Raw genomic sequence first — 43714 nt, forward strand, 5'->3', positions numbered from 1 at the left:
GTTGGGTGGGTGATTGAGTAAACTTGGTTAAGTACTTCAATCGTAGCATAGTCATGGGACATTTTTGTGTCCAAAATTATTATTTCATACACCAGAAATTATCATTAAACATAGGTAGGAAGTTCTGCTAGAGATTTTCATAAAACTCCTTATATTATACTACATCCAATTTCAGTTAATTAAATCCTCGATGGAAGCAAGAGAACCGTCCCCCCGCTTCCCCGGAACCTCCCGCTTCCCTCCAACATCCCGTAGTCATATCCTCACTGGAAGCAAAAGAACCGTCCCCCTGCTTCCAAAATGGGTAAATCGGTTGATTGAGGTTACATAATATTGGAAGTAACATTTACCTATATGTTTATTTTTGTAGTGAACCTGAAAAGGGAGTGTTTGATAGATGGTAAATAAGTTTACGCAACAGTTGAAGGAGTTAGTTTTAGAGAAGGTTAATCAAATTATTCAGACGTTAGATACTGATAAACAGTTGGGATTTGGACTAATAATGAAGGAATTTTGTGAGCATTTTGCCTTAGATGAGATGATTTTTCAACATTTATATGATGCTTATAAGCAGCAGATACCGGAGCTTGAATTGTATAGTCGGGATACAGATATTTATTACCGACGTGAAGAAACACTCCATACGATAACATTCCTAGAGAAATCTTTTTCATTAGAAGAGGCTACATATCATGGATTCCTAACAAGCTGCCTCGAGCTGTCACGTGAGGTTTTACCGTTAGGTACAGTTGTTGAGCTTGATGAAGCTTATTTCAAGCCGAGTCAAGAACATGGTATTCCCGCAAAGGTTGTAATAACAGGAAGGTTTATTGCACCGCAGGGCTACAATACATACTTCCCTTATTGTGGTGTCCTCTACCCATTCGGAGAAATGAAAAAGGATGCACAAATACACTTTACAACACCGCTTATTAAAAATGTTCTACACAAAGGCTATAAGGACCAGGCAGAGGAAGCGTTAGAAATCATCATGAAACAAGAGCTAATCATTGATAAAAACTTACAATCTATTGAATTTTCAACACAGGACATGCATAAGCTCCAAAAGGAAATTGAACTTAAACAACGTGCAGGTGAACAATAATGGCATTATATACGTATGATTTCTGTCATAAGCTTGTCTACGGCAGCTGGGATAGTGGCATTATTAACAATCTCGAGGACGCCAAAAGAGAAATTAAACAAAACTTCGAGCAGATGGACTTTGAAAACGCCTCTGCAAAAGAGGAAATGCAACAAATCGTAGACGACATGATTTCAGAACTTAATCAACTCATCTCAACCATTCAAGCCGTACATTTTAGATGAAATATTCAGCCCATCCATATAGAAAGGACGTGGAACTATTTGGCGAAAGCAGAAATTAAACTAGATATAAATGAATTAAAGGCTGCATTAGACTCACTGCAACAAGGTATTGACGACTTTACAAGCTACACGACATCATTCCGCAACGGCACAAGAGACCAGTTAAAAAGCTTTAACTCAGACTTCATCGATAAACTAGATGCCCTCCTAGACAACATGAACGATGACATCAATACAAGTCTATTAGAAAATTTAAACTCCATAAAGAAAGTCGGCGAACAAATTATTGAACAAATGCAAAGTACCGATGAACAAATAGGTCAGAAGATAAAGAGTGGTACCTCATCATGAAACAGGACCTTAAAATAAACTACGGAATATTGGACGGGATTATCGAACAGCTCCGCACATATAAAAATGCCCTAGATACAATGGACTCATCACTCGAAACATTAGTGGGCTTCATCAACAACAACTACGCCGATAGCATCGACGCCTGGGATGAACTTGTCAAAGATTCAAAGAAACATATAAAAGAATACCGTGAACAAATCGGTGACCTACTCTCCCTATTTGAAGGATATGTAGACGACACCACCGCACATATATCACCAATCGCCAGGAATGCGATGATGCGAGTCGACCGCAGGGACATCTGGGCGAACTTATGCCAGTTAGAATCGGGAATTAACAACAACGTCCCAAAGGCTATCCGAATAACAAAAAATGAACCTTTTTCGCTCGCTTTCTGGGACGACCCAACCGATGAGGAAAAAGAAAAAAGTCGCTCAAACAAAGCAAAGCTCGACTACATTCGCGGTGAGATCTCCTCAACCCAAACAATACTAGACCGAAAAATGGACGCGTTATGGAACATTTTTGATAATAAAATCGTCCCATATGAAAACACCGACGATGCTTACAATAACAAAGCTGCAGCCGTCAAATCCAAATACACAAACTTCTTTGAAGGAATCATTGACCAATTTGAGCAGGATATAAAAGTAGCAACAAGCTTTATTAAAGGTCTAGTCGAAGGCCTAGTCGATATTCTCGTCGGAATCGTCACAATCGTCGTAGACGCCAGCATCGTCGCAGTTTCCAACCAAATCCCAGACGCAATCGAGCCCGATTTCATCAAAAACCCAGCCAATGAAGTCAAAGCCAAGTACGGAAAAATGATTAGCGACGCCATCGAAGACCCATTCGGCATTTTTGAATCAATCGGCCAAGGCATCTCAGATACCGTTGAAGAAGAAGGAATCGCCTACATCGCCGGAAACGCAGCACCTTCCCTAATCCCATATGTCGGAGTAGTCGGTAAGGCAAAATGGCTAAAAGCAGTTGATAACGGCGATGCACCAAAGACAAATTCCGTAACCGAAGCTCTTAAACCAAAAGTAAATGACCTCGTACGAGACAACAAAGCGTTTGAAGGAATCAAGCAGCGTGGTGTAGAAGTAGTAACGAGGACAGCGAACGGTGCGCTTCATGTGGTCAAACAGTTGGATAAAGGGATTAACAGTGTTAGAAATGGATTAGTATATGTTGCTGAAAATGTGGTTGGCGGTGCGAATATATTCTTTAGGACACTAATAGATCCTGATGGTGTTGAGGATAGATTAGCTTATGCAAATGCATCTAATAAATCTAATGTGCCGTGGAATGTTTTGGATAATAAGGTTATTCAGGAGAATATAGTTGATCCTTTGAAAGTGATGTTTAGTAAGTTGAGTGGTGGGGGGAAAGGTGATAGGAATGATAATAAGGATGATATTGACGAGGTAGCAATTGACTCTGTGAAAATAGAACAAACTATCGAGGCAGCGAGGGCACAACAACTAAAAGTTATCGAGTCAGTAGAAAGTGGAGAAGTAGTTTTAAAAACAACTAAGCATAAAGGGAATTATGGTGAGATGAAAATGGATGACTTCTTTGAAAGTCAAACCTATACTAGAATTAGTGATGATCGTGTCTTAACATTAGACCAAAAAATTGTCAGGGGAATCGATGGGGTATATGAAAATTCATCTCCACCGCCTAAGTATGTGATAGCGGAGGCGAAATATAATACTTCACAACTTTCAAATACTAAAGATGGATATCAAATGAGTGAAGATTGGATTTTAGGTAGTAATAGACTAGATGAAGCTGTGGGACCAGAATTAGCCGAAAAAATAAGAGATGAAATGATCCTGAATCCAAAAAATGTAGTGGGACTATTAGTAAGAATTAATATAAATGGAAATGTTGTTGAATCGCTTTTAGATTCCTCCGGGAAAGTATTGAAGTAGAGGAGAATGTAGATAATGAGAGATACACTTAGAAGTACATCCTATTTTAATAAGTATTTAGACGATGAAAATCGTAAGTTAGTTAAATATAAATTGATGGCAGAAAAAGTTTTGGAAGAACGTGGTGAAGAAGACCAGGGATTAAAAAGAGCGTATTTAATTATTCAAAATAGCTATTTCAATAAATTGAATAGTTTGTACTCTATGGGAGCTCCTATTGAAGAAATTAAACTACTATATCCTGAAATCATTGATATATTGAAAAAATCCTGGAATAAAGAAAGTGGATATGTGAGAATTTTATGGATGATATCAATTGGGATAATGCTAGATGTATCACAAAAATATATAAACCAGTTAAAAAATCTTGTAACTAGATTTGAATTACAAGATTACCTGCTTGATTTTTTATTAAATAAAGAAAATAGTAATAGGAATGATTCAAACAAAGGGTTTACGTTTTCTGAACCATATAGCCTACTTTACGATGTCATTAATGCTAAAAGTAAAAATGAAGCTGTCGAGAAGCTAAAGTATTATTTAGAGGAAGCATGGTACAATGGCCATGGAGATACTGGTTGGTATGAATCTCATAAAAGCAAACATGATACCTATAATGGGTATTGGAGTTATGAAAGTGGTGCAATTGCAAGAATATTAGATTTGGATGACCAAATATTAAGAGATGTTCCTTATTATCCGTATGATTTGGTTCATTACAAAGATAATAAAAATTAATTGCCTTTTATAGAAATTATCAAGGTCTTTATTGTTGTTGCAGAATCAACATGATAAGAGTTCGCTTGAATCCTTATTCTCACTAGAGTGGACCGACCCCTGTATGGAAAAAAGGGGAATCGAAACAGATAACTGCACCAAGAATTAATCAACGAAGTCAAAGTGTAGTATGGAAAAGTTTGTTGGATACCTGAAGGTTTTTGTGTCTGTCATTTCTCAAATTTTGTTGAGAAGTGACAGGCCTATTTTTATTTTTGAACAATTCCATCAAGGCAATAAGGGCTTCATTAGATACATTAGAATTGTTAAAAATGCCTCTACAGAAAACACCGACGCCTAGAATGAACTTGTCAAAGATTCAAAGAAACATATAAAAGAATACCGTGAACAAATCGGCGACCTACTTTCCCTATTTGAAGGATATGTAGACGACACCACCGCACATATATCACCAATCGCCAGGAATGCGATGATGCGAGTCGATCGCAGGGATATATGGATGAACCTGTGCCAGTTAGAATCGGGAATTAACAACAACGTCCCAAAGGCTATCCGAATAACAAGAAATGAACCTTTTTCACTCGCCTTCTGGGACGACCCAACCGATGAGGAAAAAGAAAAAAGCCGCTCAAACAAAGCAAAGCTCGACTACATTCGCGGTGAAATCTCCTCAACCCAAACAATACTAGACCGAAAAATGGACGCGTTATGGAACATTTTTGATAATAAAATCGTCCCATTTGAAAACACCGATGATGCTTACAATAATAAAGCAGCAGCTGTCAAATCCAAATACACAAACTTCTTTGAAGGAATCATCGACCAATTTGAACAAGATATAAAAGTAGCAACAAGCTTTATTAAAGGCCTAGTCGAAGGCCTAGTCGATATCCTCGTCGGCATCGTCACAATCGTCGTAGACGCCAGCATCGTCGCAGTTTCCAACCACATCCCAGACGCAATCGAGCCTGACTTCATCAAAAACCCAGCCAATGAAGTCAAAGCCAAGTACGGAAAAATGATCAGCGACGCCATCGAAGACCCATTCGGCATTTTTGAATCAATCGGGCAAGGCATCTCAGATACTGTCGAAGAAGAAGGAATCGCCTACATCGCCGGAAACGCAGCACCATCGCTAATCCCATATGTCGGAGTAGTCGGCAAAGCAAAATGGCTAAAGGCAGTCGATAACGGCAATGGCTCAAAGACAAACTCCGTAACCGAAGCTCTAAAACCAAAAGTAAATGACCTCGTACGAAACAACAAAGCATTTGAAGGGATTAAGCAGCGTGGTGTAGAAGTAGTAACGAGGACAGCAAACGGTGCGCTTCATGTGGTCAAACAGTTGGATAAAGGGATTAACAGTGTAAGAAATGGATTGGTATATGTTGCTGAAAATGTGGTTGGTGGTGCGAATATTTTCATTAGGACGCTAATAAATCCTAATGGTGTTGAGGATCGATTAGCTTATGCAAATGCATCTAATAAATCTAATGTGCCGTGGAATGTTTTGGATAATAAGGTTATTCAGGAGAATATAGTTGATCCTTTGAAAGTGATGTTTAGTAAGTTGAGTGGTGGGGGGAAAGGTGATAAGGTTGATGATAAGGGTACGGTTAATGTTACTAGAGCACAACAAAGAAACCTTGAAACTTTAGACAATATAGTAAATAAACATTTAACAGACAAAGACTTTTCAGGGACCTTAAGAGATTTACAAGGTAATCCTGTTCCTAAACCTGGTGGGGGATATTGGAACCATCTTCAAGAAATGCAGGATTCATATAAAGGATTGGTTAAGATAAGAAAAGGGTTAGAAGGTTCGCTAAATAACCCGAACTTAGACGCTACAACAAGAAAAGTATTACAAGATGGTTTGGATAAGACTAATAAAAATATAAAAAAAATAGAAGACTTATTTGAACCTTTTGGAGGGATATAAAAATGAAGATAAGGGATATTTATCAATTGCCACAGGGAGAGGCCCGAGAAGATTATGCATTGGATGAATGGTATAATACCTTAATAGATAAAGATATTACAGAATTAGATATTATTGATTTATGTAGAATGATTAAACAGAATATTTTTATTGAAATAGCAATTGATAAAGCAATAGGGTTTCTTAAACTTAACCCTCTAGAAGGTGATGTTTATGATGGTCAGCTATTAGAGGTACTATTTTCTGTTGATATGGAAAAAATCACAGAACAAAAGGAACCACTAAAAGAAGTACTTATGGACGTAAAAGAAAATGTAGAAATGGATAACTTTATGAGTGATGAGGACTATAATGAATATAAAGACTTAGTAGAGAAATTTTTAACTAAAATAAACTCATACTAACTTAAACTATTAACTTGATTGGCTAAATGCCTTTCAAGGTTTTTTTACTTTAAATCGGATGTTGATTCGCAAATTAGGGAAATTGCGAAGAATATGTCACCTGAGCAGCTAAAGAATACTTATTTAAATGTAAAATTAACTCAATAATTCAAAGGAGGTATATTAATTGGATACTATATTTAGCGATTTTATAAAACATGAAACAGTTGGTGAAGATGTTATTTTAAAATATAAGGATAAACTTCCTGAAGAATTAATAGAGACATGGAAAAATATGGTTTTGGTACTTTAGTAAATGGCTATTTAAAAGTTATAAATCCAGACGATTATTTAGATGTTTTAGAGAGAAGTTATCTAAGGTATGAACAGGCGATTCCTATTTTAACAACCGCAATGGGTGATATTATAGTATGGGAAAAAGACAAGTATGTAAATTTATTAAACTTTAGAAAAGGATATGTTAATGTTGTTTCATCCGGATTTGAATTTTTCTTTGATGATTTAAAAGATAATGACTTTATGAACGATGAATTAATGTGGCAGCCTTATCCTGATGCGATTAGTAAATACAGTGCCCCAAACTACGAAGAGTGTTTTGGATACACCCCACTATTAGGTTTAGGTGGAGCAGAAAAAGTAGAAAATCTAAAAAAAGTGAAACTGAAGGAACATATTCATATTATTACTGAATTTATGGGACCAGTTCAGTAATATTCGATAGTACGTTAAAGAATTAACCATGTGCACTTGATTGCCTTATTAGGTATCAGGTGTTTTTGTTTTTTAGAAATCAAAACTTTGGACGATACAACGGCTTGAAATAGCGCGGAAGCTAACAAAAGGAAGAAATAAAAACCAAAAGAAGGTGGATATGCAGGAGGAAGGGTAACATTTGGCTAAATGAAACAACTCAAGGGAAATCATTTACGAAAGTACAAGTGAAACGTATTTTAGACCGATAGAATTCTGGATAATAAGGTTATTCAGGAGAATATAGTTGATCCTTTGAAAGTGATGTTTAGTAAGTTGAGTGGCGGGGGGAAAGGTGATAGGGTTGATGATAAGGGTACGGGAAAAGTATATCCAACGAGACAAATAGATTCAGTAACAGAAGCACATATAATTGATAGAGTGAAAGAACTAAGAGGGAATTTAACAAGTAGGTATAAGAAATCTGGTAATTTTGCTGTTGCAGAAGTGGATGTCAGTGGGCTAAGTAAATCTGAATTTTATGCTCAAAGCAGCATAAATGAACTCAAAGGAAATCTTGAGCATAAGGTGCCTGATATTTCTTTACAACCTGAAAATCCAATGTTTAAAGCTACAGAAGCAGTTGGTAAAGAGGGAGAGAGTTATTTAAGGAATACAGATACGGAGTATAAAATACTAAATGATATTGCTTCTAGGCTTGGAGAGAATACACAAGCTACTGGTAAAATCAAGTTATTTACAGAATTAGATACTTGCGACAGTTGCAGTAAAGTCATAGCAGAGTTTGCTACTAAATATAAAAATATTGAATTAGAAGTCATAAACAACAATGGTAATAGAATTATTCCTTAAACTTAATTTCTTTGGAGGGGAAGACTGATGAAAGACTGGGAGTATAATGAATTATTTGGTGCGATTCAGGAGACATATGAAGAGTTGTTAGATGAAGACAGGGGATATAGGTATGCTATAGCAAAACTAGCGGATGAATTTGATAACTTAGGTAAGATAGAAGATGTTATTGTTGATACTGCTATTGGAGAAATTGCAATCGGCCATGAGAAAGTTTTTATTGGGCGCATTGAAGGTATAATAAAGAGATTAAGCATGTTTAATCCACAAGAAGCAGGAGATGAATTAACATTAGAAGAAATAAAAGACTTATCGAGAAGAATAAATAAAGTAATAGAAGGACTAAAAAATGTAGAGGTGGATTATAATCCTTCAGCAGAATAAAGGTTAGTGTTTTAGAAAAAGAAATAAGTGTTTGAAAGTAAGTACTTCATGATGGTTGTACCATCATAGAGTATTATGTGCAATGATAGAATAGGAAATGAAGTACGAGCTTAGGCGAGATGACATTTTACTGGGCGATGAATATAAACACATGGAATGTATATTAAACTAACGAACTCGTACAAACTTGTAAGTTTTAATGTAGTATTTGTTATGAAATATAAAAAGTGTCATATTGTTACTACAAAACTTACAAATTTATGCTACTTAAAAATAGATGAACTTAAAGCGCTTGATTGTCAATTAAAGACAACAAGTGCTTTTTTGCGTTTTAGCGTAGAAATTTAAAAAATCACTATAATTTTATAAGTGCATTAAGTGTTAAATTTTTATTGTTGTTTTATAGACTGTAGTGGCTGTGAACAGTGTACGACGATAGTAGAGGAAAAAATAAAGGGTTGTATTATTTTTTGAAGTCATCGTAAAGTACGTTTTAACGGATGGACGTTATGCACACGTTATCCTCAAAAAACGGGTAAACGTTACAGGGACTTTAATTGCTGTAACGGGAGGGAGCATTATGAAAGAGAAAGTAGTTGGTTATGTACGTGTTTCAACAGAAGGGCAAGTACGTGAAGGGTATAGTTTAGCGTATCAAGTAGAAGAAATTGAAAGGTATTGTGACGAAAATAAACTCCAACTGCTTCACATATATGAAGATAGAGGAATCAGTGGAGCGACAGTTGATGAAGATGGATTAACTATTGAGCGAGAAGGCTTGCAAGAGCTATTGGCAGATATAGAATATCATCAAGTAAGCCAGGTAATTGTACTGAATACGTCTCGTTTGTGGCGCTCTAATATGGCAAAAGTATTGATACAACGAGAGTTAAAAAAATACGACGCAGATGTTAAAGCGATTGAGCAGCCAAATTACAGCATATACACACATGAACCAAATGATTTTTTAGTGAATGGCATGTTAGAGCTGTTAGATCAATATCAAAGGCTCGAAATTGCATTAAAGTTGAGTAGAGGCAGAAAGAAAAAAGCAGAACAAGGTGGCTATACAGGTGGGGGAGTCATGTTTGGCTATACAGTACAGAAAGGGCAAAAAGTATTAGAAGTAGATACCGAGAAAGCGATAGTTGTACGGAGACTTTTTGAATTAAGACATTTTTTAAAACATTGGTCACTGTCTCAATTGGCAGAACAGCTTAACATGGAAGGTTATCGAACAGAGAAAGGGAAACGATTTACAAAAGTACAAGTGAAGCGCATTTTAGACCGTGAAAGCTTTTATCGGGGAATTTATACATATGGGCAAATTCAAGCAAATGGGCAACACCCTGCAATAATTTGTAGGGTTACTTAAAAAAGGTGCTCATTTTCTTATAAGTTAGTATGTAACGGTGAAAATGGATAGGCTTTCGTACCAATGCGCACCGGAAGGTGAACGCTCGAACTAAGGTTGCCGGCATTTTCATTCCATTGAATAGGAGGATGAGTTAATGCACAAACGACAGAAACATTTTTATGTGGGAGTAGACTTACATAAGCAACACCATGTGGCGGTTATTATTAATTGTTGGCAGGAGAAGTTAGCTGAATTAACAGTTGTAAATAAACCATCTGCTTTCTCCACGTTTTTACTAGATATTGATAAACTGATGGAAGAAGGATTGACGCCTGTATTTGGCTTAGAAGATGGGAGGCTATGGACGATCGTTAGCGCAGTTTTTAACCGACCATGGACAAGTTGTAAAAGAAGTAAATCCAGCTCTTTCATACGCTGAACGAAAAAGCCATATGACCACACAAAAGAGTGATAGCTGGGATGCAGAATGTGTGGCACGCATATTGGTAAATAAACTAGACCAGTTACCAGACGCTAACCACATGATTTATTTTGGTCGATACAACAACTGGTTAATAGAAGAAATGCATTAGTAAAGGCACAAGGGGCTTTAAAGAACCAACTGCATATTCAATTAAGTCACCATTATTCAAGCTATAAAAAGTTTTTTTCAGAAGTAGATGGAAAAACAGCATTGGCATTTTGGGAACGATACCCATCTCCACCGAGTTTAGAAGGGGTAAGTGTTAAGCAATTGACCATATTTTTATTAGAAGCTAGTAGCAATACATGTTCGGTGAAAAAAGCGAGTGAAATTTTAAAGTTGGTGAAAGAGGATGGAAACACAGTAAGAGAACACCAAGAAACACGAGACTTTCTAGTAAAGAGCATCGTCCGAGACATTTCATTTAAGAAGCAGGAAATGCGCTATGTGGAACGAGAATTAAAAGGGTTAATGAGTTTACTAGACGTTCAATTAGACACGATGCCAGGCATAGATCTCGTGACAGCTTCAGCTTTAATTGCAGAAATAGGCGATGTACGCCGTTTTCCGAATGCCAACAAATTAGCACGATTTGCGGGTATTGCGCCTGTTTACTTTGGCTCTGGTGGGAAAGGAAGGGAACAAAAAAGCAAGCAGGGAAATCGGGCGCTACACACTTTATTTTACAACTTAGCGGTACAGCAAGTACAGGTGGCAAAAGGAAGTAAGCTACCAAGGAACCCAGTATTCCATGCATACTACCAAAGGAAACTAAAAGAAGGCAAAACAAAGGGACAAGCATTGGTTTGCATTATGAGAAGGCTTGTGAACATTATATACGGTATGATGAAGCACAAAACAACCTATGAATTGCCGATAATAAAAGAGGAAGAAGTATTTAATAAGGTTTAAGAGCGATTGTTTTTTTATTAGCGGATTTTAACATAGGGTACGGGTAACTTTGCTAATAAGAATTTTGCTTCTAGAGATTTACTAGAATCTCATTACGAAAAACATGCAGTTAAAAACAATGAATTCCATGGTGCTTATAGTAATGCAGATGAATATATGCAAGGTGCTAGGGATGTTATGAGCAGTGGAACAAAAGTAGGATATCAATATAAAGGTGAAACTCGAACAGGTTACGTGAAATTTATGGGTAACTCTCGTAAGGGGGAAGCAAAATTTGAGTTTGTTGGAACAAATGCCAATGGTGATGTTACAACGTATCATGTAAAACGCGGTGAGGATTTATGGAAATTGCTAAATAACAATAAACGGGATAAGACAATTAACCCTTTGGAATAAGGAGGTAGCTTTTCATGCAATATACTGCAAAATTAATAGGATTAAGTCCTTTAATTGAAGAAGAAGCTGTACTTGAAATTAATGGACAAAGATTAGTTGCTTTTATCAATAACTGTCCTTTTGAGATAATTCAAGGAGGACAGTACCTAGTTGAAATGGAATTGGCAGTACTTGATGACTTCGTAATTTCTAAGATTGATTCAGGTGAAAAAGGTATTGAACAGATAGGTGATAGTTTTTCGCATTTTATAAGAGGTACCTTGAATATTGATACTGGTAATATAGACGCAGGCATAATATTCGAGGTAGATAGTGAATTTCTTTTCGACTATGGATATCTTCATAATCAAAACGTACAAATTCGGGTAGATAGATTAAGCGTTGATTTTATTGAGTGATATGATGAACGAACCTTGATTGGCTAAGTGCCTTTCAAGGTTTTTTCTTGAACCTATCTATTATGAGAGATTTTGAGAGTTCTGTTCGAGAAGTTGTTGAAAAAGGTGAGGTTGTAAGATACCAATCAATTCCGATCTATGAGGGCAATAATTTAATGCCTAAAGGTGTTATGTTAAAAGCAAGGGGAACAAATGGTTTTTCTTTAGATGTTACAATAATAAATAAAAAATAGGAGTCGATTTATTTGGATAAATTATTTAAAATACTCCCCCCTCCAGAAATTCCACAAAAAACTGGGGATAAAGAAAAATGGCTAAGATTTTTTGACACTCTTGGTACGGAACTACCTTCAGACTATGTAAAATTTATTGAAACTTATGGTACGGGCGGTATTGACAATTTCTTGTGGATATTAACTCCTTTTGTAAACGATGAAAATGTAAATTATCTTGGTAGGCAGAAGGAAATGACAGATGCATATATTCAATCCAAGGAAAATTTCCCACAATATTATAAACATGATGTTTACCCTTCAAGTGGGGGGATAATTCCATGGGCATACACTGATAATGGTGACGAATTGTACTGGTTAACAGATGGAAAACCTGATGAATGGAAAATTGTAGTGTATGAATCGAGATCACCAGAGAATTATACTTACTCACTTACAATGGTAGAATTTTTATATCAAGTAATAATGAAAGAATTAAAATGCAATGCATTCCCTAATGACTTTCCAAGTGATGAAACTACATTTGTTTCAGTAAATGTTGAGTAGTTATTTAACCTTGATTGGCTATATACCTTTCAAGGTTTTTTAACTTTAAGAACTTTATGGTTAAAAACAAAATCACTTTTGAATCAAAAACTCATGATGGTTAGCAAACTTATGAGATTGGTTGCAGTGACATTTAAATAAACAACCACACTAACTACTCGATTAATATTTTGTACACCAGAATGACAAAGTTCGTATATTAAAGTAGGAAAGACAAGGGTTTTGTGGAAGTAAATAAATTATGTGTAGGGCTACTTTAATGATGCTTTCATGAAATTCAGAACTCATTAAGGTATTACCATCATGAAGTTTGGTTTTAATACTCGGATAGGGTGACAAGTTGTGAACATTATTTATGGGATGATGAAGCACAAAACAGCCTACGAATTGCCGATGGAGCAAGAAAAAGAAGTAGTTTAATAGGATGGTAAATGGCTGAATTTGGTTACACGAAACAAAAGGGTGATAAGGAGTTAAAGATACATAACGGGCAAGCAGAAGTAGTGAAACAATTATTTCAACTTGAACAAAATCACAGAAAATGGTCACTTTATAGGTTGGCAGAAGCACTAAATGACTCTGTTGCACTAGCTCGCCAATTTGGAATGGAGCCTGGTGGGATTACCGCGAAAGATATATATAAATATCGAACGAAAAATCAATTAACATGGCATGAAGTAAATGATGTGAAAATAATGCAACTTGTACCGACAGAGAGAAATAAAAGATTTGGGCATCTTGGTGAGTAGGTGAGAAAAACGCAGGGGTGTTTGAGCCAGGAGGATTTGCTAAAAAATAAAAAGGAGAAGTAAGATGAAAATAAATGATGCGGTTTTTGGTGAGCTTGAATATGATTTTGTGTGGTCTAAGGATACTAGCATTAACTTTTTGGGAAATGAAGTTGAGATAGCACTAATAGTAAAAGGTGATGAGGAAGGTAAGTTTGATGAAGAACAATATGTAGCATATACTTCACTCATGCAAAATTGGGAACAATTACAACAAAGCTTTTTGCAATCAATATTAGACTATTACAAACAAGAGCGTCAGGAACTAGGTTATGATATTGAAGTAAATGAAAACTATCCATTAGTCGAAACAACTAATGAAATATTAGAAATGATAAGTCTAGATGGGATTGTTGTTCCCTATGCAGGTATTTTTGACGGTCGGGATATTGGAATTACATTTAATTGTACATGGGATACAGAAAATGGGCTAGGGATTCGTTTGCTAAATGAAAAAGTAACTGAAGTAGGTTATCAAGACGTTGCAATTTAAAATAGGCTGTTAAAAAGTACATACTTCATGATGGTTGTACCGTCATAGAGTGTTATGTGTAATGATAGAATAGAAAACGAGGTACGAGCTTAGGCGAGATGATAATTTACTAGGTGATGATGATAAACACATTGAATGTATATTAACCTAACGAACTCGTACAAACTCGTAAGTTTTAACGTAGTAGTTGTCACGACATAATAGGTGTCATACTGTTACAATAAAACTTACAAAATTAATGCTACTTAAAGCACTTGATTGTCAACTAAAGGCAATAAGTGCTTTTTTGTGTTTTAACCTGAAAGTTTAAAAGAAGATTATAATTTTATAAGTGTATTAATTGTTAAATTTTATAGATTGTAATGGCTATGTACAGTATACGACGATAGTAGAAGAAAAAATAAAGGGTTGTGTTATGTTTTGAATTTACAAATGGAAGAAAAAATAGATTAAAGCCTAATGTTAGATATAAAACGGGAGAGTATGATTACTTTTATGAAACAGATAAATTACAATTAACTGAGAGAGAGAAGAGATTATCACATAGCAAAAATACTCTAGGAAAAGTAAAAGGGCAGGATCATGCAGGACATTTGGCTGGTGATAGATTTGGAGGCTCACCTAAAATTGACAATTTAGTTTCGCAATTATCTGATGTTAATATGAAGCAGTATAAGAAAATTGAAAATGAATGGGCTGCAGCTTTGAAAGAAAAACCCCCTAAAGAAGTAACAGTTGATGTTGAAATAATTTATCATGGCAATGATATACGTCCAAAGGAATTTATAGTTAATTACTCGATTGATGGTAAGTCGGACTTCAGAGTTATTAAAAATTGATTTAAGGAGTGAAAAAGTAGTATGAAAGAATTTGAAGATAAATTTAGTGAATTGCAAGCAGATATGATATCTATATGTATGGAATATGTTGAAGATAGGGCGGATAAGGTGTACGTTTATGCTTCGCGTGAGGAAGGAATTATTTCGGGAAGTTTCTTTTATTGCATTAACAATAAGTATGTAGAACGTCATAAAGTAAATGATGCATTGGAAGATGAAGACGAAAGATATGATGTTTCTACTAAAAGACAGTCTATGGTATTACGCATTATATGTGAAGATATTGAGAAAATTGAAGAGTTATGCAAAGAATATGAGCGTGACATGCCAACTGAGATGAAATTGATATATGATGTTCATAGTGGCAAGTTTAAAGCTCAATATAAGTATGATTTAGTATATACGAATGATGAAGTTAAAACAGCTAGCCATATTGCTGATGAGTGGTTTGAGGAAGTAAAAAATAATAACCTTTAAAAAATTTACAGTATAGATATATCTAAATTGAATTAATAACTCATGAGAGTTTCAGCATCAATTTTGTAGAATAGTATTTGAATAGTGTATAGTGATCAATAAAGATTACAGCATTTGCATACAGAGGTGACAAAGTATTGCTGTAAATTAATTAGAACATGTTATGAAGAATAATAGGGTGTTAAAAAAGTATATACTCAATGATGGTTGTACATCATTGAGTACTGTGTACAATGAAAGAATAGGAAACGAAGTACGAGTTTAGGCGAGTTGACATTTTATTGAGCGGCGAATATAAAACATATAGAATGAGCATGAAAGTAATGAATTCGTACAAGCTCGTAAGTTTTAACGTAGTAGTTGTCTTGACATACAAAAGTCGTCATACTGTTACTATAAAACTCACTTATTTTAGCTACTTAAAAACAGATGAAAATTAAAGCACTTGATTGTCGATTAAAGGCAACAAGTGCTTTTTATTTTAGGATTACAAAAAGGATTATAAACATATAAAAGAATACCGTGAACAAATCGGTGACCTACTCTCCCTATTTGAAGGATATGTAGACGACACCACCGCACATATATCACCAATCGCCAGGAATGCGATGATGCGAGTCGATCGCAGGGATATATGGATGAACCTGTGCCAGTTAGAATCGGGAATTAACAACAACGTCCCAAAGGCTATCCGAATAACAAAAAATGAACCTTTTTCGCTCGCTTTCTGGGACGACCCAACCGATGAGGAAAAAGAAAAAAGCCGCTCAAACAAAGCAAAGCTCGACTACATTCGCGGTGAAATCTCCTCAACCCAAACAATACTAGACCGAAAAATGGACGCGTTATGGAACATTTTTGATAATAAAATCGTCCCATATGAAAACACCGACGATGCTTACAATAACAAAGCTGCAGCCGTCAAAGCAAAATATACTAACTTATTTGAATGGGTAAAAGATGATATTAATAAAATAGACAGGGTAATAAATAAAGTAACTAATCAAATAGTAGTTGGAATACATGATTTTATTTTAAAAATGACTACTATCGTTATAGAGTCAGGCATAGTTTCTGTTTCACTTCATATCCCTGACATTATAGAACCAAGTATATTAAAAGAAAATGCAGAAAGAATTGTTACAAGATACAATGAAGGTGTATTTAACATACTAAATGACCCAATGATTATTATGGAATCTATGGTTCAGACAGGGTTAGATTTAGTAGAGAAAGAAAACGGTATCTTTGTAGTAGGGGATTTCCCATACCCATTAACTCCAAATTATATGAAGGATATTAGCATAAAAGATATAGCTGATATCAGGCCTAGTAAGAGTAAGAAAGAAAGTAATGATAGTTTGGAAGTAACAGAATTATTAAATTACAAGTATAAAAAGGAGTTTAGTGAATCAGGTGTATTAGGTACTACAGGAATAGGTAATTACGATTCATTATTTGAGGCAAACTTAAGTGGTGTTAAAATAAAAAATGGAGTGAGCCTTGTTGATACAAATAAAGCTTTGAAAGTGAATGGATTAAAGGATGAAAAGTACTTTCAAAAGTTATTTTATGCAGATGGTCAAGTTGTACTTCCTGTTTTAGATTTTACTGATTCCTTTATATCGGGGAGTTTAATAGGTGGAAAAGCTGAAGCAGCTGTATCTCATAGCCGTTTGGCACATGAAAATTCTCCAGCAAGATTAGATATGAAATTTTTACATGGTGAAACTGTCGCAGGTATCGAAAATTATACTGCAAGTGTGGGAGCTAAAGTATCTGCTACAACTGCAGAGATATCAGTTAATCCATTGAATTGGTTTGGTTATGAACCACTAGAGGAATGGTTTGGACTTGAGTGGGACCCATATATTGGAGTTGAGGCATCACTAGGTAGTATTGGAGCATCGGCAAAGGTTGGGTTAAATAACGAATTATATGCTGCATATGGTATAGGTATTGGGTTAAAGTTTGGTGCAGAAAAAGATGAGGAAAAGGAGTAGTATTTGATGGAGGAAACTAAAGAAAAGTTGATCAGGAGTATAAATGCTGCCTTTATTATTGCTAGTTGTATGATATTAGGATTCGGAGCGTTGTTTGGAATACTACAATTGGGAACTGATCCCGGCAATAATACAATGGAAGATTGGATTATTGTGTGTTCTGCTTTAATAATATTATTTATATTACCAGCAATTGGAATACATGTATTTAGAACAAAAATATGGCTTAAAAAGTTTCCTGAACTTAAAAGAAAAAAATAATAATGGAGGAGAGCAAATGGATTATCAAGATATGAATAATCGTTCAGATATAGATTTATTGCCAATTGGAACAGTTGTTAAATTAAGAAATGTAAAAAAGTTAGTTATGATTTACGGTAAAGACCAAATACAACGCAGAACTCAAGAAAAGTATCACTACGTATCAGTACCTTTTCCAGAAGGTAATATAACAGAAGATTATAATCTTTTCTTTAATCATAATATGATAGAGAGAATTGTTTATAGAGGATTAGAAATGTAGTGTAGGAGGAGGGAAAAAGTGTCTCAATTTTGGTTGAAGTATGGAAAAGTTATAACACTACTAGTTTATAGTGTATTTATGTTATGTCAGGTACTGGTTGGTTTACTAGTCTTTGAAGATTTAAAAACAAAAATCGTCATGATAACGTTACAGGTAATAATGACATCGATTGTTTTTTTTATTGCATATAAAATAACAAATAGAATGCTCGAAAAATAGAATAAAAGTTTATGGTTATAAAGCTATTATATAAAAAAATCAAGTCATATATAAGTTGACTTGATTTTTTTGAATCTCACTAAGAAAAAAGGCCTCAATCTTATTAAATTTAATAGTTATAAATGTTCATATTTAAAATAAGCAGTAAGAAATATTGAGGTTGAATATATATGGAGGTAACATTTCACTATATTAATAGTAACAATAAATTGAATCCTTAATAGTGAATATATACCTCACATCTATTATAAAATTATGATTCTTTAACAAATTTAATAGGTGACTGGGAATTTTAGAATTATTAACAATCTCGAGGACGCGAAAAGAGAAATTAAACAAAACTTCGAGCAGATGGACTTTGAAAACGCCTCTGCAAAAGAGGAAATGCAACAAATCGTAGACGACATGATTTCAGAACTAAATCAACTCATCTCAACCATTCAAGCCGTACATTTTAGATGAATTTTTCAGCCCATCCATATAGAAAGGACGTGGAACTATTTGGCGAAAGCAGAAATTAAACTAGATATAAATGAATTAAAGGCTGCATTAGACTCACTGCAACAAGGTATTGATGACTTTACAAGCTACACGACATCATTTCGCAATGGCACACGAGACCAGCTAAAAAGCTTTAACTCAGACTTCATCGATAAACTAGACGCCCTCCTAGACAACATGAACGATGACATCAATACAAGTCTATTAGAAAATTTAAACTCGATAAAGAAAGTCGGCGAACAAATTATTGAACAAATGCAGAGTACCGATGAACAAATTGGTCAAAAGATAAAGAGTGGTGCCTCATCATGAAACAGGATCTTAAAATAAACTACGGAATATTGGACGGGATTATCGAACAGCTCCGCACATATAAAAATGCCCTAGATACAATGGACTCATCACTCGAAACATTAGTGGGCTTCATCAACAACAACTACGCCGATAGCATCGACGCCTGGGATGAACTTGTCAAAGATTCAAAGAAACATATAAAAGAATACCGTGAACAAATCGGTGACCTACTCTCCCTATTTGAAGGATATGTAGACGACACCACAGCACATATATCACCAATCGCCAGGAATGCGATGATGCGAGTCGATCGCAGGGATATATGGATGAACCTGTGCCAGTTAGAATCGGGAATTAACAACAACGTCCCAAAGGCTATCCGAATAACAAAAAATGAACCTTTTTCGCTCGCTTTCTGGGACGACCCAACCGATGAGGAAAAAGAAAAAAGTCGCTCAAACAAAGCAAAGCTCGACTACATTCGCGGTGAGATCTCCTCAACCCAAACAATACTTGACCGAAAAATGGACGCGTTATGGAACATTTTTGATAATAAAATCGTCCCATATGAAAACACCGACGATGCTTACAATAACAAAGCTGCAGCCGTCAAATCCAAATACACAAACTTCTTTGAAGGAATCATCGACCAGTTTGAGCAGGATATAAAAGTAGCAACAAGCTTTATTAAAGGCCTAGTCGAAGGCATCGTAGATATCCTTGTCGGCATTGTCACAATCGTCGTAGACGCCAGCATCGTCGCAGTTTCCAACCACATCCCAGACACAATCGAGCCCGACTTCATCAAAAACCCGGCCAATGAAGTCAAAGCCAAGTACGGAAAAATGATTAGCGACGCCATCGAAGACCCATTCGGCATCTTTGAATCAATCGGCCAAGGCATCTCAGATACCGTTGAAGAAGAAGGAATCGCCTACATCGCCGGAAACGCAGCACCATCGCTAATTCCATATGTCGGGGTAGTCGGCAAGGCAAAATGGCTAAAAGCAGTCGATAACGGCGATGGACCAAAGACAAACTCCGTAACCGAAGCGCTTAAACCAAAAGTAAATGACCTCGTACGAAACAACAAAGCATTTGAAGGGATTAAGCAGCGTGGTGTAGAAGTAGTAACGAAGACAGCGAACGGTGCGATTCATGTGGTCAAACAGTTGGATAAAGGGATTAACAGTGTTAGAAATGGATTGGTATATGTTGCAGATAATGTAGTTGGTGGTATAGACGTCTTTATAGATATAATGAAAAGAAATGGTAACATAGACAATAATGCAGTGTATGTAAATGTACCTAATAAACCTAATGTGCCGTGGAATGTTTTGGATAATAAGGTTATTCAGGAGAATATAGTTGCCCCTTTGAAAATGATGTTTAGTAAGTTGAGTGGTGGGGGGAAAGGTGATAGGGTTGATGATGGGGGTATGGGTAATCGTTTATCTGGAGATAGTGAAATTAAACCATTAGTAGGAAAAGGCGAACAGTATACTAATGGAAGAAAAAATAGATTAAAGCCTAATATTAGATATCAAACAGGCGAATACGATTATTTTTATGAAACTGATAATTTAGGCAGAATTTCAAAATTCGAGGCAGATAATCTACAACTAACTGATAGGGGAAATAGACTATCGCATAGCAGAAATACATTAGGTAAGATAAAAGGAAAGGACCACGCAGGACATTTGGCGGCTGACAGATTTGGTGGGTCACCTAAGATTGATAATCTAGTATCACAATTATCTGATGTTAATTTGAGACGGTATAAGAAGGTTGAGGATGAATGGGCTGCAGCTTTAAAAGAGACTCCACCTAAGGAAGTAAAAGTGAATGTAGAAATTAAATACGTAGGAAAAGATGCGAGGCCATCAGAATTTATCGTAGAATATGAGATAGACGGTAAATATGAAGAATTAAATATATTAAATAGGGAGTGATTAGGTTGGGTAAACAATTTGAAGATTACTTCAGTGAATTACAGGCGGATATGGTTTCTATATGTTTAGAATACGCTTCTGACCAAGCTGATAAAATATATATATATTGTTCTATTGAAGAAGGTCTTATCTCGAATGACTTTTTTTATAATATTGGTGGAAGGATTGTAGAGAGACATAAACTAAACGATGCATTAGAGAATGATACAGGTTTTTCTTATGATGTTTCAGTAAGTCGCCAAAAAGCAGTTGTGAAAATAATAAATGAAAATATTAAAGAAATGATTGAACTATGTAAAAAATATGATCGCGAAATGCCGACAGAGATTAAGATTATATACGATGTAATAGAAAATAAACTTAAGGCAGATTATAAATATGAACTTGTGCATACAGACGATCCTAGTAAAACTGCTAGTTCTATTTCAAAGTATTGGTTTGAAGATATTAAGATGGATAATAATTGATTAAATAGAGACGGTTATGGAGCAGCTAAATGAATGCACCATAACCGTCTCTATAATTTTCTAGGGAAATGGATGGAATATAATAATTCACTATCCCAGATACCATGGTATGAGCACGTAAGGAAATTTATCGAGTAAATATAAAAAATCTGGTAATTTTGCTGTTGCCGAAGTGGATGTCAGTGGGATAAGCAAATCGGAATCCGAATTTTATGCTCAAAGTAGCATAAATGAACTTAAGGGAAGTCTTGAGCATAAGGTGCCTGATATTTCTTTACAACCTGAAAATCCAATGATTAAGGCTACAGAAGCAGTTGGTAAAAATGGATTTAATTATTTAAGGAATACAGATACTGAGTATAAAATACTAAATGATATAGCTTCTAGGCTTGGGGATAATACACAAGCTAGTGGTAGAATTAAGTTATTTACAGAATTGGATACTTGCGACAGTTGTAATAAAGTTATAGCAGAATTTGCATCTACATATAAAAATATTGAATTAGAAGTCATACACAACAATGGTAATAGAATTATCCCTTAAACTAAATTTTTTGGAGGAAAATAATTATGAAAGATTGGGAGTATAGTGAATAATTTGAAGCAATTCAGGAGACATATGAAGAGTTGTTAGTAGAAGATAGGGGATATAGATATGCTATAGCAAGACTAGCAGATGAATTCGATAGCGTATTGAAGGTATAACAAAGAGATTAAGCAAGTTTAAAGATATAGATGCTTCAAATGAACTGACAAAAGAGGAAATAGCAAATTTAACTAATAGGATAGAAAAAGTATTAGAGGGTCTTAGTAAAGTTGATATAGATTATAACCTATCTTCCGAGTAAGTTATATTAGAGTCTAACAATAGATAACTATAAAGAGCACTTGATTGTTTTTTTGGCAACAAGTGTTTTTTTTATGAAAAGTATGCATTGGACAACTTAAAAAACTGTATGAAATCATAACTCATGATGATTTTTGTACCAAGAAAATACAAAAAATGATCAGCGACGCCATCGAAGACCCAATCGGCATCTTTGAATCAATCGGCCAAGGCATCTCAGATACCGTTGAAGAAGAAGGAATCGCCTACATCGCCGGTAACGCAGCACCATCGCTAATCCCATATGTCGGAGTAGTCGGCAAGGCAAAATGGCTAAAAGCAGTCGATAACGGCGATGACCAAAGACAAACTCCGTAACCGAAGCGCTTAAGCCAAAAGTAAACGACCTCGTACGAGACAACAAAGCGTTTGAAGGAATCAAGCAGCGTGGTGTAGAAGTAGTAACGAAGACAGCGAACGGTGCACTTCATGTGGTCAAACAGTTGGATAAAGGGATTAACAGTGTTAGAAATGGATTGGTATATGTTGCTGAAAATGTGGTTGGTGGTATAGACGTCTTTATAGATATAATGAAAAGAAATGGTAACATAGACAATAATGCAGTGTATGTAAATGTACCTAATAAACCTAATGTGCCGTGGAATGTTTTGGATAATAAGGTTATTCAGGAGAATATAGTTGATCCTTTGAAAATGATGTTTAGTAAGTTGAGTGGTGGGGGGAAAGGTGATAGGGTTGATGGTGATGGTACGGATGATATACCGCCAGCATTCAAACAAAAGGAATTTGCCAGTACCTATGAATCAAGATTTAAGCAAACACCTGCTGAAACGAATATAAAGGTTGTTTTTGAAGGTGCTAGAGGTGAGTCTCTATGTACTTTAAAACCACCACCAGATCCTACATTACAGAAAATTTTAAATGAAGCTGGTATTGAAGGAATCGAGTATAGAAATGGAGTTCCTGATTTTTCACCAGTAGCAAAAGCGCAGTTGGAAATTGATTATATGCTAGGTGGAAAAGGAACTAAAGGAAATGCTGCTAGAGATTATAATTTTAAGCAAGCAAATGAAAAGTTAGCGGTTCAACTTAATAATTCACCAGAATTGGCAAGCAAATTTGGAATGGAATCTGGTGGAATTACTGCAAAAGATATAGAAAAATACCGAGTTATAAATTAACATGGCATGAGTTAAATGATGGAGTTACTATGCAACTTGTGCCAACAGAATAAATGCCCAATTTGGACACCTTGGTGGAGTTGGTGAAATAAACGCAGGAGCTTTTGGACCTGGAGGGTTTGCAAATAAATAATAAGGAGATAATAAAATGACAATCAATGATAAAGTTTTTGGAGAACTGGATTACCAGTATACATGGGTTGGATACAGAACCATAAAGTTTTTAGGAAAGGACACCAAGATAGCATTATTAATTGGTGGAGAAGATGATGGTCAGTTTGAGGAAGGCCAATATGTGGCATATAATTCATTAATGGAAAAATGGGATAAAATTCAGTATAACATATTAGAACCGATTCTAAATTATTATAAACAGAAAAGGCATGAACTTGGTTATGATGTTGCATATAATGAAAATTATCCATTAATTGAAACTGTTAATCAATTAATAGAACATATCACATTAGTAGGTATATCTGTTCCATATGATTTTCTTCGTGATGGACGTGATATAGGTGTCTCATTTGATTGTTCATGGGATGAGGAAAATGGCTTAGGAATTCGTCTTATAAATGAAAAAGTAGAAGACGTAGGCTATCAAGATGTAGCTATCTAAAAAGGAAACACAGTATGAGTTTAGAGAGATGATTAAATCACATGTGGTTTACATGTAATGGTAGAGGTCGATGGTAATGTTAAAAGTGTAAAATCATCCTTCTTCCATAAAGGAAATGGGTAGCTATAAATTGTTTAAAATGATTAAAATCAATTCGATTAATGGTAAATAGTTAAGTCGGATTTTTGTATTTGTCGCAATTTACAATAGTTTTATTATGCTAATAAATATTCGAGACTAAGATTATATAGCATAAATCCACAGTTCAAAAGAGATTGGTTATTGTATAAGTACTATTGACATACTACTGATTTATACATTAACACGAGAATGAAAAAATAGCGGAAATTTGAAACCTTGAAGGAGGAAAGCAATATGTCACAATTTTGGAACAAACATGGGCGAGTCATAACATTAGTTTTTTTCAGTATATTTATGGTCAGTCAAATAGCGGTTAGTTTTCTAGCCTTTGAAGATGTAAAAACGAAGCTTATCATGATAACGATTCAAGTGCTAATGACTTCCTTCGTTTTCTTTATTGCGTATAAAATAACGAAGAGAATACTTGAAAAAGAGGATGCTGTGCGGAAATAAATAATAAAAATACCTAGAGTTCCTCTGTTATAAATAGGATAAATTACCAAGAAAAGGACTAAATTACCACTTTGTGTAACAGGAACTTCTGCTCATATAAATAATGGTATAATCTATCTGCAATTGTTTGGATTTACAAAATAATCCCAAATTGGAGGTAGAAATTATGAAGTGGTACATAAAGGGGTTAAAAAATTACACTAATTTTATGGGGAGGGCGAGCCTGGAAGAATATTGGATGTATATTCTTTTTTATTTCCTCTTTCTCATGGGGGCATTTTTTATTGATTTGCCTTTTTACTTGAAAGGGAACGACCCTATAATGACAACTATTTATATACTAGCCTTCTTTTTACCAACTTTGGCGATTCAAGTGCGCAGACTTCATGATATAGGCAAATCAGGCTGGTGGGTATTAATTGCACCTGTACCACTAATCGGACCAATTACCTTGCTAGTATTTCATTGCTTGGATAGCCAACCTGGTGAAAATAAGTACGGTCCACACCCAAAAGCCACAGTTGAAAAAGCGAATGTCCAGCTCGAAAACAGTTTTCGCTTGTAAAAGATGCTAGTGATTCAAAAATTTTAGTTTGTAACTCGAATTTCTAAGGAGAACCTTTACCAAATTCCCGGTATAGGTTCTTTTTTTCTAACTTTACAGCGATTCTCCACCTGTTTTGCATGAAAATACCTTCTTGTCCCACACGAGAATTGTAGAATCTCTCAACTTTACAGATTTATCTCTCAACTTTTGTAGAAAATCTGTCAACTTCGCATAAAAATTTGTCAACTTTTGCAGAAAATCTGTCATTCGACAAAATTCGTCGAAGTTCCCCCTTTGCAATAGTGTTTCATTCTAAGAAATCCTCCCGCCACCCCGTTCAAAAGGGTATATCCGAAGAAACTGTCACCCCTATCATAAAATAGTCGATTTTCAAAAGTTACGCCCACTATTGTAATAGCAACAATCTAAAAAAGTAGTCACATCATTCATGTTGCTCCAACCCCAGTAACTAGTACCACTCCTAAAGCTTAAACTTCAACATTTTAGTAAGTAGCACCTCCCGAAGGCCAAGCCTGCTCACTATGTGATCAGCACCTTCCAAAAGTCTTGCACCTCCACCTTAGTGAGTAGCACCTCCCGAAGACCAAGCCCGCTCACTATGTGAGTGGCACCTTCCAAAAGTCTTGCACCTCCACCTTAGTGAGTAGCACCTCCCGAAGGCCAAGCCTCGCCCACTTAGTAAGTAGCCCCCTCCGAAAGCATACCCTCACAAACTTAGTGAAGAACCCATTCCAAAAGCATATCCTCCGACAATTCTATTGAGAAACGCCACACCAAAAGTATCCCTTACCACCTATATCTCGAAGCAAAGCATTCCCCCTATCTATGAAAATACTCCCATCTCCACCACCACACCTATTACTTTTATCCTGAAATAAACGGGCATCCTTGACTAGATAATGTCTGTATAACAATATAAATACATATGGTGTCATAATTACATATTAATTCCATATATTTATGTGTAATTTTTGTCTTGAAGAGAGGGAATCGGTATGACAACGGTTGGTATAGATTTGGGTACTTCTAATAGTTTAGTAGCATATTGGTCTGAGGATGGGCCGAAAATTATTCCCAATGTACTGGGGGAGCATTTAACACCATCAATTGTGAGTGTTGATGATAATGGCGAGATTTTAGTTGGACAAATTGCGAAGGAGCGTCTAATTACACATCCGGATGAAACGGCTGCTACGTTTAAGAGATATATGGGGTCAGAAAGAACGTATTCGTTAGGCAGCTATCAATTCACTGCTGAAGAGCTTTCTTCCTTTATTCTGCAATCTTTGAAACGGGATGCGGAGGAATATCTTGGGGAAGAAGTGTCAGAAGCGGTTATTAGTGTGCCGGCTTATTTTAATGATACACAGCGTAAGGCTACGAAGCGAGCGGCAGAGATGGCAGGTTTGAAGGTTGAGCGGTTAATTAGTGAACCAACAGCAGCAGCGATTGCTTATGGGTTGCATTTAGAAGAATCTGATACGAGATTTTTAGTGTTTGACTTAGGTGGTGGGACATTTGATGTCTCAATTCTTGAATTGTTTGAAGGAATCATGGAAGTGAAATCAATTGCCGGGGATAACTTCCTAGGTGGTGAAGATTTTACATCGATTTTATACGACCATTTTCTTGAATCACAGATGATTGATGCTGGGTCACTCAATGTCAATGAACGTTCAGCATTATTAAAGCAGGCCGAAATTTGCAAACGGGAAATCGGTAAAGGGAAAGCGGGGAGAATGAGCTTTCAATATAAAGGTGAACATTACGAACGGTCGATTGATAAGGCACAATTCGAACGGATTTCAAGAGATTTAATCATTAAATTGCGAAATCCGATTGAACGTGCTTTGCGTGATGCTTCGCTGTCAGTCGATGATATTGATGCAGTTATTTTAATTGGCGGAGCGACAAAAATGCCAATTATAAAGACGATTGTTAGTAAAATGTTTGGTCGTCTCCCACATTCAACGATAAATCCAGATGAAGCAGTTGGTCTCGGGGCTGCGGTCCAGGTTGCGCTGAAGGAAAGAAATGAAGCGTTAAAAGAGATGATTTTGACAGATGTTTGTCCCTACACGCTAGGTACGGAAGTGTCGAAGCCGATTGGCAAGGACAAGTTTGAATCGGGTCACTTTTTCCCAATTATTGAACGGAATTCACCAATACCCGTTAGTAAGGTTGAAAGATTAGTTACATTACATGATGGGCAGAAGGTTGTTCGAATCAATGTTTTTCAAGGGGAAAGCAGACGAGTTGAAAACAATCTTAAGCTAGGTGAGTTCGAGGTTAAGGTTCCACCGGGGCCAGCAGGGGAGCAACAAATTGATGTTCGTTATACATATGATTTGAATGGACTGCTTGAAGTGGAAGTGACCACAGTTAGTACAGGTGAAAAGAAGCGGATGATTATTGAGAAAACGCCTGGAGAGCTTTCAGAGAAGGAAATCGAAAGCCGTCTGGAGCAATTAAAATCGATTAAAATACATCCGCGTGACCGTACAGAAAATCGTTTACTGCTAGCGAAGGGTGAACGCTTATATGAAGAGGCACTAGGAGATAAACGGGAGCAGATCGCCATGCTGTTAGCAAGGTTTGAAGCAGTGATGGCTAATCAAAATGAGCTGGAAATTAAGAAAGCAGCTCATACCTTAAAGAGTGAGTTAAATGCGATAGAAAGCTGGGTGGATTATTAATGAATCCATGGGGAATTTTAGATATTGAACCAACCGATGACACGTCGCAAATTAAAAAGGCATATGCAAAGAAATTAAAACAACACCATCCTGAAGATGACCCGGAAGGATATCAACGGCTTCGTGAGGCTTATGACTACATAATGAAGCAACAAAAGAAAAATTCAAATCGAGCGCCATCTAAAGCTTACAAGATGAATGCAGAAGCCAATACACAATCTACTTCCTCTGTGCTGACAATTGAAAACCAAGAGGAAGAACTAGTCGAGAACCAAAAGCAATTGGTGAATGATTTTATGAATAAAGTAGAGGAGCTATATCACCATTTCCCTTCTAGGATTGAAGGTGATAACTGGTCTGTGCTACTAGATTTAGAGATACTGAGACAAGAGAAAATGTACAAAGCCATCAAACGAAAGCTGCTATTATTTCTCTGTACACATCATTTTTTGCCAAAAAAAATATGGGTTCTGTTAGAAGAGACCTTTCACTGGTATGAAGAGCTAGCGGGGAATGAGGCGATTTTAAATGAACGGTTAAAACATTTCTTCCACAACTACAAACAACGGCTTGAAGGTCCAGATTATTCTTATCACTTTTTACTAGATGCGGACGGGCTAGATTATGATGGATTTTTGGCGAAGAAAGAAGCAGCATATGAAGCGTTCGAATCGGCAGATTATTTAGAAGCTGAGAAGGTGATTACGCGGGCATTGCTCCTTTACGCACGTGACCCTGATTTATACAAAATCTATGGGGAGACATTGCTAAGAACAAATCAGCATGAAGAAGCGGAATTTGCCTTTTCTCAGCACATGAAAATTCACAATCATTCTTTTAATGCTCAACTTGATGTCGCAGCTGCATATTTTACATGTCATCACCTGGACGAATCGTATAAAATTTGTGAATCCTTATTAAAGGTTGATTCTAGTCATATTGACGTTAACTTGTTAGTAGGAAAAATTCTCTATGAAAAAGGTTTGGTGACTGAAGCTGAAGAAATGTTTAAAAAGGTTTTAGAAATAAATCCACACCAAATCGAGGCAATCTTGCATATAGCTAAAATCCATGGTGCGCCCTCAGTGGAACATAAGCAGCAGTCCGAGCATAATGAACATCAGTATTCTGAAGAAGACACTGTTCATAACCAAGACAGTATCGTAGAGAACTTTATTGAAAAAGTGAAGGCAGTCTATACGCATTTTCCGTCGCGGATACAAATTGAAACATGGCAAGACTTACTTAATTCAGATGAAATATGGAATTTTCAAATTAAGGGAAAAATCAATGTTGCGCTATACAACTATATATTGGAGCATCACTTTTTGCCAAAAAATGTCTTAACTCTTCTCGAGGATACGTTCCATTGGATAGAGGAACTCGAGTCAGAGGAAGGATACTTGGACGAGAAGGAGCTTGCCTTTTTAACTTATTATAAAAGGAAATTAGCGGCTCACTATGAATCTTATAAATTTTTAAAAAATGCAGGGGATATTGATTATGATCGCTTTTTAGGTCATAGAGAGGCGGCCTTTGTTGCATTTGAGATGCTACATTACTCGGAAGCAGACAGGAATATACAAGAGGCATTGCGTATTTATCAATACGATCCTGATTTATATCGTATTTTAGCACTAAGTCAATTTTTTACCAGTCGGTATGAAGAAGCAATTGACACGTTTAACCAATTACTGCAAATTGACCATACCGATGATACCTCAAGACTAGCATTCGCTGAAGCGCTCTATAAATGTAAACGATACGAAGAGTCGATTAAGCATTGTGAACGATTGCTAAAAAAGCATCCAGATGCTCCTAAGCCAAATGTACTCTTAGGAAAAAATCTGCTTGAATTAGGAGACTTAGAAAAAGCGCGTGAGGCATTTAAAAGTGCCAAACATGCTGAACCAAGTCATATCGATGCAATTATTCACTTGGCGACCGTTAATAAAATGATGTATGAGCAGAAAAAGCAAAAGAAATATAAGCGTCCACTTATAAGAGAAATAAAAGGAGAGTTAGGAAAGTCAAGTGTAGTTGGTCTTGCTTTTGAGTTTCTTGTCGGATTTACACTGCGGTCACTCCACTTAATCTTTCTATTTCTCATCTTTTTTAACGGGTTTACCATTTATTTTCCTGACCCTTTTCTAACGCCTTTGTTTATTCCACTGTTCTATGTAACTGGGATGTTTGAGGTCTATCCAGACTTTGCGATGAAAATGTGGACCCATTTATTGATATGGTACATCCTGATGTATTGGTTTGGTAGGAAAATTGTAAGGGTAGCAAGAGGAGTCCGTTACTAGAAGGGAGCAGAGAAAATGACAAAGAATGAACGTGAACGAAGGAAGCAAACTAGTCTTTTCTTTAATGGATTAACAGCTGCAAACAATGGGAGTTATTACGAAATAGTGAATCAACAAATTCTACCATGGAAAAGCAGCATAAGAAATTCACTGAAAAAAAGGGGAATACTTGATACAACCAGCTTTAAAAAAGAGATTCATAAGATGCTAACCCATGGCCAACAACGGGAGTTCAAAGAGCTCAGAAATGAACTGCTAGCGATACCGAAAGAGGAGCGTCTTCACTATGTTGAATCCTTTGAAGATGACAGTGATAAACAAAGGAAACTAAAGGTCGTGCATGATTACTTTTATCGCTTACCAGAAAGTACAATCGCTGCATTTGATTACACTCTTTACATTGTGCATTGTACATACGGAGCAAAAGTCGGATTAATAACAAAAGAAGAAGCATGGAATTACAAACTAAAGGCTGCAAGACTCGCGCAAAAATCCTACTCAGGATGGCTCGAATATATTTCTGCATATTATGCGGGTAGTCAATTTCATACACAAAATGAAGATGGAATAAAAAGATACTACACTCAATACACAAAAGATATATCAAAACTTGTAGCCGCAAAGCATAGCCCAATTAACAAGGTTCAATGGAATATAGAATTATAAAAGCTAAGCATCAATTGTGGTGACGACGATTGATGCTTTTACTGCATTAAGAAAGTAGCGTGAATAATGATGAAGGAAGCCAAATTAATAGAAGAATTCACAACCGAACAACGCGCCCTCCTACCAAAGGTCCAACTCAAAAACACCTTTCAAATTGACAAAATACAACTTGTCGCAGGCGTAGACCTAGCCTATTGGGATGTTGAGGGAAAAACATATGGTACATGCTGCATCGTCGTTATCGATTTCTCTACACATGAAGTTGTTGAAAAAGTACACAGCTACGGCGAAATCACAGTCCCTTATATTTCAGGCTATCTCGCATTCCGTGAGTTACCATTAATCAAAGCAGCTGCCAAAAAGCTGACGTTACAGCCTGACCTCTTTCTTTTTGATGGAAACGGCTATTTACATTACCGCAACATGGGAATCGCTACACACGCTTCCTTCTATTTAAATAAACCAACAATCGGCGTTGCCAAAAGCTATTTGAAAATTGATGATATCGACTTTACGATGCCAGAAAATCGTGAGGGAGCATATACAGATATCGTAATAAACAATAAAATATACGGTCGGGCACTGCGTACGACGAAAAATGTAAAACCAATTTTTATCTCGTGTGGGAATTGGATTGATTTAGAGACAACGACTGATATTGTCATGAGTCTTGTTAATAAAGAGAGTCGCTTACCAATCCCTGTGCGGTTGGCGGATTTGGAGACGCATGTTAAGAGGCGGGAGTACTGAGGGGGAGTTCAGACATGGGCGATTTCCTATATAAAAGTGGTGCGATTTTTATTGATAATGAGCAAATTAGTCAGTATGCTTAGCATTCTGGCTATATTTTTTGTTCTAAACTCGAAAATAGGTACTGAATTTCGGATACGGAGTGGAGAATCTCTCAACTTTTCAGGATAATTTGTCAACTTTCGAAGAAAATCTCTCAACTTCAGCAAAAAATCTCTCAACTTTTGAAGAAAATCTGTCATTCGACAATTTTCACCAAGCGGTAAGAGCCCCAAACTTAAATTTGGGGCTCGCTCATCAATGTTAATTGTTGAAAGGTAATTTCACTTCTATTTTATATAGAGCATCTTTCTCGATATCTCGTAAAATACCATCATGAAGAAGCACTCCGTCACAATAAACCTCAGTTTCAGTCACTCCAGCTTCCCGCTTCAGCTCAATTTCTACCTGTGAACCTCGAAATTCACGCTTAACTGATGCTTCATTCCAACTATCAGGCAATTGAGGCTCAATTCTTAATCCATCTTTATCACCACGTACTCCGAATAACCCATCAACTAAGCAGCGGTACACCCATGAAACGGTCCCTGTATTAAATAAGTGACTAGAACGACCTGCTGTTCTAGGAATCTGTCGGTATGCGCCACGGTAATAGTTTGGAATAAACACTGGTAATTGGCCGCGTTGCAGTACATCGTCCAAACCTGGTCCAGGAATCATTTTGCGTAGCAGGCGATAAGCATTTTCTTTTTCTCCAGCTGTGTATAGAGCATAGATGTAAAATACTGCAGCATGATTATAAACGGCGCCGTTTTCCGCAGAACCTGGATGCTTTTGTGTAACACGACCAACGTCTTCACGCATTTTTGTATAAGCAGGAGCGAGCATTTCGACACCGTATGGAGATTCCAACTGCTCTTCAACTGCTTTTAGTAGTTTTGCCTTTTGAGATTCGTCAGCCGCACCGCTTAATAGCGCCCAGCCTTGAGAATTAAGGAAAATTCGTCCTTCCTTATCCTTGCTAATTCCGAATACGACGTTATCATCAGTGATTCCTCGTGCATACCATTCGCCATCCCATAAGTATGTATTGATGACGTCATTTGCTTTGTCGGCTTCTTCTTTGTACTTCTGACTGTTTTTTAGCTCACCATTTTTTTCACAAATGTCAGCCCAAATCATAAAGGCATAGGCTGAAGCTGTCGTTAGCCATCCAGAAACCCCTTTCCCTTTGTAGCCGACCATATTCATTGGATCACACCAGTCACCTTGATTGATATAATTTAATCCTCTTTCGTCGCGATCGTGAATGAGCCAATCCATTGCAAGATTAATATGTTGATATACTGTTGCTGTTTCTGTTCCGCCATCAAAAGGAACAACTTCATCTAAAATACTGTAGTCATTTGTTTCGTCTAAATAAGCACTTAAACAAATTGGCAACCAGACACAGTGGTCGGTATGTGGAACTTGGTTAATGTATTTCAACTCAGCATCCTTGTGAAGAATAATTCCATCAGGCATGGATCCGTTTCGTTTTTGCTGACTTAATGCGTGTAAAAATGCGTCTCTTGCAACTTGTGGTTTAATGTAGCTCATCCCCATATTATCTTGGAGATAGTTTCGCGTTTGTGGATCTGTTGATAGACGATTTGTTATACCGTGATAATACATTTGACGTGGAAGCCAATGATTTACCATATTGTCTAGTCCAGCATCTGGTGTGTGAATTTCTAAACATCCTCTTCCAGCTGCAACATATTTTTCATATTCTTGCTCGGCTTCTGTAAAACCATCGAAACCGGTTTCGTTTTTATCCATAAAAAATTGCTGTTTAATCGTTTCTATTTCATTTTCATTATGTGCTGGTCCAAAGATGAAGCGGTATTCCTTTTCTTCCTCTTCATTCAAATCTAGCTTATATTGCAACGCACAAATTGGCATTTCATAACGTGAGTCACCTTTTCCGAGTGCCTCTTGTTGGAGTGCCGATGGTGAGTGGATACCGCCTTCACCTTCAAATGCCTCTTGGTTCACTTCCCAAGAAAACGGCGTTTCCTCTGCTAACAAATAGGTTTTATCTCGAAAATTTTTGATTTTATCATAATCTTGATATTTTTGATAAGGTGTAATCGATGAACAAACAATTGCTTGTAACTTTTCATTGTATTCTCCAGATTGGTTCATCCACGACATATACCCAACTGTAAAGGCAGGATACATACTAAATGTACGCTTACGGTTAGAAATATTTTTCACCTTTACACGCCAAAGCTCCATTACCCCATCTTTAGGCAATGTTATTGTCATCTCAACTTGAATACCATCTTGTTCGATGTACCATTTAATGTTGTGCTTTCCGACAGCGAACGTATACTTTTCAGGTAAAACGCGGACAGGCTCGTATGGTGCTGAGAAAATCTCGCCATTTTCTTCATCCTTCATATAAATGAAACGTCCTGGATGATGAGCGTAATATGGCTGTTCCGGCTGCATGAATGTTTTCGCTTCCAAATTTGGTGCATGTGAATATTTAGCCGGCTCAGGCTGCATAAACTGTGCAACTGCATAACCACGGCAGTTCACTTGAATCATCATGTTGTCATTCCATAAAAACCCCGAAGCTTTAGGCATACTAGTCGGGCTAGTAAGCTCGTAATATTCATTATTTTCACTAGCTTTAATCAAAAAAATCCCTCTTTTCGTTGCGACATGTTTTAGAAGTTACATTCTCCCTTCACTATTTTATATGATTCTTCTAATTTACTCCACTAAACTGAGTGATATTTCCTAAATTTCAGTTTATTTTTGAAAACACTCATTAGCATAATCAATTTGTTCAAATGTTGTAGTGAATATCTATAATTTGGTATAGTGGTGTATGTAGGTGTAATTAAGGAATTGAAAATTTTTATTACTATAAATAGATTATTTTGTTATTAAACATAGAAGAGGGTATGTTCAAATGAAAATTACAATTGCGGGAACAGGGTATGTAGGTTTATCGAATGCAATCCTTTTAGCTCAACATAATGAAGTAATTGCGTTAGATATTATTCAAGAGAAGGTTAATATGATTAATGAGAAAAAGTCTCCTATCATCGATAAAGAGATAGAAGAATATCTTGCGACAAAAGATTTAAACTTAATAGCAACAACGGATAATTATTTGGCTTATAAAGATGCAGAATATGTGATTATTTCTACACCTACCAACTATGATCCAGAAATGAATTATTTTAATACGAGATCTGTTGAAGCAGTAATTGCAACGGTACTATCAATAAACCCTGATGCAGTGATGGTTATCAAATCAACTGTTCCGGTTGGTTTTACAGAAGCTGTGCGTAAAAAGTTTGACACGCAAAATATTATTTTCTCACCAGAATTTTTACGTGAAGGTAAGGCTTTATATGATAACTTGTATCCTTCAAGAATTATAGTTGGGGAACAATCAGAACGAGCGAAAGTTTTTGCGAATTTGTTAGTTGAAGGTGCATTAAAGGAAGATATCGATGTATTATTCACAAATTCAACAGAAGCAGAAGCGATTAAATTGTTTGCAAATACTTATTTAGCAATGAGAGTTGCTTTTTTTAATGAGTTAGATTCCTATGCTGAGATAAGAGGTCTTAATTCAAAGCAAATTATTGATGGAGTAGGACTTGATCCACGCATTGGCACTCATTATAATAATCCATCATTTGGATACGGTGGATACTGCTTACCAAAAGATACGAAACAATTGTTGGCCAATTATCAAGATGTTCCAAATAACATAATGGGAGCAATCGTTGATGCGAACCGGACAAGGAAGGATCATATCGCGGACATGATTTTGAAGAGAAACCCAAAAGTTGTCGGCATTTATCGTCTTACAATGAAAACGGACTCAGATAATTTCAGACAATCAGCGATCCAAGGTGTCATGAAACGCATCAAAGCTAAAGGAATCGAAGTCGTTGTTTACGAACCAGCACTTAAAGAGAAAACATTCTTTAACTCAAGAGTCATAAACAACTTTGAAGAATTTACAAGTATCTCAGACGTAATCGTAGCAAACCGACTAACAGAAGACCTCCACAGCGTCAAAGAAAAAGTATACACAAGAGACCTTTATAGTAGAGATTAAAAAGGAAGCGGGGGGACGGTTCTTTTGCTTCTTTTTGTGTTGTCACATAGAGGGAAGTTGAGGTTGAGGATTTGTTCTCCTGTATAGGGAATACAATATATAGTTTCAATCAGTTATAAATGTGAAGTGTAATAGAACTAACTGGTTTTCATTAAAGAACGAACCTAGGAAAAGTATGTACTCTTTCATTATTGCAAGTTTTGCAATAGGGAGGTTGTACATACTTTTTTTGAGAAAGCGCAGTATTGAGAATAGTTTTTCATTGGGCGGAAGTGTAGGATTTTATATTAATGAATAAATAATTACTCTATGATTTAATAACAAAATTGAAATATCGTACTTTGACTATATGTTTGTATTTATATACTATTGTTTTGTTCAAGAAAGCAAAGGGAAAGCAAAGGTGGAAAGCAAAGGGACGGTTCCTCCGCTTCCTTTGAACAGGAAGCAGGAGAACCGTCCCCCTGCATCAAAAGGAGGTTACATGTTGTGCCACGTCGGGCGAGAACGAAGAGTGTGTCTGGAATTTATCATGTAATGCTAAGAGGGGTGAATCGGCAGGAAATATTTCATGATGATGAGGATTGTTATAGATTTTTAGACTTGTTGAAAATGTATAAGGAGAAGCTTGACTATAAATTGTATGCATGGTGTTTAATGAACAACCATGTCCATCTACTAATAGAAGAAGGAAATGAAAGCATCTCAAATACGATGAAGCGAATTGGTGTTTGTTTTGTCTATTATTATCATGAAAAGTACAAGACGGTAGGTCATCTTTTTCAAGATCGGTTCAGAAGCGAAAATGTTGATACGAGCAGGTATTTTCTCACTGTCGTTCGCTATATCCATCAAAATCCCGTAAAAGCGGGTATAACGGAAAAACCTGTTGATTGGAGATGGAGCAGCTGCCTTGGCTATTATGGCAGGCGTGTCTATCCTGCAAAATTACTAGATAAACAGAAACTATTTAATTTGTTTTCTCATGATAACGTTGTTGCAATGCAGCTCTTTAAGGAGTTCAATGAAAAGGAAAATGATGATGAATGCCTCGAAGACCACATTAGACTAAGATTAACAGACGAAGAAGCAAGGGAATTTATCAAAACTATTTTAAGTCCAATTGAAATAGCACAATTTAAAACCCTTCCGAAAAACCAACGAAACGAATTCCTTCAACAAATTAAACAACTTCAAGGCATCTCCCAACGCCAATCCGCCAGAATCCTCGGCATCTCACCAAACTTAATCTTCAAAGCATAGGAAGCAGAGGGACGGTTCTTCCGCTTCCTTCAAACAGGAAGCAGGAGAACCGTCCCCGCGCTTCCCTCTTTTCATTTCACTCGAAAACTGTTTTAATATAATAATGTACGATTGGGAAATTTAAACTTATTGATTAAGTTAGTGTTTAACTATGTTAGGTGAGGTGCAATATATGAAAAAAAGTTTATCCATTTTCACAAGGGATTGGAGAAATATATCAAAGAACTGGGTTGCGGCTATCTTGATTGGCGGATTGATTTTGCTACCTTCTCTTTACGCGTGGTTGAATATTTTGGCTTCCTGGGACCCGTATAGTCAGACGGACCAACTACCGATTGGGATTGTAAATGAAGACAAAGGTGCATCGTTTAGAGACCGTGACCTGCAAATCGGTGACGAGGTTGTCGAGAGTTTGAAGAAGAATGATAGCCTCGAATGGCATTTTTCAAAACGAGAAAAGGCACTCGATAAATTGAATGTTGGGGACTATTACGCAGTCATCGTTATCCCTGAAAATTTTTCTGAAAAACTAATTACGGTATTAGAAGATAAACCTAAAAAAGCTGAAATTGAGTATTTTGTTAATGAAAAGGTCAATGCCATCTCACCGAAAATAACCGATAAAGGTGCATCGACAATTGTAGAGCAAATTACAAGCAACTTTGTATCGGAAGTAAACGGAACAATTTTTGATATGTTTAACGAGCTTGGAGTTAACTTGGAAAAAAACCAGCCCGATATTGAAAAATTTGAAGAATATGTCTTTAAGCTGGAAGAAAGCCTACCAGATATTCACCGTATTATTTCAGATGGCTACGCTGAAACCGAGGACGGTCAAGCTTTGATCAAAAAAGCTGAGAATATGCTTCCGAAAGCAAATGAGGTTGTCGGGAACGGCCTATCTACAATTGATAAATCATTGAAGATGTTACAAGATGGCGAAAAAAGGCTGAATGAAATATCTCCAAAAGTTGAAGCGGATTTGAAAAAAGCACAACAAATGGCAGAAGATGTGAATCAATATATTACAGAACTGCAAAATAGAGATATAGCGTTAAACCCTGAGGAAATAACGAAACAATTAGATGAACGCGTACAATCATCTATTGATAATATTGAAGCCGTAGAGACGGTTTTAAAGCAATTTCAACAGTTGCAACAAATGAAGCCTGAAGAAAATACTGGAGGGGAAAATCAACTTCCAGAAAATGTACAAGCAAACTTGCCATCTTCAGAGACGCTTAATCAGGCGATTACGCAATTAAATGATTTAAAGACGACACTGCAAGGAATCCAAACAGAAAGTAAGCAAATCAAAAGTGAACTTTCTAAAAAACAAGCCGAGATGGAGAATATCCTAACGACATTAGATGAGAAATCAAAGCAAACAATCGATAAAATTGATGCTTTTTCTAAGGAGTACAACGAAACAATTAAACCAACAGTGTTAGAGGAAGTTCGGTCTGCGAAGAAGACTTTGACTGACGCACGTAAATTACTAGTCGAGGCACAAGCAACGATTCCGGAAGTGACAAGTTTATTAAAAAACACGGATGGGACGTTAAGTGAAGGTCAAGAGGCACTAGAGTATATTTTAAATGAGTATCCTTACGTTAACGTAAAAGTGAATGAGCTGGCTGACCGGATCCGTGAGATTCAAAAAGAAGCAGATTTAGATAGTATTATTGACCTGTTAAAAAATGACCCAGAAGCGGAAAAGAGCTTTTTTACTGAGCCTGTGTTATTAAATAAAAACAGTGTCTTTCCAATTGAAAATTACGGAACGGGTATGACGCCGTTTTATACAGTTTTGTCATTATGGGTAGGGGCGTTATTACTTGTATCACTATTGTCAACTGAAGTGCACGACGAGCATTTTTCTCCAAGACAAATATATTTTGGGAAATTGCTCACGTTTTTAAGTATTAGCTTGGCACAATCATTAGTCGTGACATTAGGGGATATTTTCATCTTAAAGGTCAATATTGAGGAACCTTTCCTGTTTGTAATATTCGGATTGTTTACAAGCTTTATCTTTATGACGATTGTTTATACTCTTGTTTCTGTATTAGGAAATGTAGGAAAAGCTGTAGCGATTGTGTTTTTAGTTCTGCAAATTGCAGGCTCAGGAGGAACATATCCAGTCGCATTATTACCAAGCTTCTTCCAAATGATAAATCCGCTGCTACCATTCACATATGCAGTCGATATCATGCGCGAAGCAGTCGGAGGCATCGTCCAAGAGAAAGTCATCATTGACCTACTCTTCCTAACAGGATTCGGACTAATATTCCTGTTAATCGGCACATTCATCAAAAAACTACTAAACAAATCAGTCAAACACATCATGAAAAAATCCCACGAATCAGGATTGTTTCATTAGGAAGCAGGGGGACGGTTCTTCTGCTTCCTTTGAAGGATTTGTGGGTAATTGAGAAAAGCGGGGAATTGATTATTTCCTCGCTTTTTTTTGTGCTTTACTGACGAAGTAGGGGGAAGCGGGGGGACGGTTCCTCTGCTTCTTTTTGAGGATTGTGGGTAATAAAGAAAAGGTGGGGAAAGTAATTTGTGCTTTATCAAAGGAAGCAGGAGATATTTTTGAAGTAATATGCTTATAATGCTTTTCTTTAGAAATGTTCGTTTTTGAAGACCTGATGGTGTGGTCTATACATTAAAATGTGCTGAAGTTACAGATTGACGTTTCGCATATTATCCATTTTTGGAAGCGCAAGAACCGTCCCCATGCTTCCATCTTGTATGATAAACTAAGACTATAGAACTATTAATATTGTATCAGGGGTTGCTAATTAGATATGAAAAAGACGTTTACCATTATTGTTACAGCTTTACTTACAACGGTCGTTACTCTTTTTGTGCTATGGAAATTAGATGTTATTTATTTGAACTTGTCGACGCCTGTTGAGAAGGGGAAGGAGTTCATTGGGCAGGATGAGCTTTCTTTATTGCTGAAGCAAGAGTATCCACATCTCGGAGATGAAATACAAGTTGCACATACGTTATTAGGAGAGCCAGTTTTTACATCGGATGGTCAAAAGGACTTTGACTTATTAAATGGTGAAGAAACCGTTTATATTACATTTGAAGACCGTCAACATAGCGATAAAATTCAATCATTCCAACTTTATGTAAGTGGTGATAAAGAAAAGATTGTGGAGCTTGGAAAAAAGTTTCTGCCAACGGGAAGTTCCTATATTAAAGAAAAAGAAGATGAAATTGAACGGAAAAATGAAACTATTCGTTATACAAAAACGGAATTTTTAAACAGGCATTACTATCAGATGCCTAATGGAGATGGGTTTGCTTACATACAAGTTTCAAATAATGAAACAGATTTATTTGATGAAACCAGGCAGCAGAAAGAGATTAATTATGATTTAGAAGTATCTTATGTCAGCGAAATGGAGTTGCGACATGATTTAGGGATGATTGATGAATATACAGTAGTCAACGGGGAAATCGTCGCTAGTAGTTTGAGAAGTGATGAGCTTGTTATTGATGAAACGAATGAAGCTTCTGATGCTAAGTCGGAGGATAGTGTTGTAGAGAGTGCTGAGGAGAATATACTAGCAAACGATGTATCAAGCCATGAAATGCAGTCTTTTTCAGACCATATTATTGACCAAAACAATGAAAAAGTGAAAGATTCAACATTTCGCCAACTTGCTAAAACCGGGAAGATAGAAGGTATAAATGTACAATTATATGTTCCAAATGGGCCGGAAATAGATGCACACATCGGGCAACCTGATTGGCGTGTTCCTAATGAAGGTGGTTACTTCCTAATGTATGAACAATGTGGCTGTGGTTATGGAGTAGAATATGATTACGAGGAACTACCAGATTCACCAATAAACTCATATTACCTACCAATCCGTTTAACCCGCGATGAAATTGTTCAATCACTAGGGGAACCAACTAGTGAAGGTGATAGTGAAATCGATGGAAAGCCATATCTTTATTACCAACTAGGAAATTACGAGCTATTCATCGACAAAAGCTTGACATCACAATACTACAACTCTATCTCATTGAAATAAGGAAGCAGGGGGACGGTTCCCTTGCTTCCTTCATTGGCCCTGCTATTTAGTTGCTAGACAATATTAAGTAGGAAGATGGTACATAAGGTATACGAAATAGATAGGAAGCGGAAGAACCGTCCCTGCGCTTCCTTTTGGGGGAGATTCATTTGTTATTAATTATTTTCTTTATTGTGCTTGTCATTGCAATTGTTTGTAGTCTCCCTTCAGTTAAGGGTTTAATTGGGGAAAAGTCTGTGGCATTTTTTCTGAAGAAATTGAATGGAGATGAGTATGAAGTTTTCCACGATGTTTATTTACCAACTAGTCATGGAATAACTCAAATAGACCATATTGTTATATCAAGGTATGGAATTTTTATTATTGAAACAAAGAATTATAAAGGATGGATTTATGGATCGGAACGTAATCAATATTGGACACAGGTGATTTATAAACGAAAGGAAAAGTTCTACAACCCTATTAAACAAAATTATGGCCATATTAAGGCATTACAAAGCTTTTTAGGGGTAGAAGAGAATGATATCTTTTATTCAATTATTTCCTTTAGTACACGCTCTACCTTAAAAAAAGTTGACGTTCAAACGGAGAATGTAGCGGTTATTTATACTCCGCGAATAGCTGGAGAAATTATGAGACATCAAACAAAATGCTTATCAAACTTTACTATGAATAAGTATCTCTATCAAATTAGAAGTTTGAAAAAACCTACTCAACAAGAAAAGCGAGAACATATTCAACAAATAAAGAAGAGAGTAACAGATGGCAAATATGACACATGTCCTCGTTGTGGTGGACAACTTGTACACAGAAGTGGTAAATATGGTCCGTTTATAGGTTGTAATAAATTCCCATCTTGCAGGTATATTGCCAAAAAGGAAGCAGAGTGACGGTTCCCTTGCTTCCTTCAAGTTTAAGATGTTTGGTTAATAGACGGAACTAAGTAAGAATCTGTACATAAGGTTATTCGGATGTTAAGGAAGCGGAAGAACCGTCCCTGCGCTTCCTATTTCATTAAAAGAATATACAATTGGGAGGGGAAAGTCCTGCAACTCATATTAATTTCAATTATTGTACTTATCATTTTGGCAATCATCTATAAAATTAACCCAGGTTGTGGATGTTTAATAACATTAATAATTATTGGATTTGTCCTATTTCGGTTCTTTCCAGGTTCTTTAAATTTCATCATTAATTTAGTTCGAGCTGGATTTTACTTATTGAAGGAATGGATAACGACAAGCGTGGGGGAAATGTTTTAATAGGTGTGAAAAATGGAAGCAAAAGAAGAACGAAATCGCTAGCGATAGCTTTAAAAACATCCTTCTATCAAAAAAGGGCAAAAAAAATGAAAAAGTATCTTTTTCGTGATATTGTTTAATCGCCAAAGAAAACAATAGAAAGAGATACTTTTTCGTATGAACATTATATCACGAAGTGCTTTTCAAAGACACATACATATTAACAATTCAATTCGTGCTCCTCCTGAATTTAAATCTTTTCTAGTATTTAGATTTACTATTCAGGAGGAGATACAATGGATCATTATGAAAGAAAGATAGAGCTTTTCTTTGAACTCAAAGGTACTCCCGATTCCTCACAAGAATCATATCGTCGCAGAATACTAGCCTTCTTAGGCTATATGAATAAATGTAATCGGCCCATATCTGAGATGAATGAACATGATATTCAACAATACATTCTACATCTTAAGAAAGAAAATGGTCTTGCAGCTAGTACGATTAATAACTATATTTCATCGATTAAATTTTTCTATACCTACATTTTGGAAAAGGATTGGAACAGTCGTAAAGTACCAAGAATGAAGCGAATTCAAACGTTTCCTATGGTTCCCTCTAGGGATGAGGTCTTCTCCCTTTTAGATACTACTAAAAATTTGAAGCATAAAGCTATATTAGTATTAATGTACGGGAGTGGACTACGTGTTAGTGAAGTGGCACGTCTTAAAATTAGTGATATCTGTAGTAAATCAATGCGAGTCCGTATTGAGAATGCCAAACATAATACTAATCGTTACACTATTCTATCGAAGTTCGCATTAGAAATACTTCGAGATTATTTTAGACTCTATTTTACACCAGGTGAATATTGCTCTTCTGATTGGCTGTTTCCTGGACAATCCAAACAAAATCATATCCATGTCAAGACCATTAAAAATACAATCATTAAACTTAGAGATAGTGTGGGACTGGATTCGAAAATATCTGCTCATACTTTAAGACATTGTTTCGCAACACATGCTTTAGAAGATGGTGTAGAACCTGTATTTATTCAACAGATGCTCGGACATAAACGACTTCAAACTACACTTACCTATTTACACATTACCTCCAAAAGTCTAATGGGTGTACAAAGCCCGTTAGATAGACAAGGAGGTCCAATGGGATGACGACGGTTCAAGAGGTGTTCCGTCAGTTTTTCCCTAAATATTTAGACAAATATTCGCCTTCCTGGACACAAATCAAGGCAGCGAACGA

39 protein-coding genes and 6 pseudogenes are annotated in these 43714 nt (G+C 36.3%); 44 read left to right on the top strand and 1 reads right to left on the bottom strand.

Going from position 1 to position 43714, the window contains the following annotated elements:
• The first annotated feature begins 397 nt into the window (after positions 1-397).
• The 38 genes and pseudogenes from J2S19_RS20885 to J2S19_RS21065 all read left to right on the top strand — a co-directional run bounded on the left by J2S19_RS20885 (position 398) and on the right by J2S19_RS21065 (position 31763).
• Complete coding sequence (locus tag J2S19_RS20885; RefSeq protein ID WP_307345975.1) at positions 398-1105, top strand: DUF4176 domain-containing protein; 708 nt, start codon at positions 398-400, stop codon at positions 1103-1105.
• Positions 1105-1329 (top strand): hypothetical protein, encoded by a 225-nt coding sequence (locus J2S19_RS20890; RefSeq protein ID WP_307345978.1) that lies wholly within the window; start codon positions 1105-1107, stop codon positions 1327-1329. Before J2S19_RS20885 ends, J2S19_RS20890 begins: the two co-directional genes overlap by 1 nt.
• Positions 1330-1368: 39 nt before the next feature.
• Positions 1369-1680, top strand: a complete 312-nt coding sequence (locus J2S19_RS20895; protein WP_307345980.1) for a hypothetical protein — start codon at positions 1369-1371, stop codon at positions 1678-1680.
• Entirely contained in the window at positions 1677-3623 is a 1947-nt protein-coding gene (locus tag J2S19_RS20900) for a hypothetical protein (RefSeq protein WP_307345983.1), read from the top strand. The genes J2S19_RS20895 and J2S19_RS20900 overlap by 4 nt, the downstream gene beginning before the upstream one ends.
• A gap of 15 nt (positions 3624-3638) precedes the next feature.
• Complete coding sequence (locus tag J2S19_RS20905; RefSeq protein ID WP_307345986.1) at positions 3639-4361, top strand: PoNe immunity protein domain-containing protein; 723 nt, start codon at positions 3639-3641, stop codon at positions 4359-4361.
• A 472-nt stretch (positions 4362-4833) separates the two neighbouring features.
• Positions 4834-6303, top strand: coding sequence for a polymorphic toxin type 28 domain-containing protein (locus J2S19_RS20910; RefSeq protein WP_307345989.1), 1470 nt, complete (start codon positions 4834-4836; stop codon positions 6301-6303).
• A 2-nt stretch (positions 6304-6305) separates the two neighbouring features.
• Positions 6306-6707 carry a contact-dependent growth inhibition system immunity protein gene (locus J2S19_RS20915; RefSeq protein WP_307345991.1) on the top strand — a complete coding sequence of 134 codons (402 nt, stop codon included), beginning with the start codon at positions 6306-6308 and terminating at the stop codon, positions 6705-6707.
• A gap of 60 nt (positions 6708-6767) precedes the next feature.
• A pseudogene (locus J2S19_RS23800) lies at positions 6768-6854 on the top strand (polymorphic toxin type 15 domain-containing protein); the annotation flags it as partial.
• Positions 6855-6873: 19 nt separating this feature from the next.
• Positions 6874-7418 (top strand): annotated as a pseudogene (locus tag J2S19_RS20920) (T6SS immunity protein Tdi1 domain-containing protein).
• Positions 7419-7721: 303 nt separating this feature from the next.
• Positions 7722-8270 (top strand): deaminase domain-containing protein, encoded by a 549-nt coding sequence (locus tag J2S19_RS20925; RefSeq protein ID WP_307346092.1) that lies wholly within the window; start codon positions 7722-7724, stop codon positions 8268-8270.
• A gap of 27 nt (positions 8271-8297) precedes the next feature.
• Entirely contained in the window at positions 8298-8654 is a 357-nt protein-coding gene (locus J2S19_RS20930; protein WP_045291793.1) for an Imm3 family immunity protein, read from the top strand.
• Between the two features lie 580 nt (positions 8655-9234).
• The gene (locus tag J2S19_RS20935) at positions 9235-10029 is read left to right on the top strand and encodes a recombinase family protein (protein WP_307346016.1); all 795 of its coding nucleotides are present in this window, start codon (positions 9235-9237) and stop codon (positions 10027-10029) included.
• Positions 10030-10165: 136 nt separating this feature from the next.
• Positions 10166-11407: pseudogene (locus J2S19_RS20940) on the top strand (IS110 family RNA-guided transposase).
• 177 nt (positions 11408-11584) lie between these two features.
• Entirely contained in the window at positions 11585-11803 is a 219-nt protein-coding gene (locus tag J2S19_RS20945) for a hypothetical protein (RefSeq protein ID WP_307346019.1), read from the top strand.
• Positions 11804-11817: 14 nt separating this feature from the next.
• Positions 11818-12201 (top strand): UCP019853 family protein, encoded by a 384-nt coding sequence (locus J2S19_RS20950; protein WP_307346022.1) that lies wholly within the window; start codon positions 11818-11820, stop codon positions 12199-12201.
• 245 nt (positions 12202-12446) lie between these two features.
• The gene (locus tag J2S19_RS20955; RefSeq protein ID WP_307346025.1) at positions 12447-12980 is read left to right on the top strand and encodes an SMI1/KNR4 family protein; all 534 of its coding nucleotides are present in this window, start codon (positions 12447-12449) and stop codon (positions 12978-12980) included.
• A gap of 431 nt (positions 12981-13411) precedes the next feature.
• On the top strand, positions 13412-13729 hold the full coding sequence (locus tag J2S19_RS20960; protein WP_307346028.1) for an HNH endonuclease: 318 nt from the start codon (positions 13412-13414) through the stop codon (positions 13727-13729).
• A gap of 64 nt (positions 13730-13793) precedes the next feature.
• Positions 13794-14261, top strand: coding sequence for a DUF2004 domain-containing protein (locus tag J2S19_RS20965; RefSeq protein ID WP_307346031.1), 468 nt, complete (start codon positions 13794-13796; stop codon positions 14259-14261).
• A gap of 410 nt (positions 14262-14671) precedes the next feature.
• Positions 14672-15100 carry a DNA/RNA non-specific endonuclease gene (locus J2S19_RS20970; RefSeq protein WP_307346034.1) on the top strand — a complete coding sequence of 143 codons (429 nt, stop codon included), beginning with the start codon at positions 14672-14674 and terminating at the stop codon, positions 15098-15100.
• 21 nt (positions 15101-15121) lie between these two features.
• Positions 15122-15577: an immunity protein YezG family protein gene (locus tag J2S19_RS20975; protein ID WP_307346037.1), complete on the top strand. Its 456-nt coding sequence runs from the start codon at positions 15122-15124 to the stop codon at positions 15575-15577.
• Between the two features lie 611 nt (positions 15578-16188).
• Complete coding sequence (locus J2S19_RS20980; RefSeq protein ID WP_307346039.1) at positions 16189-17580, top strand: hypothetical protein; 1392 nt, start codon at positions 16189-16191, stop codon at positions 17578-17580.
• A gap of 6 nt (positions 17581-17586) precedes the next feature.
• Positions 17587-17841 (top strand): hypothetical protein, encoded by a 255-nt coding sequence (locus J2S19_RS20985; RefSeq protein WP_307346041.1) that lies wholly within the window; start codon positions 17587-17589, stop codon positions 17839-17841.
• Between the two features lie 16 nt (positions 17842-17857).
• Positions 17858-18103, top strand: a complete 246-nt coding sequence (locus J2S19_RS20990) for a DUF4176 domain-containing protein (protein WP_307346043.1) — start codon at positions 17858-17860, stop codon at positions 18101-18103.
• 18 nt (positions 18104-18121) lie between these two features.
• Positions 18122-18322 (top strand): hypothetical protein, encoded by a 201-nt coding sequence (locus J2S19_RS20995; protein WP_307346047.1) that lies wholly within the window; start codon positions 18122-18124, stop codon positions 18320-18322.
• Positions 18323-18823: 501 nt separating this feature from the next.
• On the top strand, positions 18824-19135 hold the full coding sequence (locus J2S19_RS21000; protein WP_307346049.1) for a hypothetical protein: 312 nt from the start codon (positions 18824-18826) through the stop codon (positions 19133-19135).
• Positions 19132-21069 (top strand): DNA/RNA non-specific endonuclease, encoded by a 1938-nt coding sequence (locus tag J2S19_RS21005; RefSeq protein ID WP_307346053.1) that lies wholly within the window; start codon positions 19132-19134, stop codon positions 21067-21069. The genes J2S19_RS21000 and J2S19_RS21005 overlap by 4 nt, the downstream gene beginning before the upstream one ends.
• 50 nt (positions 21070-21119) lie before the next feature.
• Positions 21120-21536, top strand: coding sequence for an immunity protein YezG family protein (locus J2S19_RS21010; RefSeq protein ID WP_307346096.1), 417 nt, complete (start codon positions 21120-21122; stop codon positions 21534-21536).
• A 121-nt stretch (positions 21537-21657) separates the two neighbouring features.
• A pseudogene (locus J2S19_RS21015) lies at positions 21658-22080 on the top strand (deaminase domain-containing protein); the annotation flags it as partial.
• 62 nt (positions 22081-22142) lie between these two features.
• Positions 22143-22384, top strand: a pseudogene (locus tag J2S19_RS21020) (Imm3 family immunity protein).
• 155 nt (positions 22385-22539) lie between these two features.
• Positions 22540-22740, top strand: a complete 201-nt coding sequence (locus tag J2S19_RS21025; RefSeq protein WP_307346056.1) for a hypothetical protein — start codon at positions 22540-22542, stop codon at positions 22738-22740.
• A 335-nt stretch (positions 22741-23075) separates the two neighbouring features.
• Positions 23076-23697 (top strand): annotated as a pseudogene (locus J2S19_RS21030) (HNH endonuclease).
• Between the two features lie 15 nt (positions 23698-23712).
• Positions 23713-24180: a DUF6985 domain-containing protein gene (locus tag J2S19_RS21035; RefSeq protein WP_307346058.1), complete on the top strand. Its 468-nt coding sequence runs from the start codon at positions 23713-23715 to the stop codon at positions 24178-24180.
• Positions 24181-24555: 375 nt separating this feature from the next.
• Entirely contained in the window at positions 24556-24774 is a 219-nt protein-coding gene (locus J2S19_RS21040; protein ID WP_307346061.1) for a hypothetical protein, read from the top strand.
• Between the two features lie 166 nt (positions 24775-24940).
• The gene (locus J2S19_RS21045) at positions 24941-25339 is read left to right on the top strand and encodes a DUF805 domain-containing protein (protein ID WP_307346064.1); all 399 of its coding nucleotides are present in this window, start codon (positions 24941-24943) and stop codon (positions 25337-25339) included.
• 998 nt (positions 25340-26337) lie between these two features.
• Complete coding sequence (locus J2S19_RS21050) at positions 26338-28038, top strand: molecular chaperone HscC (protein ID WP_307346067.1); 1701 nt, start codon at positions 26338-26340, stop codon at positions 28036-28038.
• Positions 28038-30347 (top strand): J domain-containing protein, encoded by a 2310-nt coding sequence (locus J2S19_RS21055; RefSeq protein WP_307346070.1) that lies wholly within the window; start codon positions 28038-28040, stop codon positions 30345-30347. The genes J2S19_RS21050 and J2S19_RS21055 overlap by 1 nt, the downstream gene beginning before the upstream one ends.
• Positions 30348-30362: 15 nt before the next feature.
• Entirely contained in the window at positions 30363-31013 is a 651-nt protein-coding gene (locus J2S19_RS21060) for a DUF1266 domain-containing protein (RefSeq protein ID WP_307346072.1), read from the top strand.
• A gap of 66 nt (positions 31014-31079) precedes the next feature.
• Positions 31080-31763, top strand: coding sequence for an endonuclease V (locus J2S19_RS21065; protein ID WP_370875188.1), 684 nt, complete (start codon positions 31080-31082; stop codon positions 31761-31763).
• Positions 31764-32066: 303 nt separating this feature from the next.
• Here J2S19_RS21065 and J2S19_RS21070 read toward each other — a convergent pair whose 3' ends face one another.
• Positions 32067-34451 (bottom strand): GH36-type glycosyl hydrolase domain-containing protein, encoded by a 2385-nt coding sequence (locus J2S19_RS21070; RefSeq protein WP_307346075.1) that lies wholly within the window; start codon positions 34449-34451, stop codon positions 32067-32069.
• A gap of 277 nt (positions 34452-34728) precedes the next feature.
• Between J2S19_RS21070 and J2S19_RS21075 the strand changes: the two genes are divergently transcribed.
• The 6 genes from J2S19_RS21075 to J2S19_RS21100 all read left to right on the top strand — a co-directional run bounded on the left by J2S19_RS21075 (position 34729) and on the right by J2S19_RS21100 (position 43626).
• Positions 34729-35895 carry a nucleotide sugar dehydrogenase gene (locus J2S19_RS21075; protein WP_307346077.1) on the top strand — a complete coding sequence of 389 codons (1167 nt, stop codon included), beginning with the start codon at positions 34729-34731 and terminating at the stop codon, positions 35893-35895.
• 489 nt (positions 35896-36384) lie between these two features.
• Complete coding sequence (locus J2S19_RS21080) at positions 36385-37158, top strand: REP-associated tyrosine transposase (protein WP_307346080.1); 774 nt, start codon at positions 36385-36387, stop codon at positions 37156-37158.
• A gap of 172 nt (positions 37159-37330) precedes the next feature.
• Positions 37331-39541: a YhgE/Pip family protein gene (locus J2S19_RS21085; protein WP_307346082.1), complete on the top strand. Its 2211-nt coding sequence runs from the start codon at positions 37331-37333 to the stop codon at positions 39539-39541.
• Between the two features lie 430 nt (positions 39542-39971).
• On the top strand, positions 39972-41216 hold the full coding sequence (locus J2S19_RS21090) for a hypothetical protein (protein WP_307346084.1): 1245 nt from the start codon (positions 39972-39974) through the stop codon (positions 41214-41216).
• Positions 41217-41365: 149 nt separating this feature from the next.
• Positions 41366-42106: an NERD domain-containing protein gene (locus tag J2S19_RS21095; RefSeq protein ID WP_307346087.1), complete on the top strand. Its 741-nt coding sequence runs from the start codon at positions 41366-41368 to the stop codon at positions 42104-42106.
• A gap of 647 nt (positions 42107-42753) precedes the next feature.
• Positions 42754-43626, top strand: coding sequence for a tyrosine-type recombinase/integrase (locus tag J2S19_RS21100; protein ID WP_307346089.1), 873 nt, complete (start codon positions 42754-42756; stop codon positions 43624-43626).
• Positions 43627-43714: the final 88 nt, after the last annotated feature.

The organism is Metabacillus malikii, assembly GCF_030813355.1.
Taxonomy (GTDB): Bacteria; Bacillota; Bacilli; order Bacillales; family Bacillaceae; genus Metabacillus; species Metabacillus malikii.

What these genes read in the sequence shown, in the direction of transcription:
- J2S19_RS20885 (WP_307345975.1), top strand. Translation starts at nt 398, where the DNA reads ATGGTAAATAAGTTTACGCAACAGTTGAAGGAGTTAGTTTTAGAGAAG.
- J2S19_RS20890 (WP_307345978.1), top strand. Translation starts at nt 1,105, where the DNA reads ATGGCATTATATACGTATGATTTCTGTCATAAGCTTGTCTACGGCAGC.
- J2S19_RS20900 (WP_307345983.1), top strand. Translation starts at nt 1,677, where the DNA reads ATGAAACAGGACCTTAAAATAAACTACGGAATATTGGACGGGATTATC.
- J2S19_RS20905 (WP_307345986.1), top strand. Translation starts at nt 3,639, where the DNA reads ATGAGAGATACACTTAGAAGTACATCCTATTTTAATAAGTATTTAGAC.
- J2S19_RS20910 (WP_307345989.1), top strand. Translation starts at nt 4,834, where the DNA reads ATGCGAGTCGATCGCAGGGATATATGGATGAACCTGTGCCAGTTAGAA.
- J2S19_RS20915 (WP_307345991.1), top strand. Translation starts at nt 6,306, where the DNA reads ATGAAGATAAGGGATATTTATCAATTGCCACAGGGAGAGGCCCGAGAA.
- J2S19_RS20925 (WP_307346092.1), top strand. Translation starts at nt 7,722, where the DNA reads ATGTTTAGTAAGTTGAGTGGCGGGGGGAAAGGTGATAGGGTTGATGAT.
- J2S19_RS20930 (WP_045291793.1), top strand. Translation starts at nt 8,298, where the DNA reads ATGAAAGACTGGGAGTATAATGAATTATTTGGTGCGATTCAGGAGACA.
- J2S19_RS20935 (WP_307346016.1), top strand. Translation starts at nt 9,235, where the DNA reads ATGAAAGAGAAAGTAGTTGGTTATGTACGTGTTTCAACAGAAGGGCAA.
- J2S19_RS20945 (WP_307346019.1), top strand. Translation starts at nt 11,585, where the DNA reads ATGAGCAGTGGAACAAAAGTAGGATATCAATATAAAGGTGAAACTCGA.
- J2S19_RS20950 (WP_307346022.1), top strand. Translation starts at nt 11,818, where the DNA reads ATGCAATATACTGCAAAATTAATAGGATTAAGTCCTTTAATTGAAGAA.
- J2S19_RS20960 (WP_307346028.1), top strand. Translation starts at nt 13,412, where the DNA reads ATGGCTGAATTTGGTTACACGAAACAAAAGGGTGATAAGGAGTTAAAG.
- J2S19_RS20965 (WP_307346031.1), top strand. Translation starts at nt 13,794, where the DNA reads ATGAAAATAAATGATGCGGTTTTTGGTGAGCTTGAATATGATTTTGTG.
- J2S19_RS20975 (WP_307346037.1), top strand. Translation starts at nt 15,122, where the DNA reads ATGAAAGAATTTGAAGATAAATTTAGTGAATTGCAAGCAGATATGATA.
- J2S19_RS20980 (WP_307346039.1), top strand. Translation starts at nt 16,189, where the DNA reads ATGCGAGTCGATCGCAGGGATATATGGATGAACCTGTGCCAGTTAGAA.
- J2S19_RS20985 (WP_307346041.1), top strand. Translation starts at nt 17,587, where the DNA reads ATGGAGGAAACTAAAGAAAAGTTGATCAGGAGTATAAATGCTGCCTTT.
- J2S19_RS20990 (WP_307346043.1), top strand. Translation starts at nt 17,858, where the DNA reads ATGGATTATCAAGATATGAATAATCGTTCAGATATAGATTTATTGCCA.
- J2S19_RS21005 (WP_307346053.1), top strand. Translation starts at nt 19,132, where the DNA reads ATGAAACAGGATCTTAAAATAAACTACGGAATATTGGACGGGATTATC.
- J2S19_RS21010 (WP_307346096.1), top strand. Translation starts at nt 21,120, where the DNA reads ATGGTTTCTATATGTTTAGAATACGCTTCTGACCAAGCTGATAAAATA.
- J2S19_RS21025 (WP_307346056.1), top strand. Translation starts at nt 22,540, where the DNA reads ATGATCAGCGACGCCATCGAAGACCCAATCGGCATCTTTGAATCAATC.
- J2S19_RS21035 (WP_307346058.1), top strand. Translation starts at nt 23,713, where the DNA reads ATGACAATCAATGATAAAGTTTTTGGAGAACTGGATTACCAGTATACA.
- J2S19_RS21040 (WP_307346061.1), top strand. Translation starts at nt 24,556, where the DNA reads ATGTCACAATTTTGGAACAAACATGGGCGAGTCATAACATTAGTTTTT.
- J2S19_RS21045 (WP_307346064.1), top strand. Translation starts at nt 24,941, where the DNA reads ATGAAGTGGTACATAAAGGGGTTAAAAAATTACACTAATTTTATGGGG.
- J2S19_RS21050 (WP_307346067.1), top strand. Translation starts at nt 26,338, where the DNA reads ATGACAACGGTTGGTATAGATTTGGGTACTTCTAATAGTTTAGTAGCA.
- J2S19_RS21055 (WP_307346070.1), top strand. Translation starts at nt 28,038, where the DNA reads ATGAATCCATGGGGAATTTTAGATATTGAACCAACCGATGACACGTCG.
- J2S19_RS21060 (WP_307346072.1), top strand. Translation starts at nt 30,363, where the DNA reads ATGACAAAGAATGAACGTGAACGAAGGAAGCAAACTAGTCTTTTCTTT.
- J2S19_RS21065 (WP_370875188.1), top strand. Translation starts at nt 31,080, where the DNA reads ATGATGAAGGAAGCCAAATTAATAGAAGAATTCACAACCGAACAACGC.
- J2S19_RS21075 (WP_307346077.1), top strand. Translation starts at nt 34,729, where the DNA reads ATGAAAATTACAATTGCGGGAACAGGGTATGTAGGTTTATCGAATGCA.
- J2S19_RS21085 (WP_307346082.1), top strand. Translation starts at nt 37,331, where the DNA reads ATGAAAAAAAGTTTATCCATTTTCACAAGGGATTGGAGAAATATATCA.
- J2S19_RS21090 (WP_307346084.1), top strand. Translation starts at nt 39,972, where the DNA reads ATGAAAAAGACGTTTACCATTATTGTTACAGCTTTACTTACAACGGTC.
- J2S19_RS21100 (WP_307346089.1), top strand. Translation starts at nt 42,754, where the DNA reads ATGGATCATTATGAAAGAAAGATAGAGCTTTTCTTTGAACTCAAAGGT.